Origin of the sequence: Bifidobacterium rousetti (assembly GCF_008698235.1) — a bacterium.
Classification (GTDB): Bacteria; Actinomycetota; Actinomycetes; order Actinomycetales; family Bifidobacteriaceae; genus Bifidobacterium; species Bifidobacterium rousetti.
The window spans coordinates 1-56,095 of sequence record NZ_PEBH01000013.1 but is presented as its reverse complement, the minus strand read 5'-3'; the positions used below and the strand labels follow the sequence as shown (position 1 = coordinate 56,095).

Sequence of the window (56,095 nt, the reverse complement as noted above, 5' to 3'; positions counted from 1 at the left end):
TTCATCGCCCGTCTCGGCGGGTTCCGTCTCCGTGCTCACGGTCTTCGCCGCAGCCTTGACGACCGGTCGAACGATGCGTTCCGTCTCCACATTCACCGGCTCAGGTTGCACGGCCGGTTCGGGCGTGGAAACGGGAACCGTCGGAATGACCGGCGTGACGGCCGGTTCGCTCTTCACCGGCTCCTGCGGTACGGGAACCGGCGGGACAGCCATCGGAGTCGTCTGCTGTTCACGGTCGAACGGCATGTCCTCCGTCCGCTGCCGATCCGTGGGGTAATCGACGGTCACGGGGATGCGATCAAGGATGTCGTCGACCGGCGGCACCGATTGCGTGACCGGCATGACCGGCGCGGACGACTCTACGACCGGTTCGACGGGCGGCGTCGGCATCGGCCTTGTCGGCGTCATAAGAGGGGCGGGGGCCGGATTGTGGTGCGTCTCATCCTGTTCGGGGATGTCCTCGAAGTCGGAGAGCCCGTCCAAAGCGGATTCCCGTTCAGGTTGCTCCACCGTCGGCTCCATATCACGCTCCTCGATGGCTCGGCTCTGGTTGGCGAGCCGGCGGGAGGCGACGATGACGATCAGATGCGTGGCGTACATGAACGCGACAGGAGGAATGGACATGATGATGGGCGGCGCCCAGTCCGGAAGCGTGGTCCCGTTGACCGTGACCGCACGAGCGTGCAACATGTTGCCCACGACCGACAGGCACCCGAAGAGCAGGAAGCCCGCCCACGGGTACCAGGTGGACCCGGTGTGCGACTTCTTGAATCCCCAGACCGCCCATGTGCACAGTCCCACGATTCCGTCGACGCACAAAGGGCCCATCCATGCGATCTCCTGGCTCATGCCGCTTGCCATGAACACGATCCTCAGCGCGTCGAAACTGCTGAAGAACGCGAATCCGGCCAGCACGAGCGCGAGCAACACTCCCGGCCACATGACCACATGGCCTTCCCTGCGCTTGACGCCGTTGTTCCCTGTCATGTCCGTTCCTTCCCCTGTCGTGTCCGTCTACGCCGGTCTCTCCTGACCGTCGTCGTCTGTTCCCGTATGTTGGTTGTTCTTGTGGTTGATGATGGTGGAGGTCAGCCGAGGATCCGTTCGAGGATCCGCTGCAGTTCCGTCAGGGAACCGAACATCGACCTCGCCCTTTCGCCTCCTCCGAGCAGCTCCTCGAGCCTCGTGCCGGCGTCGTTCTCCTCGTCATCGGGCTGTCCTTCCGGGGCGGCGGTCAGTTGCGCGAGGATCATGCCGATCCCGTCGAACATCACAAGGAGATCGCCGTTCACCTTGTCGATGACCTCGCTGACGCTGGGGCTGCCCAGCTTCCAGTCATCGTCCTCAAGGTCGTCCTTGAGGGTGTCGACCGCCTCGCTGGCGTCCCGGAACGCGTCGATGCGCGCGTTGATCCACATCTCACGCGTCTGGTCGACCCCGTCCTCGGCGGACCAGAGCGGCTGATCGGAATCGAGGACCTCGCCCTCGATGTCAACGGGATGGATGGTCGTCGCGCTGTTGCCGGCGCTGGCCCGGCGTTCGCGTTCCTCCTGCTTGACCTCGTTAACACGGGACTGACTCAGGCCGGTCGCAGCGGCGATGTCCTTCTCCTTCATTCCGCTTTCGGCCATCTCAAGGATTTTCGCGTTGAACCGGCGACGATCCTCGCCCTTGAGCTCGGAAGGGGCGTACATCCTGCCATCGGTACCCTTCACCGTTTTTGGCTTACCTTCCGGTCCCGCGATCTTGTTTCGAGCTCGGCTTACGGTCATATCGCTGACTCCGAGAGCCGCAGCCAAAGCCTTGTTGCTGATCTGGGCATTGGGATCGAAGTTCAGGATCAGATCCGTACGCTGCTTGGCGCTCAGCTTGACCGCTTCGGCAGTGAAGTTGTCCTTGCAATAGGCAACCCACCCCTCACGACCTTTTGGGTATTCCAGCGCAATCCAAACCCGGCCTTCATACGCTTTCGCGATGTTCGTGCTGAGCTGGTACTGGGCTTCGGCGACATTCAGGAAGTCCCGCTTGATCTCATCCGTGAGCTCAATCGCTTCTTCACGCGTGAACCTGGTCCTCGACTCGTCGAACGTGTTCACAGGGAGCGCTTCATCTGCGAACTTCACGACGGCGTTCTCATCCGCCGATTCCGGTTCCGGCTTCGGCTGTTGAATGATGGTGATGTCGGTGGGCTCGGGCGCATCGTAGTTGGTGGGGTCCTCGATGCTGTCGGCATCCACGACCTCAACGCCGTCAGTGTAATCCACGCCGTCCGAGGCACGATATTCGTCGTTCATATTTTCGGTGGTGGTGTTATCAATGGACATGGTCATTTCCTTTCATCAATCTTTTGGCGATTCCTGATTTGGTTTTGGCTACCAGCCCTGTTCGGGTAATGGCAGACCCGGCAGGGCTTTTTCATGGCGCCGGACCGGTATCGCGTCTCGTTTGGGTGGTTGGGGTGTAAACGCTTTGCAAGCCCGATGGAATGGGGACACGATGATCAATACGACAGGCAACATTGGGGATTTCAATTCCCTGATCCGACAGGAGTCCTCCGACGTCCTCTATGGGGTGTTTCTTGCCGGATCCCACGTGCCCGACCAGGTTGAATGCCGGATGATGTCCCTGATGGCAGCCAGTGCCGCCTCTCCTCTCGAGCGGATATACCTTGCGTTCGACGCACATCGTGCTATCCACGCCGCCGATCGTTGCGACGATGCGCTTGAGACCGGGAGACACCTTGCATTCACCGGTCTTCTGTCGGAGGACGAAATGCTGCCGGTATTCGACAGACCATTCAAAGATCTGGACATCGATCTCCTGGAGCTGGTCACGATGCCCCTCCGGCCGGGTGAGTTCGAGAGGAAAGCCGTCTGCGCCATTCTGAAGCATCGCGCCGATGCGGCGGGCATGCTTCTTTAGTGGATCGGGTAATCCGTTTGACCATACGATGACACTGTTCGACATGATCCTGTTCCTGTCTGCTTTCCTTCTGGCGATTCCTGATTTGGTTGATTCGGTCGGTTGGATGGCAGTCCGATCCGATCGGCGGTATGGCTTATGCGGTCAGGCAGGCATCGTGATGGGAGTTCTCGCGATGTTTGCCAATCGACTGTTTCAGATGGTCGTTCACGTGCACGCCCTGCGCCTCAAGGAACAGCAGGTCCCGTTCCACATGAGGCCCATCAAGCCTTTCGGCTTCGGCGAGGATCTCCTCGACCTTGCCCTTGTAATAAGGGGAGAACGGGAGCCTGTGCTGGGCGTCCTCCAATGAGATGAGCGGAGCCAGATCCGGATCCAAATCAGATACGGTCTTGACTGGCTTGAACACCGCATGATCCACGAGCATGCGGTTGGACGACTTGTCGGCGATCACCAGCCCGATCAGCTCGCCCGATTGTGGAGTCGGTGCCGTGACTGCGGCGGAAACCCAGAGTTGCGCGCCGGTCATGCCATCACCTCCTGTTTTGGCAGTCGGCCGGCGGATAGATCGCACAACCCATAGAGATAATCAATTGACACATGGAAGGTCTGTGAACATACAAGTATTTCGTCCGCCTTGAAGGGGAACTCGCCGGAGAGCTTTCTGGAAGCAGTCGACTGGCTCACTCCAAGCAGCTGTCCGAACTGGCTTTGCGACATCCCTGCTCCCCTTCGAAGACTGTCGATTGTTTTACTTATTTCGTACTTATGCGTCATACGCATAAAGATAGCACTGCGTGTGGAAAAGAGCAAAATCGTCGTATACAATTATGGATATGAAGATTTCATCAGAAGCGAACTCGGAGGCGGCCCTGGCGTTGCAGGACATCGTCTCCAAGAACATTCGTATCCTCATGGCGGCCTACATGACCCAACAAGAGGACTTGGCGTCATCCTTGGGAATCGCGCAAAGCGGTTTGAGCCGCAAGCTCAACAGGCGAACCGATTGGACCGTGTCGGACATCGCCAATGCCGCGGCTTTCTATTCGATCAGCGTCTCGCAACTCGTCACCCCCTTGTCTATCACGTCGAGCGCGCCGGTGGCCTATCGGGGGCAACATGATGTTGCCCCCGATACGATGGGGTTGGCGGGTTCGGTTCAGCCACGTTTTCTGAAGAAGCCCGACCAGGATGACGACGGTTCCCCGAAGACCTCGGGCGTGTCCGGCGCACCCCGTTTCCTCGCGTTGCCGTCCGCCGATGACGCCGCCCTTCTGCGCCGTCGCCGCGGCTATCTTGTGGCGCTTCCGATTGCCGTGTTCGTCCACACTGGCGTCGAAACGCGGCAACTACCTCGATTTCGTGCGCTCGCGTGAACAGAGCCTCGGGCGCGGCGGAAAACATGGCGAATCGTATCTTGATCGGCTGGAACCGGTCGACGAGACCGGGAACGCCGTGCTGAAGATGGCGACGGAACTGTTGCTGCCGGGATTGCGACCGCACGAGCTGGTGATCCTGTCGCGCCTGTGCGGGTTCGCGTGCGGCAACGAACGCGGACTCAACGGGAATGGCGACAACAAGGAATGGCATGGTCCCGCGACGATGGGCCGGGACGAGCTGATGGACGCGATACGGAACGACTTCCCGCAGGCCGATCCATCCGCGTCGCAGTTCGATTCCGCGATCAGCGTGCTCGACTACTCGTACTTCCGTGAGGGCAACCGGAAGCGGTTCGGCGACCTGCCGCTGATCGTGAGCGAGCGCCACGACAGCGACGACGCCACGGAGTATCGGCTCAGCGACCGGTTCGCGTCCATGCTCGCCGCGAACCGCACGTTCCGTGTCTTCCTCGAGGACACGCTGCGGGTCGGTCTGGCCAACTGCCGGGACCTGTTCCGGGACGCCCGCGAGCATCATCGTGACTTCGACCACGCGTTCCTGTACGAGCGCAAGTACTCGCTCGACGACGTGATGCGCCTGTGCGGCTGGAGGAGGGAGAACACGCCGCAGAACGTGGGCGGATACTATCTCGACAAGGAGAGCGGCACGATGCCGATCTTCGTGAAGTACGCCACCAGCCAGTACGAGGACGAGTTCTTGAGCGCGCAGGAGATGCGCTACTTCAGCAAGAACGGGCGCACCCCACAATCCCCCGAGTTCCGATGGCTGCGCGAGAACGCCGGTCCCAAATGGGACAGGACTCATTTCGTGCCGCTGTTCGTCATGCGCAAGGCCGAAGCCGAGACCCCGGACGGCAGGAAGCTCAAGGGCAGCAAATACTACTATGTCGGCCATGTGGCCGCCGTCGAGCACCCGGAGCTCACCACCAAACCGGACGCATCCGGTGACGGCACGGTGAAGGTGACGCTGTCCACGCTGCGGCTCGCCAAGCCGATCGACCCGGAACTCTACCGGCACCTGATCGGGTGAACATATGCCGGAGCATCATATGGACGACAGCGGGATCGACAGCACGATCGGCAGCACGATCGAACATGTCTACGGCCTGTTCGGGGCGCATACGAGCATCGCGGCGCTTTGCGACGCCATCGAACTCGGCTCGGGGATGCGCGACGCCGTTCTGGTGCGCATCATCGACCCGTCGATCACCCTCGAGGAGTTCCGCGGCATCGCATGCCCGGACCGGGCCGATGCCGCGCGCAGGTCCGCGAACGTCATCAACCTTGTCCTCGCCGAAGGGCCGCGGCACCCTTCGCGTGACGACGGCACGCGCATCATGTCGGCCGCCGAAGGCATCTCACGCGAGGCGTGGGAACGGAACAACGCGGATCTGCACGCCGTCGCCGCATACCTCATGTGGGTCTGCGGCGACAGGGGTACCTGCGGACTCGAGGCCAATGCCGCGCTCGCGATCGACGAACACACTCCCCTCGCGAAACTCGTGCTGGACCTGCTCGAGCGCGAAGATGGCATGACCCGCATGACATATCGTTGACAAGCCGAGACCGCGGAACGATCATGAGGACGTGAGCATCAACAGCATCGACATCAAACGCATCTACGACGGACCGGACGCGCAGGACGGATACCGGATCCTCGTGGACCGCCTGTGGCCGCGCGGCATGACGAAGGAACGGGCCACACTCGATCTGTGGATGAAAGACATCGCGCCCTCGACCGACCTGCGCAAGTGGTTCGGTCACGATCCGGCGCGGTTCACGGATTTCGCGAACCGCTATCGCGCCGAACTGGACGCCAACGAGGAGACGGTGGACGAGCTGCGACGCATCATCCTGACGCATGGGAAGGTCACGCTCCTGTACGCGGCCAAGGATCCCGACATCAACCACGCAGCCGTGCTGCGCGACTACATGAACGACCGCATGACCGAGAACGAGACTCGCGACGCATAATGGACGCCCACTGGACGCACGCTGACTGCCGACAGGCACATATGGCACCCATAACACAAATGCCGTCGGAAGCATCCATCGTCATGAACTACGACTGAGCGCTCACTGCGACTGACGTTCCAGCTCCCGATGGCATGCTTCGCGCATAATGTCCGCGAAGGAAATGCCCCGGCGCTCAGCGGCCTCACGCAACGCCTGAGCATCATTCTCAGGCATGCGGAACGTGACTGGCACCATCGGCTCCTCGTACAGCGGTGGACGGCCGAGAGGCTTATTGATCACGAGCTTGCCAGGCTTGCCATGGAAGATACCGTTGTCGGCATCCTCGTCCCACCGGTCGATCATGTCATCGGTGATCTCGATGCCACCTTTCGCCTTGTAATCCGCCATGTCACTCACCTTCTTCCTATCAACTGACCCGCCGAGCATGATCCGCCGCACCGTGCTGACCATCATGAACCACGACTGAGCGCTATCGCATAGCTCACCGCGCACGCTCCCTGAGATGATGCAGATGGTCGCGTATCTCGGCTTCGGTCCGACACTCCACCGCGTCGTCCGGGATCAATCCGAGTTCCTTGGCTTCCGCCTCCACCATCGCCTTACGTGTTTCCTCGGTGGGAGCCAGCCGGACACCCTCGTAACGACGTGGTCTGAATGGTACGCCGTCTTCCACCAACGACTGGCGCAGGAACATGTTCACAGCAGTGGTCAGGTTCATGCCCATGGACTCATAGAGGGCGGCGGCACGCTCCTTGATATCGTCATCAACATTCATAACCAGCTTAGCCATATTAACCTCCCAGCAGATAAACCAATTATATCTATTGTACATATACTAGGTAGATCAATATATCGTCGTCGCGCTCCCCTGCAACCGACTTGAACCGGATGCATCGTTCGAGATCACGATCCGGCAGGCGGCGCATCAGCCCCGCCCTTCGGACGTCCAGACCTCAGAGTCGTTTCAGCTCGGCCAGGGCGGCGTAGTGCAGTACGTCGAACCGCTCCGGGGCGATTCGTTCGAGCATGGCCATGTGCTCCTGCTCCCATGCGGCGATATGCTCCGGGTCGAGCGACGCGCCGATGCCACGGCACGCCTTCATCCGGCCGTTCCAACTCTCTCTGGTGAACGGAACCTTCAGCTTGCGCTCCTCATGATGGACCAGCTCGAAACCCGAGGCGGCGTAACAGGCTGGAACGTCGATCGGATGCATGCGCTCCCCCGCCCCGCTCCAATGCGGGCTGTACTTGAGGACGAGTCGCTCGCTCGCACCGGCGATCCCGTCCTCGAACGGCAGCCACTCCATGACGAGAATCAGGAACCGGCCACCCGGCTTGAGCAGGCGATGCAGCTTATCGCACACGGCCTCATGGTCGAAATACCAGAAGCACTGGCATGCGGTGACCACGTCGAACGAGGCGTCCGGGAAATCGACGTCCTCGACCGAGGACACCCGGTATTCGATGCCATCCACGCCAGCGGACAGGCGCCGGGCCTGCTCGATCTGTTCGGCGGAGATGTCGGTGCCGACCCATGTGGCGCCGTAGCGGACCATGTTGCGCGGCAGCACCCCGGTGCCGGTGCCGAGATCGAGCACATGCTGACCGTCCCGGCACAGGCCTCGATCGAGGATCATCCGGTAGAACTCCGGCGGGTAGATGTCGCGGTATTTCGCGTAATCGGCCGACGCCCTCCCCCAGTCGAACGGCGTGCCGTCATCGATGCGCTCGTCAACGATCATCGCGAATCATCCTTTCCGAAAAGGCCTTGCCCGCCCCTCCTTGCGACCACGCTCCGATTCGGCTGAATCGATCGAACCGGTCGAATCGGCCACAACATAGCATCCCGCGCAGGACAAGTACGCCCCGCGATGCCAGCATGACGTCAGCATAACGCTGACATGATGCGAAAACTAACGTTTGACGATACTATCGCGATGCGATAGTATCGTGGTATGAGAACCAGAACGGAGGAACTCACGGATTTCCTGTACGGAGGCCCATATCCCAAAACCTACCCCACCGGGCTCGAACGCATCCTCATGCGCAAACTCCAGATGATCAAGGCAGCGCACGAGCTACGCGATCTGAAAATACCGCCCGGCAACCGACTCGAACCGCTCAAAGGCAACCTGAAAGGATACCGGAGCATCCGAATCAATCAGCAGTGGCGACTCGTATTCCAATGGGACGACAACAACAAGGAGGCAATCGATGTCCACTTCGACGACTACCACAACTAGCCACTATTACAGCACTCCCGGCCAGATCCTCGACGAGGAGTTCCTTCAGCCGCTCGGCATCAGCCGATACCGACTCGCCAAGGCGATCGGCGTGAGCGAAACCGCCATAGGAGAGATCGTCAACGGGAAACGCCGCATCACCACCGCGATGGCATGGCGACTCGCCAAGGCACTCGGCACCACACCAGACTTCTGGTCGAATCTCCAGACCGACTATGACCTGCTGACCTTCGACCCGAACGATCTGGGCGACATCCGTCCCCTCGTCACCGCCTGAAAGCTGGACACTTCATAGTCATCAGGAATCGACCGACCTGCGCAAGATCCGGTGCCGAGCGCATCGGACGCGGCTCACACAACGCAGGCACACGGGACTGGCCGCGGACCCAGTCGGCGGCCAAGCGACCCACCGCAGGTCCTTCCACTGAGTATGCGTTCCCGGATCGGCGACTGTGGCTTGCATGTCCATCGGTCATGGAGCTGCGACCACAACGACCGCATCCCTGGACTCCTCATCGCAGGAATTGCTCGCGGGCCGCTCCCGACAATGAATATCGTATCGGCCGCTTGCCATGTTCCTGCAGGAGGCCAAGGTCAAGAAGCCCGTTGACGGCGCTCATAAGCCTGGTGTTACCGACCCCGAGCCACGAGCGCAGCCTCCTGCGGGAGACCGGTCGCGGATCGGTGTTGAACAGTTCCACCTGCAACAGGTAGAACAGGATGTCCTTCTGGTCGACGGACATGTGCTCCCATTCGACATATTCGCCGAATTTGTCGTGGGCTGCGGTCAGAGAGTTCCGCTTATCCCCCAGATCGGCGATGATGTTTTTCTGCGCAGTGATGATGAATTTCACCATCCGGTAGCAGAACGGGGATGCATCGGAGCAGTTCAGCGGGAACTGAGCATCGTCGAACGCCTTGTAGTACTGACCTTTGGCGCCGGCTATGACCGGACTGAGCGATATCGCGGTGGGTACGCTCAAGTGTTTGCTCAGCTGCAACGCCAGCAGGAAGCGCCCCGTCCTTCCATTGCCGTCATAAAACGGGTGAATGCATTCGAAGGCGTAATGGCACATCACGGCACGGAGCACCGGCGGTATGCTCGAGTCGGCAAGCAGGGCGATCCATTGGGTGAGTTGCACCTGTATCTCCGATTCGGGGTATGCGCCGTCGTGAAGTTTGCGTCCGTTGCCATCATCCCATATGGAGACCGCACCCTTCCGGAACAGCATGCCGTCAGGCTTGTCCTTGTCGGCTATCTCCCCATCCGTGACCTGATCGTAGATGCTCCTGATGTCCTTGAGGCTGTGGGGCAGTTCAAGACGCCTGCCTTCCTCCCCGGACAGTCCAAGGAACAGTTTCGCGAATTCGGTCAGTCGCCTGTGGGGGCCTGCGCCTGCGGCCGACTCCAACGCGTCGGCTATCTCCTTGCGTGTGGTGCGCACGCCTTCAATGGTGTTGGTGCTTTGCACCTCGGCCCCGATGAGGTCGAACAGGTATGCCCGTTTGGCGAGGTTCGGCAGGCCGTTCCACAGCGATTCCACCTTGCCTTCGAGTTCCCTCACGGCATCGAGCGCCGTGACGAGCTCCCTGAAGCACACGACGAACATCTCATGCTCGTCGAACGTGATTCCAGAACAGAACGTGGACCATCCGGTGATCCGTGACTCGTATTCGCGTTGGGCTGCCTCCACGGGCCTCTGCGTGGACCGAGACATGTTGATAGTCTGTCTGATGCTTTTATAGTCCATCGCTTCTATCACCTCATTTCACCTTATATCGATGCTTGGAACACGAATTTCACTCTTCTATGCGTCTAAAACACTAAAAATCATCATATAGGAAGCCATATAGGACTTGATGACCTGCACATGCGCGTTGATCTCCTCGGCCGTATCGTCATGCAGCAAATCCACCGACATGCCCGTCTTCTTGGCACCTCGTCACACCACGCCCATCCCCTCCTTGCGATCATGCTTCAAATCGGACACAACTTAGCATCCCGCGCAGGACAGATATCGTCGTTGACGTAACGGCGACAAGAGGAACCGCCACCGTCTACTCCCGCCCGTTCTCCGCGACGCCCCCGTCCTGATGCCGCCATCGTTTGAGATCAGGCAACAGCGCCGACATGCAGTCTTCGGCCTGTTCGACGCTGATGTGACAGGACTCGGCCATCATCGGCGCGCACTCGGCGATCAGCTCGTCGCTATCGGCGTAGCTTTGCAGGAACGAGCCGTCGTCATAGCAGTACCGGCAGTAGTCGTCGTTGCGAGTGCCATCCGCTTCGGTGCCACGATCCTCCCCCGGACCTTGGAACGGCATGGCGCAACTCTGGCAGAATCCACCTTCGGGCATTTCCATGAGCCGCATCATCGGAACGTCGAAACGGGTGCTGATAAGCCGTATCATATCGAGACTCGGCTCGGCCGTACCCTGTTCCCACCGGGAGAGTGCCTGTTGGGTGACATACAGTTCGTGGGCGAACCGCGATTGAGTGAGACCGCGTTCCTCGCGCACGCATTTGATGACTTGGCCGACCGACATGATGTACCTCCTGAAGGTGATGGTGCGCGCGCCTCGCTGTGCGCCCGATGCCCTCAGTCTAACCGCGGGCATACGGACTGACCCGCGTATACAACAAGCCGTTGTGCACAACATGAATCACAACGTGCAGCAGTTCAAAGTGGCTGACTATGGGCGGTCATTGTCGATTCAGATCGAACGAGCCAAGCCACCAATTGCGCACCTTCGGGAGCTATCTGCGCAATTGACTGTGCCACTTGGCACTGCCGTCCCGAAGGCAGGCCTCATGCAAGCATCATGCAAGAATCGCCACATGATAAAAACGTTGGAAATACAAGGATTCTGAAACTGGCGGGTCAAGCGTTGGCGTGCTTTCCGCTCCGCCCCTCCGCCAATCGCCTACTCCGATTGCGCACATAACAATCCACATTGCGCATGCAAGTATCCGCAGTGCGCAACCATCACGCCAATCGTGCATGTTGACAACTTTCGACTCAATGATCCGGATGCGCCCGAGCGAAATCGGCAAAATGCCGTTGCACCGATGACAGGACGAACCCCGTGCGATTCATGCGGGTCGATTGCCTTGCTGCCGCGGGTGTGTCATCAGCCTGTGCCTGACAGTATCCGTTCCGTCACCGTGAATCGCTCCAATACCACGAGGGTGTCATCGTCCAGGGGGAAGGTCGGATCTGAAAATTCGGCACGGTATTCGTCGGAGTTCCAGAATGTTTCGTGCGTGGATCGCCATTGCTCCGCGGTCGTATCGCCCTCGCCTTCGTCGATGGCATGTTGGTCGGTGACGTCGGCCAGTCGTACAACGGCCACGTCGGTGGTGGTCAGCACAGCCACTCCATGTCCGTCGGAATCCACCAGTACGGACCGGTCTCCGATTTCAGGCAACGGGTCTCCGCACTCGATGTAATCGATGAGCAGCGCCGCGGTGGCAGTCTTCGTGCCTTCAAGGATGAGTCTGACCAAGCGGTCGCGTTCCGGCCAATTCGCCCTCACCCTGTCTCAGCTCACCCCAAGTTCGAGCTCCCGGAATAAACTTGGCGCAATCGGATAAGGAATAGGGGGAACCGGACAAGATATGAAACAGTACGTGGTGGATGCGTTCACGGATCGGGTGTTCAAAGGCAATCCGGCGGCGGTGTGCCTGCCTGAGTCGTGGCCATCAGACGAGCTGATGGCGAACATCGCGATGGAAAACCGGTTCTCCGAGACCGCGTTCATCGTGCATGAGCCGGATGGATGGCGCCTGCGCTGGTTCACGCCAGGAGGCGAGATCGATCTGTGCGGGCATGCGACACTCGCCTCCGCGTACGTGATACTGCGGTTCGTCGAGCCCGAGGCCAGCGAGGTCCGGTTCCGGACGATGAGCGGCACGCTGACCGTGACACGGCAAAATGGCTCCGGCAACGACCGCAGAGCCACGGACGAAGTCCTCTCGATGGATTTCCCCGCATACGATCTCAAGCCCACACTCGTTACCGATGCGATGGAACAGGCGCTGGGGGCACGACCTCTTGAGGCGTGGCTCGGCCGTGACCTGCTATGCGTGATGGAGAACGAGCAGACCGTGCGCGAGCTCAAGCCCGACTTGGCCGCCCTGACCGAACTGCCCGGCCTGCTGGCCAATATCACGGCCGCGGGGAAGCCCGGCACGGGATTCGACTGCATCTCCCGCTCGTTCGCCCCGAAACTTAACGTGCCTGAAGACCCGGTTTGCGGTTCCGGACACTGCCATATCCTGCCCTATTGGAGCAAGAGACTCGGCAAGGCCACACTCACTGCCTATCAGGCATCCGCACGCGGTGGCGTCATCCAAGCGACGGTGGATGACGGACGTGTCAGCCTCGGCGGAAGCGCGGCGCTGTTCTCCGTCGGCGAGATCCTGCCCGAATGATCGCGTACCACAATGGCCGCATACAGTCCGCGCGAACCCCTACATCGTCAAATCGATATGGAAACAAGCCGGAATCAACGAGAAGAGGACGAAATGAAACTGGTCTACCCGATCATCCTCACCCCATACGGCGACCACAGCGGCGGCTACGTCGTCACCGCCCCGGACAGAAGTCACCATCCCCGGGCATCCGTAGGGAACACGCCGAGTTGCGTTTCCGAGAGTTTCTGGTAAATTAATCGACTGTTGCAAAACGCAGCATCGGACCATAGCGCAGTTTGGTAGCGCACTTGACTGGGGGTCAAGGGGTCGCGGGTTCAAATCCCGCTGGTCCGACCAGAAAGCCCGGAATTTCAACGATTCCGGGCTTTTTTTGTATTCTGCGACACGCCGTGTTCTCGGCATTCTGGACACGTTTTCGGACACAACTCGGGACACAACCGGACACATCGCCACCCCGGCACGCCTCATATCATGGGCATGTCTCCAAACGACTGCGGAATTGCCCCGACCCATCCCCAAGGCTTGCTCACACTTCCTTCACACGATTTTTGTCCATGCCTTCAATCCGGGCCGCATGCGAATGCCCGCTTTGCCAAGTCAGCGGGCGAGGCCCCTACGCCTGATGCAGGGCGCGGTATCGGTGTTCGAGCCCCTCGCGCAGCACCTCGCTGTAGTTGACGCCATGCTGTTCGCCGAACGTGTCGAGCTGTCAGTCTCGAGGGAGTCTTCAACGAGCACTCAGCCCAGCGCTGTTTAGCTTCAGCGCAACAATCTCGCGAAATCACCCTTGATCTCCCGAATTTGTTGCACTGACTTAGACTCAGCGCAACAATCTCGGGAAGTGTGGCCTGATTTCGCGAATTTGTCGCGCTGAGATGGCTGAGGTACCTTTGGGCACATTGTCTAGTTCGAGCGGATAGTTGACGTATGTCTCGGGGCATGGTTGACGGGGTGTCCTGGGGCATGGTTGACGGGGTGTCCTGGGGCATGGTTGACAGGTTGGTGCCGGTTGATTGGTGTATGGATGCACAATCACAACAGCAGACACCAGCACATTCCAGTGATGATGGTCCCGCGGCCCGTAGCGAGTTCCTGCGCAACAAGGCCATCGTCAACGCGATCCTCGCCGGCATGCCGGTCTCCGAGGCCGCCCGCCGTCACGGCGTCACCAGGCAGTGGGCGAGCGAGCTGAAACGCAGGCACGGGCGGGAGGGCGAGAAAGGTCTCCTGCCGCGTTCCCGTCGCGCGCGCCGCATCGCGAACAGGACCGGGAAGGAGACCAGGGAGCGGATCGTGGCGCTCCGGCGCGAGCTGGACGCCGCCGGTCTGGACTCGGGGCCGGAGTCCATCGCCGCCAGACTCGAGCGGGAGGGCGTCAGGCCCCCGGCGAACTCCACGATCCACCGGATCCTCAGGGAGGCGGGCCTGGTGCGCCCCGAGCCGAGGAAACGGCCCAGATCCTCGTACGCGAGGTTCGAGGCCGACCTGCCCAACGAGACGTGGCAGTCGGACTTCACCCACTGGCCGATCGCCGGCGGTCTGGACGCGCTCGTCGTCTCCTGGCTCGACGACCACTCGAGGTTCCTCCTGTACTCGCGCGCGTACGCGACGGTCACCATGAAGACCATCGAGGAGTCGTTCCGCCAGGCGTGCTCCCGGTACGGGATCCCCGCGTCCACGCTCACCGACAACGGCACCGTGTACACGACCCGCCTGCACTCGGCCGAGCCCGGCCCGTTCGAGCGCACGCTCGCGCTGATGGGCGTGCGCCAGAAGAACGGCAGCCCCTACCATCCCCAGACCCAGGGCAAGATCGAACGCTGGCACCGCACCCTCAAGCAATGGCTCGCGGCCCGGCCCCTGGCCCGGGACCTCGACGAACTCAACCGCCAGCTGGACGAGTTCCGCCGCGAGTACAACGAGGAACGCCCCCACCGCGCCCTCGACCGGCATACGCCCAGAGAGGCGTACGAGGCCAAGGGCAAGGCCGGCCCCGACCCCGAGATCGCCGCCCGCGAACAGGCCAGACGCGACGAGGAGGAACGGCTCCGGGCGAAGCGCGAACCTCCGACAGCCGTCGATGTGACCGTCCCGCCCGTCCGCCGCAGGGCCGACGGGCGCGGCTGCGTCGCGCTGAGCGCCGCCGGCCGCCGCCGCACCGTCAACATCGGCAAGGAGAACGCGGGCAAGGTCGTGGAACTGGAGGTGGTCCACGGCGTGATCACCGCCATCGACCCGGACACCGGCGAGATCCTCGTCGACCAGACGCTCGACACCACCCGGGAATACCAGCGCCGCCGACCGCTGCCGAACGTCAACCATGCCCCAGGACATGCGTAAACCATGCCCCGAGACATACCGTCAACCATCCCCCGAGACATACGTCAACCATGCCCCGAGACAATACAGTACCTTTGGGCACATGACACTTGGGCACATGACCCACGAAACACCGCAAACCGCCGCGCGCAGGAACAACGGGACACCGGAAACGGGACAGACTCGGAAGAAGACGAGGACGGAAACGAGAACAGAGATCCCGATAAAGACCTCAACAGAGACCTCGATGAAGGGACCAACAAAAACTCCAACAAAGACCTTGACAAAGACCCCAACAAAGACGCCGGCAAGGTCTTCAACAAAGTCAACGACGGAGAAATACGCGCGGGGGACGCGGTCGTACACGATGTCGCACATCCGGGGCAAGGACACGTCGATCGAGGTGATGGTGCGCAGCTATCTGTTCCGCCGGGGGCTGCGGTTCCGCAAGAACGACAGGCGCTACCCCGGTCATCCGGACGTGGTGCTGCCGAAGTACCATACGATCGTGTTCGTCAACGGGTGCTTCTGGCACATGCACGAGGGATGCCCGAAATACTCGATGCCGAAGTCGAACGTGGAGTTCTGGACCGCGAAGCTCCTGCGCAATCACGAACGCGACGTCGCGCAAAAAACCGCGCTGGAACGGGATGGTTGGCGGGTCATCACGGTATGGGAGTGCGAGCTGGCGAAACCGGTGCGCGATGACCGATTGGCGCGTCTCTACGATGAGATCGTCGGGAGCCATCGGGGATAGTGCCATGGATAGCTATGGATAGCGCTATATGAAATCAGAAGTCGTTCTTTTCAGCGCAACAATCTCCCGAAAGCAGCCTTGAGCTCCCGAAAGCAGCCTTGAGCTCCCGAAATTGTCGCGCTGAGTCAGCGTCAGTGCAACAATTTCCGGAAATCACCCCTATGCTCCGGAGATTGTTGCGCTGAGACGAAGTCAGTGCAACAATCTCGGGAAACCAAGGGAGATTTCCGGAAATTGTTGCACTGACACAGCGAGATGGACCCGCTACTCGCGCGCTACTCGCGCTACTCGCGCGCTACTCGCGCTGCTTCCGCTATATGGAGCGACTTGCGCTACTTGCGCTTCTTTTCGCGGATGTTCACTGAGATCTGGATCGGCGTGCCCTCGAAACCGAACTCCTCGCGCAGCGAACGCTCGATGTAGCGGCGGTAGCCGTGCTCGAGGAAGCCGGTGGCGAAGATCACGAAACGCGGCGGACGAGTCGAGGCCTGCGTGGCGAACAGGATGCGCGGCTGCTTGCCACCGCGCAGCGGGTGCGGGTGGGCGGACTGCAGCTGACCGAGGAAGGCGTTGAGCTTGCCTGTGGGGATGCGCTTGTCCCACGACTCGAGCGCCTCACGCATCGCCTTGGCCAGACGGTTGGTATGCCAGCCGGTCTTGGCGGACAGGTTCACGCGCTGCGCCCAGGTGACACGCTCGAACTCGGTGGCCCACAGACGCTCCAGACGCTGACGGTCGAAGTCGTCCATCTTGTCCCACTTGTTGAACACGAGCACGATGGCACGGCCCGCGTCCACGGCGGAGCTCATCACCTTCAGATCCTGATCGGAGACCGGCACGGAGGCGTCGAACAGGACGAGCGCGAGCTCGGAGCGTTCGATGGCGGCCTGCGTGCGCAGGGACGAGTAGTATTCGGCTCCCTTGAGCCTGTGCTGGCGGCGCTTGATGCCGGCCGTGTCGATGAACAGCCAGTCCTCGCCGTCGATGTCGATGACCTCGTCGACCGGGTCGCGCGTGGTGCCGGCCAGATCGTTGACGACCGCGCGCTCCTCGTGCGCGAGCTGGTTGAGCAGCGACGACTTGCCGACGTTCGGACGGCCCACAAGCGCCACGCGGCGCAGGCCGTAGGGCGTGAGGAACCCGGAGGTCTTCTGCGCCTTCCTGAGGCTGTCGAGCGCCTCGTCAAGCAGATCGCCCACTCCCCGCCCATGCATGGCGGAGATCGAATGCGGCTCGCCCAGACCGAGCTTCCAGAACTCGGCGGCGAGGTATTCGCTTTCACGGTCGTCGATCTTGTTGACGGCGAGCGTGACGGGCTTGCCGGATGCGCGCAGCATCCTGACGATGCGCTCGTCCGTGTCCGTCAGTCCGACCTGCCCGTCGACGACGAGCACGACGGCGTCGGCGAGGTTCACGGCGACCTCGGCCTGCGAGGCGATGGCGGAATCGATGCCCTCGACGTCGACCTCCCAGCCGCCGGTGTCGACGAGCTTGAAGTCGGTGCCGGCCCATTCGGCGTCGTAGCTGACGCGGTCGCGGGTGACGCCGGGCGTGTCCTCGACGACGGCGACGCGCTTGCCGAGGATGCGGTTGACGAGCGACGACTTGCCGACGTTCGGACGGCCCACGATGGCGAGCACGCCGACCTGCTTCGGGCCGGACTCCTCACCGGAGCCGGATGCGACGCCGTCGCGGCCGATCAGCGCCTCATCGCCCTCGTCGAGGTCGTAGCCCTCGAGGTTGGCGGCGTACTGCTCGTACTCCTGCTCCTCGATGGCCTCGTCGACGAGCTTGACGAGCGCGTCGAGGGTCTGCTCGAAGGTCAGGTCCGAGTTGTCGAGGGTGACGACGCCGTCCGCGGCCTTAAGGAAGCTCGTGGTCTTCGAGTCGATGCGGTCACGTGCGGCGACGTCCTCCGCTCCCACGCCGGCGGCGCCGACCGCCTGACCGGTGCGACGGGCCTGACGGACCTCCTCGCGGGCGGTCATCAGCACGCGCACCTCGGCGTCCGGGGCGACGACGGTGGTGATGTCACGGCCCTCGACGACGACGCCGAGGCCGCCGGAGAAGGAGTCCGCGGACGCCTCGCGCGCGATGTAGGCGCGCTGGGCGGCGATCAGCACGTTGCGCACCGGGATGACGCCCGACACCTTGGAGACGTGCGTGGAGACCTCGGACGAGCGGATCGCCTCGGAGATGTCCTCGCCGTCGGCGGTGACGCCCGGCCGGTCCGGGTCGACGGAGATGTCGAAGTGGTCGCCGGTGAAGAACTCGCCGACGGCCTCGGTGACGACGCGCTCGTCGACCTCGTCAGCGTCGAGGTCGATGCCCTGCTTGAGGCACCACCACGCGCAGGCGCGGTACATGGCGCCCGTGTCGAGGTAGGCGAAGCCGTAGTACTTGGCCAGCGCCTTCGACGTCGAGGATTTGCCGACGCCGGCGGGCCCGTCGATGGCGACACGGATCACAGGCCGACCTCCTTGGACAGGGATCGCACCTCGGCCTGGCTCAGCACGCGGTAGGAGCCGGACTTGAGCTCGCCGAGCTTGATCGGGCCGATCTGGGTGCGCACGAGGCGCTTGACCGGGAAGCCGATCGAGCCGAAGATGCGGCGCACGATGCGGTTCTTGCCGGAGTGGAGCACGACCTTGACGATCGTGGCGTCACGGTTCGAGTCGATGATCGCGCAGTGGTCGAGCTTGATCCAGCCGTCGTCCAACTGGACGCCGGTGGTGACGAGTCGGCGGCACACGGTGCCGGAGATCTTGCCCTCGATCGTGGCGATGTAGGTCTTCTCGACCTCGTACTTGGGGTGCATGACGTGCTGGCTCAGTTCGCCGTCGTTCGTCATGAGGATGAGGCCTTCCGAATCGTAGTCCAGACGGCCCATGTGGAAGATGCGCTCGTACTTGTCGCCGACGATGTCGCGCAGCGTGTAGCGGCCCTTCGGGTCCTCCATGGCGGACAGGACTCGCCTGGGCTTGTTGAGCGCGAGGGTGACGTGGTCGTTGCTGATGCGCACACGGGATCCGTCGACGCGGATCTGCTGGTGCTCGGGATCGACGCGGGTGCCGAGTTCGGTGACGAGTTCCCCGTCCACCTCGACACGGCCTTCGGTGATCATGAGCTCGCACTTGCGGCGGGAACCGAATCCGGCCTGAGCGAGCAGCTTCTGAAGGCGAATGCCTTCCTGATTGTCTTCATGCGCCTTTCTGGCGCGGGAATATGCGTTTGGCATCGTTCTCCCAACGTGGCCTAGGGTATTTCCAACCTTGATAGTGTATCGTGACCCCCGGTCCTTGCCCGGCCTCCGACCCGCCGCACTGCCGGTCCGCGCTGCCGGTCCGCACTGCTAGACTGACATCGTCCTCGGGGCGGGGCCCCGGCAGGGACAGGCAGTATCGCATATCGCATGATTGAAGGATTGATATGACATCACAGGACAACGTTACGAAGGAACAGCCGTGGCCGATTCGGGTGGGGGCCGAACTGGTCGGCACCTTCCTGATCTGCTTCGCCGTCTACATGTTCGGCACATTCGGCTCGATCGTCATCAGCGCCAACCTCGCCTACATCGCGCTCGGCACGGGTGCCGCCTACGCCGCCGCCGTGTACGCGCTCGGATGGGTCTCGGGCGGCCACTTCAATCCGGCGGTGACCGTGGCGGCCATGCTCACCGGCAGGACGAAGCTCGTGGACGGCGTCCTCTACATCGTCTTCCAGACGCTCGGCGCCGCGCTGGCCGCCCTGCTGCTGCGCTTCCTGCTGCCCACCTCCAGCACCGTGACGCTCTCGCAGTGGCTGACGACCGCCGTCAACGGCTTCGACAAGGGTTCCGTCGCCTACACGACCCTCAACCAGTACGGTCTCAGCCTCTCCATCACGCAGGCGATCGCCGTCGAGATCGTCGCCGGGCTCGTCATCGTCGGCACGGCGATGGCCACCTACGGCACGAGGCGCTACGCCGCGTCGACCGGCGTGGCCTACGCGCTCGCCGCGGCGGTCACGTTCCCGGTGACCGGCGCCGCCCTGAACCCGGCCCGCTCCACCGGCATCGCGATGATCGCCCAGAACCAGGGTCTGCAGGTCGAGCCGCTGAGCCAGCTGTGGGTGTTCTGGATCTGCCCGGTCCTCGCCGCGGCGCTGGTCGCGCTGGCGATGATCGTCCTGCAGATGGTCCACGCGCCGAAGTCCAAGGGCGATGATCCGAAGCAGCTGGACGGATACGACGAGGCCGCCGCCTCCGCTGGGGAGACGACGGCCGTCGAAGGGTCCGAGTCCGATGCGTCCGCGTCCGCGTCCGAAACGTCTGCGTCCGCGGCTACCGTCGCCGGATCAGTCGAACCAGGAGAGGTATCCGCTGAAGTAGAGGGCCAGCAGGCCCAGTCCGAGGCAGATGCCGATAGTGGCGTCGAACGCCACTGACCTCACCTTCCAGGGGCTGCGTTCGCGCATGATGAGGCGCAGCAGCCCGGTACCGATGGCCGTCACGGAGATCAGCACCGTGGCGGCCATCGTGTATCCGAGGACCGCGACCACGCCGGAAAGGACCACGGCCACGGCCACGCACCATTCGAACCACGGCTTGCCCTCGTGGTCCTCGGAGACATAGGGATGATTCTTCATAATCGAGTGGGAATCGGTTCGGCTGTTCGATCAGTGGAAGAAGTGACGGGTGCCGGTCAGGTACATCGTCACGCCGGCCTTCTGAGCGGCTTCGATGACCTCGCCGTCGCGGATGGAGCCGCCGGGCTGGACGATGGCCTTGACGCCGGCCTGCATCAGCGTCTCGGCGCCGTCGGCGAACGGGAAGAACGCGTCGGACGCGGCGACCGAACCGGTGGCGCGGTCGGCGCCGTCGGCGAGCGTGTTGGCTCGCTCGACCGCGAGGTGGCAGGAGTCGACGCGGTTGACCTGGCCCATGCCGATGCCGACCGTGGCCTGATCGTGCGCGAGCAGGATCGCGTTGGACTTGACGCAGCGGATGGCGCGCCACGCGAACACGAGGTCCTTCAGGGTGGCCTCGTCGGCCGGCTCGCCGGAGACGAGCTTCCACGCGTCCGGATCGTCGCCGGTGGCGTTGATGAGGTCCATGTCCTGCACAAGCAGGCCGCCGTCGATCTGGCGGAACTGGGTGTGGCCCTTCGGCGGCTCGGCCACCTTGAGGATGCGCAGGTTCTTCTTCTTGGTCTGGAGCAGCTCCAGCGCCTCGGGCTCGTAGGCGGGGGCGACGATGACCTCGGTGAAGATCGGGCGCACGCTTTCGGCCATTTCGAGGGTGACGGTGGTGTTGCAGGCGATGACGCCGCCGTACGCGCTCACCGGGTCGCAGGCGTGGGCCTTCTTGTGGGCCTCGGCGGCGGTCGCGCCGATGGCGAGGCCGCACGGGTTGTTGTGCTTGACGACGGCGACGGCGATGGATGGGGCCATGTCCCACACGGCGCGCCATGCGGCGTCGGCGTCCACGTAGTTGTTGTAGCTCATCGGCTTGCCGCCGAGCTGCTCGGCGTGCGCGAAGCCGGTCTGGTCGAGCGGGTCGAGGTACAGGGCGGCCTGCTGATGGGAGTTCTCGCCGTAGCGCAGCGTGTGCGCGCGGTCCCAGGTGCGGGTGAACGCGGCCGGGAACTTGGCGTCGTTGACCGGCTGGTCCTCGTCGTCGTGGTCGGTCTCGACGATCGTGGCCGGCTTCGGCCAGTGCTTGGCGGTCCATTCGTTGATGGTCGCGTCGTAGGCGGCGGTGTGGGCGAACGCCTTGCCGGCCAGCCAGCGACGCTCCTCGAGGGAGAAGCCCTCGCCGTTGGAGACGCGCTCGGCGACCAGCGCGTAGTCGGCCGGATCGGTGACGATGGCGACCGTGGCGCTGTTCTTCGCGGCGCCGCGGACCATGGACGGGCCGCCGATGTCGATCTTCTCGATGGTGGCGGCCTCGTCGGCGCCGGAGCGCACGGTGTCGGCGAACGGGTAGAGGTTGACGACGACCAGATCGAACGGCTTGATGCCGAACTTCTCGAGCTGGGCGGCGTGATCGGGGTTGGTCATGTCGGCGAGGATGCCGGCGTGGATGTGCGGGTCGAGGGTCTTGACTCGGCCGTCGAGGCACTCGGGGAACCCGGTGACTTCGCTCACCTCGGTGACGGGCACGCCCAGCTCGGCCAGGCGCTTCGCGGTCGAACCGGTGGATACGACCTCGACGCCGGCCTTGATGAAGGCCTCGGCGAGCACTTCGATCCCCTCTTTGTGGAAGACGGAGACCAGCGCCCTCTTAATCGGACGATTGGTTGTTGTCATCGTGTTCCTCCTTTGATGGTTGTTCGCTCTGTTCACGCTTCATGGGTTGCGCCGGTTGTCTGCCGGAACCGGAACGTGCCGAGCGCGCGACCCGGCCGGCCTTCGGCGCGCTTCCCGCCTTGCCCTCGACCACTCGGGCCGTGCGGCGCTCCCCGGCCGAGCGATCGTCGGACCGCACGGAACGCACGGAACGCGGCTCGCGTTCCTCACGGGTCTGCGTGCCCCCACCGTTCCTGACGGCTCCCTCGATCCTCTCGAGTATTCCGGGCTTACCGGATTCAGCCGTTTTCCCGGAGCCGGCGGATTCGGCCCGCCCCGAGTCCTTGCCGGCCGTTGCAGGCTTTTCTCCCTTGCCGTCATCGGGCGTCTGATCGGTGTGTCCCGAATCCGGCGAACGGTCGGAGCGATGCCCGACAATCCAGTGTATCCCGTAGACGGCCGCCAACACCACGGCGACGGCGAGCCAGGCGACGGCCAGTCCGAAGGCGAGCGATCGGCCGACCGCCTCGAGGGACGGTACGAGATCGACGCCGACATGGGCGAGCCGCTGCGTGCCGAGCGCGCCATCGGACAGCGCGAAGCATCCCGCCCACAGGCCGAGCGTGGCCAGCGCCGCCACGGCGAGCGCGCCCAGATGCGTGAGCATCGTGGAAACCAGATGCTTGACGCCGTCGACGTCGTCGAAGGACACCGGACGGACCTTCAACGGACCGGGCAGCAGCATGGCGAGCAGGGCGATGATCGCGTACAGGACGGGGACCACGCACTGCAGCGCGATCCGGATGCGGTCGTCGGCCACGCCCTCGGGCATGAGGCCGAAGACGGGCAGCGGCGGCAATCCGGCGGACTGGCCCGCCCACAGGGTGAACACGCCGAGCTCGCCGATGTGGAATCCGGCGCCGAGCAGCCACGAAAAGCCCCAGACCATGAGGTTCGGCAGCCATGCGCACGAGGCGATCGTGGTGAGGATCCTCGAGCCGTTCTCCATGCCGTCCATGTCGAACAGGAGCGCCATGCCCTGCCAGTCGCGCACGATCCACGTGATCACGACGACGAGTCCCGCGACGGTGGCCACGGCGAACATGACAAGGATGGTGAGGACGACGAGCAGGCCCGCGTCGCGCACCCGCCTGTCGACCCGTTCGTTCAACGTTGCGCGGATGCCTTCGACCACCGCCGATCCGGGCAGCGCGCCGATGAGGAAGCCAATGGTCCATACGAGGGCGGTCTTGCCGATGATGGCCGGCAGCGGATCGTTGAGTTCAAGGGTGGTGCCGTTGGCGCACATGAGGTTGAGCACGACCCATACGGCGAGGCCCGCGACCCAGCTCGGGACCCCTCCCCCGGCCTTGCGTGCGCACTGGGCGATGAGCGCGATCAGGAGGATCGTCAGCAGCAGCGGCATGATGGTCAGATTGACCGAGCCGAGGACGAAACCGGTCCCCTGACTCAGCAGGACGACCGCCTGCGTCAGGGCGACCGCGGACGACGGCAGGTTCTCGCCGCCCTCCTCCATCGAGATGACGAGCAGCATCAGCGCGATGAAGCAGCCGAGCGAGATCGCATAGAGCGCCATCGCCCCGATGGAGGCGACGGCGCCCTTGAGCATGGCGGTGAGACGTGCCTGTTTGAGTTTCACTATTCGAGACCCGCGAGCACCTCACGCATGATGTCGGCGGCCTGGCCGGGCGTGCGCCCGACACGGATGCCGACGGCCTCAAGCGCTTCCTTCTTGTCCTTCGCGGTGCCCTTGCCGCCGGAGACGATGGCGCCGGCGTGGCCCATCTGCTTGCCTTCGGGGGCGGTGAAGCCGGCGATGTAGGCGACGACCGGCTTGGTCATGTGCTCGGCGGCCCACTGGGCGGCGTCCTGTTCGGCGTTGCCGCCGATCTCGCCGATCATCATGACGGCCTTCGTGTTCGGATCGGCCTCGAACGCCTGAAGCGCTTCGAGCAGCGTGGTGCCGACGATCGGGTCGCCGCCGGCGCCGAGGCATGCGGTGAAGCCGATGTCGGACAGCTCGCCCATGAGCTGGTAGGTGAGCGTGCCGGACTTGGAGACCAGCCCAAGCGGACCGCGGCCGACGATGCCGTCGGGGATGATGCCGAGGTTGACGCCGTGCGACGTCTCCGAAGAGGCCAGGGTCATCAGGCCCGGGCAGTTGGGGCCGACGACGCGCGCGCCGTGGCGCAGCGCGAGCTCGACGAAGTAGGCGGAGTCGGCCACCGGGATGCCCTCGGTGATGACGACGATGAGCTTGATACCGGCCTCGATGGCCTCGACCACCGCGTCCTTGGCGAAGCGCGGCGGCACGAACACGACGGACGCCTCAGCGCCGGTGGCCTCGCGGGCTTCGGCGCAGGAGCCGTAGACGTGGATCGTGGCGTCCTCGCCGTCCTTGGCGGCCGGGAACGTGACGTCGAGACCCGCCTTGCGGGCGTTGACGCCGCCGACGATGTTGGTGCCCGCCTTGAGCATGCGGGCGGTGTGGGTCATGCCCTGATGGCCGGTCATGCCCTGCACGATGACAGGGGCGTCGTCTTCGATGAACAGCACCATCAGTTGGTCTCCTTGGTCTTCAGTGCGGTGGCCGCGATGCGTGCGGCCTCGGCCGCAGCCTCCTCCATGGTCTGGGCGACGTGCACGTTCGGGGTGTTCGACTCGGCGAGGAGGGCGAGGCCCTCGGCCGCCGCGTTGCCGTCGAAGCGCACGACGATCGGCTTGACGCCACCGAGCGTGTCGATCGCCTCGAGGATGCCCTTGGCGACCTGCTCGCAGGAGGTGATGCCGCCGTACACGTTGATGAACACGGATTCGACCTGCGGATCGGACAGGACGATCTCGAGGCTGGCGGCCATGACCTCGGCCGAGGCGCCGCCGCCGATGTCGAGGAAGTTGGCCGGCTTGACGCCGGTGCCCTGCTCCTCGCCGGCGCCGGAGACGGCGTCGAGGGAGCTCATCACGAGGCCCGCGCCGTTGCCGATCACGCCGACCTGGCCCTTCAGGTGCACGTAGTGCAGGCCGTGGTCCTTGGCGCGGCGTTCGAACTCGTCGTTCGCCAACGGGTCGGCGAAACGCTTCCAGCCGTCATGGCGGAAGGCGGCGTTGTCATCGAGGGAGATCTTCGCGTCGAGCGCGCACAGGCTCTTCGAGGATTCGTCGTCCGGATCGCCGATCTTGGCGAGCGGGTTGATCTCGACGAGGGTGGCGTCGTTCTCCTTGAAGCAACGCCACATCTTGAGCAGGATCTGCGCGGCCTGATCGACGTCGGCATGGTAGAAGCCGATGCTCTCGGCCATCTTGGTGGCCGCGGCGAGGTCGAAGTCGTCGAGGGCCTCGATGTGCAGTCGCTTGACCGATTCGGGGTGCTCGCGGGCGATCTCCTCGACCTCGGTGCCGCCGTTGGCGGTGGCGAGCACGTCGTAGTCGCGCGAGGTGCGGTCCACGGAGATGGACACGTAGTACTCGTGGAGGATGTTCTTGCCCTCGGCCACGAGCACGCCGTTGACCTTGTGCTTGTGGATGGTCATCGGCAGGATGGCCTCGGAGTCGAGGATGGCCTCGTCACGCGTCTTGGCGAGCTTGACGCCGCCGGCCTGACCGCGGTGGCCGATCTTGACCTGGGCCTTGACGACACAGGGGTATCCGAGCTTTTCCGCGGCTTCCGCCACCTCGTGCGAGTTCTGCGCGTAGATGGCCTTCGGCGTGGGGATACCCTGCTCCTCGAGCAGTTCGCGCGCCTGATATTCGTAAAGATCCATTGCTGCTTTTCCGTTGAATGTGGAACGTGATATATGGAATATGGTTGTCTATTGGTGCCCCGGCGGCGTTCGCCGCGCCGCCGGGGATGCCGACCCCGACTCAGGCCGGCATGGAGATGAGCGTGCTGACGGGCACGCCGCCGAGCTTGTCGAGGCCGTCGAGGCCGTCGAGCGCCATGACGAAGCTGAATCCGGCGATCGTGCCGCCGGCCTTCTCAATGAGGTCGGCGCCGGCCTTGGCGGTGCCGCCGGTGGCGATGAGGTCGTCGACGATGAGCACGCGTTCGCCGGGCTTGACGGCCGCGGTCTCGATCTCGACGCTGGCGGTGCCGTACTCGAGATCGTAGGATTCGCCGATCGTCTCGGGCGGGAGCTTACCCGCCTTGCGGATGGCGATGAAGCCCTTGCCCAGATGGTGGGCCAGCGCGGGGCCGAAGAGGAATCCGCGCGATTCGAGGCCGGCGATAGAGTCGAACTCGCTGACAGGCAGCGGCAGGGCCGCCTCGAGGGCGCGCATCAGCACGTCGAGGCCCCTGGCGTCGGCCAGCACCGGCATGAAGTCGCGGAAGATGATGCCTTCCTTCGGGAAGCCTGGGATGGAGCGGACAAGGGAGACGAGATACTCGGCGTCGGTCTGACCGACCTTGGCGAGATCCTTGATCGTGATGTCGCTGCCGGCCATGGTCACTTGGATTCCTCGTCCGAGGCCTTGCCGGCCTTGCCGTTGTCGGCGTCGGCGTTGTTCGCGGCGACGGACGTCTCGACGTTCACCTGGGCGTCATCGGCGCCGGCGGCCTGAACATCGGCCTGGGAGTCGGCCTCGGCGATCGGGTTGCCGTTCTCGTCCACCTCGTCGTCGGAGACGTAGGCGGGACGGACGTACTCGCGGGAGATCGCGTTGAAGCCGAGACGCAGCTTCGTGCCCTCGGAGTCGATGACGACCTCCTCGTACTGCTCGTCCACGGAGACGATCTTGCCGATGATCTGGCCGATCGTGATGATCTCGGTACCCGGCTGGAGACCGGCGCGGAACTGCTTGACCTGCTCGCTGCGCTTCTTGTTCTGGCGCTGCGACCACCACATCATGCCGCCCATGACGACAATGAGCACGATGAAGAAGCCATACTCTTGGATGATATTGGTAGTCATGAAAAACGATTTCCTTCCGGTCGGGGAACGACGACTAATCCGAATGACGACTAATCCAAAGCACAAAGTCTAGAAAAGCTTGCTGACATCGCCCTTGTCCGCATCGGCATCCGGCCGTATGCCGAGATGCCTCCACGCCTTGTCGGTGGCGACGCGGCCCTTGGGCGTGCGGATGAGGAACCCCTCGCGCACCAGATACGGCTCGCACACGGTCTCGACGGTCTCCGATTCCTCGCCGACCATCGCGGCCAGCGTGTTGAGACCGACCGGGCCGCCGTTGAAGTTCCTGACGATGGCGTTGAGCACCGCGATGTCCAGACGGTCGAGGCCCTCGGCGTCGATCTGGTAGAGGGCCAGCGCCTCCTTGACGTCCTCGGGGCCCACCGAAGGCAGGTCGTGGACGATCGCCCAGTCGCGCACACGGCGCAGCAGGCGGTTGGCGATACGCGGCGTGCCGCGCGAACGCAGGGCGAGCTCGTGGGCCGCGCCCTCGTCCAACGCGATGCCGAGCACCCCGGAGGAACGCTCGACGAGCTTCTCCAGCTCCCCCACCGGATAGAAGTCGAGATGGGCGGTGAAGCCGAACCGGGCGCGCAGCGGCGAAGGCAGCATGCCCTCGCGTGTGGTGGCGCCGATCATCGTGAAGCGCGGCAGAGTGAGCGGGATCGACGAGGCGCCCGGCCCCTTGCCGACCATCACGTCGACACGGAAGTCCTCCATCGCGATGTACAACAGCTCCTCGGCCGCGCGCGGCAGACGGTGCACCTCGTCGACGAACAGCACCTCCCCCGCGTCGAGCGAGCTCAGGATCGAGGCGAGATCGCCCGCATGCTGGATGGCGGGGCCGGAGGTGATGCGGATCGGCACGCCGAGCTCGTTGGCGACGATCATCGCCAACGTGGTCTTGCCGAGGCCGGGAGGACCGGCGAGCAGGATGTGGTCCGGCGGCACCTCGCGTTTGCGGGCCGCATCGAGGAACAGCTGGAGTTGGGCCTTGAGGCGGGGCTGGCCGATGAAGCCGTCGAGGACGTGCGGGCGCAGCTCCTCGTCGCTGACCGGCTCGTTGCCGACCGGCTGGGAGGAGACCATGCGCAGCGATTCCTCGTTGGCGCCGATGTTCTCGTTGCCCTGCGGCTGGGCGAGTTCGCCGCTGATGTACGGTTCGTTCATGGCTGTGTGGTTCACCGTCCCCTGTCAAGCGAGGCGAGGGCGAGGCGCAGCACCTTCGGCACGTCGTCCTCGGCGAGCGGGGTGGCGATGCCGTTCTCCTGACAGGCCACATGCACCGCGTGCTCGGCGTCCGCCTGACGCCAGCCGAGCGAGATCAGCCCCTCGACGACCTGCAATGCGCCCTTGTCCTCCGGCTGCGCGGTGGTGACGGCGGAGCCGGTCTGCTCCAGCGCGTCCAGGTCGATCGAGCCCTTGAGCTCGAGGATGATCTTCTGCGCGCCCTTCCTGCCGAGGCCGGGGGCCTTGGCGAGGGCCGCGGCGTCGTTGTCGGCGACCGCCTTGGCGAGCTGCATCGGGTTCAGCGTGGACAGGAGCGACAGCGCGACCTTCGGGCCGATGCCGTTGACCCTGATGAGCTGAAGGAACGTGCGTTTCGCCGTCGGGTCGAGGAACCCGTACAGCGTGATCGCGTCCTGCGAGACGTTGAGATAGGTGTAGACCTTCACCTCGATGCCGCCATGCACGCGCGACAGGTCGGCGGAGGGCATGCGCACCTCGTATCCGACTCCCCCGACCTCGATGAGCGCGGCCGAGGCGTCCACCGCCTCGACCACGCCACGCAACGAACCTATCACGGCACCTCCTTCGAACAACTGTTCGATCAGTGTATCACACGGACATGTGCCGGATCACGGTCACATGCCGCGGTCGGCGTTGATGCGCCGTTTCGTGGCCTTCTTCGCGGCGTCGGCCCACTGGCGCTGCGCCGCGGTCAGATGCTCCTCGCGCTCCCCACCCTGCAGCGCGCCTGCGGGACGCAGCGCATGGCAGATCGCCAATGCGAGCGCGTCGGCGGCGTCGGCGGGCGTCGGCATCTTGTTGAGGTTCAGGATGCGCGTGACCATGCGCTCTACCTGCACCTTCTGCGCCTGACCGTTGCCGGTGATCGCGAGCTTCGCCTCGGTCGGCGTGTGCAACGCCACCGGGATGCCGCGCTGGGCGGCGGCGAGCATGGCGAGCCCAGCGGCCTGCGCGGTGCCGAGCACGGTGTTGCGGTTCGACTGGGCGAACACACGCTCGATGGACACGGCATCCGGCGCATAGGCCTCGATCTTGGCCGCCAGCCCGTTGTAAATGGCCAGGAGGCGCAGATCCTGCGAGACATCCGGCGAGGAGCGCACGACATCGACGTGGATAAACGAAAGCCGGCGGTGCGCGCCGGCTTCGATCACGCCGACCCCGCAGCGTGTGAGCCCGGGGTCGACGCCTAGGATGATCACCTTGGATTACTCCTCGTCGAGCTGTTCCATGACCTCGTCGGAGGCGGTCCAGTTGGAGTAGATGTTCTGCACATCGTCCAGGTCATCGAGGTTGTCGATGAGCTTGGAGACCTTGCGGGCGTCCTCGAGGGTCAGCTCGACCTCGTTCTTCGGACGCATGACCATATCGGCGGAATCGTAGTCGAAACCGGCGTCCTGCAGGGCCTTGCGGACGGTGTGCAGGTCGGACGGGTCGGTCACGACGGTGAACACATCGCCATCGTCGATGACGTCCTCGGCGCCCGCGTCGCCGGCCTTCTCGAACAGGTCGTCGAAGTCGACGCCCTCGGACGGGACCTCGATCTGGCCCTTGCGCTCGAAGTTGAAGGACACGGAGCCGGAGGTGGCCAGAGAGCCGTTGCCCTTGGTCAGGGTGGAGCGGACCTCGGCGGCCGCGCGGTTGCGGTTGTCGGTCAGGCACTCGATGATGAGGCCGACGCCGGCGGGGGCGTAGCCCTCGTAGACGATGTCCTCGTAGTTGGCGCCGCCGGCTTCCTCACCGGAGCCGCGCTTGATGGCGCGCTTGATGTTGTCGGCGGGCATGGAGGCCTTCTTGGCCTTGTAGACGGCGTCGTACAGCGACGGGTTGCCGTCCGGGTCGCCGCCGCCGGTGCGGGCCGCGATCTCGATGTTCTTGATGAGCTTGGCGAAGAGCTTGCCGCGCTTGGCGTCGATGGCGGCCTTCTTGTGCTTGGTGGTCGCCCACTTGGAATGACCTGACATAATGCTCCTAGCAGGTTAACTGGTACTGGACAAACGAAACGATTGTAGGGCGCCAAGCCGACAATCGGCGATAATCGGCCGGTATGACGGCCCATGGCGCCAGCGAAAGGACGGGCGTGACGCCGATTCGGCACCGGCGTCACGCCCGGGACGCGTCAGCGAGGACACGGATCAGGCCTTGGGATCAGGCCTTGGCATCAGACCTCGGATCAGGCCTCGACGGAATCCTCCGTGGCGGCCTTGAAATCGTCGGCCGAGTTGACCTGGACGCGCTTCTTGATGACCTCGAGGATCTTCGCGCGCGCCTCGTCGACCGGCACGCCGTTGAGCTGGCTGCCGTCGCGGAAGCGGAAGCTCACCGCGTTGTTGTTCATGTCCTCCTCGCCGACGATGAGGATGAACGGCGCCTTGGACTTGGAGGCGTTGCGGATCTTCTTGCCGAAGCGGTCGTCGGAGTAATCGATCTCGCAGCGGACCATCTCGTCCTCGAGGCTCTTGACGAAGCCGGCGAGGTGCGGGGCGAACTCGTCGGCGACCGGCACGCCGAGCACCTGCACCGGGGCGAGCCACGCCGGGAACGCGCCGGCGTAGTGCTCGAGCAGCACGGCGAAGAAGCGCTCGATGGAGCCGAACAGTGCGCGGTGGATCATCACCGGACGCTGGTGGGTGCCGTCGGCCGCGATGTACTCGAGCTGGAAGCGCTCGGGCAGGTTGAAGTCGAGCTGGATCGTCGACACCTGCCAGGTGCGGCCGATCGCGTCGCGGGCCTGCACGGAGATCTTCGGGCCGTAGAAGGCGGCGCCGCCCGGATCGGCCACGAGGGTCAGGCCGGAGTCCTTGGCGACCTCGGCGAGCGTGTTGGTCGCCTCCTCCCAGATCTCGTCGCTGCCGACGTACTTGTGCTCGTCCTTGGTGGACAGCTCAAGGTAGAAGTCGCTCAGGCCGAAGTCCTTGAGGACCTTCAGGACGAAGGTCAGCAGGTTGGTCAGCTCGCCCTTCATCTGCTCGCGGGTGCAGTAGATGTGGGAGTCGTCCTGCGTGAGGCCGCGCACGCGGGTCAGGCCGTGGACCTCGCCGGACTTCTCGTAGCGGTACACGGTGCCAAACTCGAACAGTCGCAGCGGCAGCTCCTTGTAGGAACGCTGGCGGGACTTGAAGATGAGGTTGTGCATCGGGCAGTTCATCGGCTTCAGGTAGTAGTCGAAGCCCTGCTTGGTGATGTTGCCGTCGGCGTCGCGCTCCTCGTCAAGGCGCATCGCCGGGTACATGGAGTCCTTGTACCAGTGCAGGTGGCCGGAGGTCTCGTACAGGCCGCCCTTGGTGATGTGCGGGGTCTGCACGAAGCTGTAGTGGTACTTGCGGTGCATCTCGCGGGAGTAGTCCTCCATCGCGTTGATGACGGCCGCGCCCTTCGGGTGGAAGACGGCCAGACCCGGTCCGATCTCCTCCGGGAAGGAGAACAGGTCCATCTCGGCGCCGAGCTTGCGGTGGTCGCGCTTGGCGGCCTCCTCGAGACGGGTCTGGTAGGCCTTCAGGTCCTCCTTGGTGGCCCATGCGGTGCCGTAGATGCGCTGCATGGTGGGGTTCTTCTCGCTGCCGCGCCAGTAGGCCGCGGCGGAGCGCTCGATCTTGAACGCCTTGATGAAGCGGGTGTTCGGCAGGTGCGGCCCGCGGCACAGGTCCTTCCACACGACGTTGCCGTCACGGTCGACGTTGTCGTAGAAGCTGAGCTCCTTGCCGGAGATCTCGGTGGCGGTGGACGGGTCGAGGTGCGCCTCCTTGTCCTTGATCAGCTCGATCTTGAACGGCTGGTCGGCCTCCTCCGCGAGCGCCTCCTCCTCGGTCGTCACACGGCGGCGGAACGACTGGGAGGACTTGATGATGCGCTGCATGTGCTTCTCGATGTTCTTCAGGTCGTCCGGCGTGAAGGGCTGGTCGACCTGAAAGTCGTAGTAGAAGCCGTCCTTGATGATCGGGCCGACGCCGAGCTTGGCGTTCGGGAACAGTTCCTGAACGGCCTGGGCCATGACGTGGGTGGCGGAGTGGCGCATGATGCCGAGGCCGTCCTCGGAGTCGAGCGCGACGGATTCGACCGTGTCGCCGTCCGCGAGCGGGGTGTACAGGTCGCGCAGTTCGCCGTTGAGGCGGACCGCGATGATGTCCTTGTCGTCCGCGAAGAGCTCGACGCCGGTGGTGGTTGCTTCCACCTCCTTCGCTTCGCCGTTGACTGTGATGGAGATGGAGCTTTGCGCCATGATCGTGTCCTTTGCTATCGGGGCCCGCGTTACCAATGGGCAGGCCTGGACTGTGTTCGACAGTGGACACGATAGGCACGCGCGGCGACATGCGCAAGCCGCGTTCGCAGAACGAACGCCGCGACGGACGCCGCGACGTACGGCGCGACGGAACCGGTCACATGCGTTCCCGCCGCGTTCCCGCTGCGATCAGGCGCGCTGCACCAGCCATTCGGCGGCGACCTTCTTCGAGGGGAACACCCCCTGCGCCCCGTTGGCGCCGTCGGCCAGCCACATGCGCCTGATGCCGAAGCTCTGCTTGCGCACGGTGCCGGCCCCCGACCCGTTGTGCACGACGGCGAACACGCCGCGTCCTATCTTCATGATCCTCACGTCCATGATTCCGGCCTCCCTGCCGTCATCTCGTTCGTCACCCGCGATACTACCCCCCTATCGGACGACGCGCCGCCGACACGCGCAAGGGGGTACAAAATGCCCCCGAATGTCGCGCGACCGACCGGTCCAACAGCCAAACGGCCAGACCAGACGATCAGTCTTTCACCTGACCCGAACGGAACCGGTCCGAACGGATGTCCTCGTCGGTCCACTCGCGTTTCACGAACGGATTGACGAGCGGTTCGCCGCCGCGTCGTTCCGCGACGGCCGCGGGATCCCACTCGGACACGTACGAGTACCGGATGCGTCCCGGTGCGAGCCGTTCCATCAGGGACTCGTATCGGTCGCGCTCGGTCAGCAGCGTGTCGACGAGATACCCCGGTTCCACACCGAACCGGCTCAGTCCGCGGACATACAGGTTCTTGTCCGAGTCACCCACGATCACCGGAACCGTATCCAAACGCAACAGCTCCTTGAACATGACCAACCGTCCGATCCGCCCGTTGCCGTCGGAGAACGGATGCGTGGTCTCGAACATCCAATGCGCCTTCGCGATCTCATACGGATCGTCGCGCAGGTCCCGATACAGGGCGAACACCAGTTCCATGGCCTGCGGCACGTCCTCCGGCAACGCCGTGTGCACCCCCAGCATCTGACTGATCACGTTCGGCAGGACCTTGTAGCCGCCCACATTGCGATCGGGATCGAGCTCCTGTCCGGTGCCGCGTTTGAGCATCGCATGCAGGGTGCACACCATGGTCCTGTCGACCGGCTCATCCACATGGTCGAGGATCCAGTTGAACGTGAGGAAGTGGTTGCGGGTCTCGATCACGTCATCGGCACGAATCTGGTCGATCGCGTTATCCGGCAACAGCGCGCCCGTATCGTACAGCTGCGCCGTCTGCTCGGGAGACAGCGTGGAACCTTCCATATGATTCGAGTTGTATGCGAACAGGATCTGCGTGTTGTAGTACAGTCCGCCGCCAACCCGCTGGTCACGCTCACGCTTCAGCCAATCCACAAGCCGAACCCTGTCCATGACCATCTCCTCTCACGACGCAGCTCCGATATGCCCGAGCCCCGTGTCCATAGGATATTAGGATACCGATCCAGAAACCTCGGGACCAGCGCTGAAGGAGCCACATTCCCCGGACTTTTCCATTGCCATGGCGACGGTATCTCAATTCCGATTTGCCACCAAGATCCGCCAAGGTCCGAAAGGCTCGCGGAAACAAGAAAGCCCCGGGCGAACCCGGGGCTTCCGACAGGCTCCTGCGGCTGGGCTTGAACCAGCGACCGTCCGATTAACAGTCGGATGCTCTGCCAACTGAGCTACGCAGGAATATTCAATTATCGCCTTTTCGCAGGGCTTGCGACCTGAAAGGCAACGCTCCTGCGGCTGGGCTTGAACCAGCGACCGTCCGATTAACAGTCGGATGCTCTGCCAACTGAGCTACGCAGGAATGGCTTGCTTCACGGGATCACTCCCGTTCGCACAAGACGGATACTTTACCGCAAGATGAGCGGAAACTCCAAATACGGCGTGTCCCCTTGCGGCGCAAGGAAACCTCCTACATCGACACCTTGGTCAGCGGCATCGCGGAGTCGATCGGGAAATCGGGCGCGCTGGGACGGACGCCGGCCTCGACGAGGTTCACGCCGAGCATGGCGACCATCGCTCCGTTGTCGGTGCACAGCTTCAGTTCGGGGATGCGCACCTCGACGCCGTTGCTGCGCCCGTACTGCAGCAGCTTGGCGCGCAGCTGCGAATTCGCGGAGAACCCGCCGCCGACGATCAGCGTGTCGGAGCCGTACTGGCGGCAGCCACGCATCGCCTTCTTCGCGAGCACCGTGGCCACAGAGTCGGCGAGCGAGGCGCACACGTCATCGACGGGGATCGCGCGGCCTGCGGCCTGCTCCCCCTCCACCCAGCGGGCGACGGCGGTCTTGACACCGGAGAAGCTGAAATCGTACGGGTGCCTCGCGCCGGCCTGCCCCTGGGTCAGGCCCTGCGGCACCTTGATGGCATGCGGGTCGCCGTGCTGCGCGTGACGGTCGATGTGCGGGCCACCCGGATAGGGGAATCCCAGAAGGCGCGCGACCTTGTCGAAGCACTCCCCGGCCGCGTCGTCGAGCGTGGTGCCGACCACGTCGATGCGCCGCGCCACGTCCTCGACGTGCAGCAGCGACGTGTGGCCGCCGGAGACGATCAGGGCGAGTGTGTCGGGCGGGAACGGGCCGAACTGCAGCTGGGTGACCGCGATGTGCCCGATCACATGGTTGATGCCGTACAGCGGCTTGCCGGACGCCCACGCGAGGGCCTTCGCGCCGGAGACGCCGACCGCGAGGCAGCCGGCAAGCCCCGGACCGGCGGACACGGCGATCGCGTCCACGTCGGACAGCTCCATGTTCGCGTCGGCGAGCGCCTTGGAGACGCACGGCACGAACGCCTCGGCGTGCGCGCGCGAGGCGATTTCGGGGATGACGCCGCCGTAGCGCGCGTGTTCCTCCATCGAGGAGGAGACCACGTTGGATACGAGTGTGCGTCCGCGCACGATGGCGGCTGCGGTCTCGTCGCAGGTCGATTCGATGCCCAGCACCACGGGTTCGCTCATCTGTCGTCCTCTTTCTGCTTGTCGTTCTGCTCGTTATGCTCATGCTGCTCCGGTCGCGCGTCCGTCGCCCCCGTCTGGAAGCCGACCACGCGCGGCTTCAGGTCCAGCGCCATCGTGTATGCGTCGATGTTGCCGGGCTGGTAGTAGCGTTTGCGCAGTCCCATGCGTGTGAACCCGAATCGCCGGTACAGCGCGAGCGCGGGGTCGTTGTCGACGCGCACCTCGAGCAGCATGCGTGCGGCGCCCTGTTTTTCCGCCTCGTCGACGAGCGTGGCGAGCAGGCGTGCGGCGATGCCCCGGCGCTGGTGGGAGACGGCGACGCCGATGGTCATGAGTTCCGCGTCGTCGCCGTCGTACCAGAAGCCGGCGTATCCGACGATGGCGGGGGCGTTCTCGAAAGCCTGTGCCGTGGTCTCTCCCCCGGTCGGCTGCGTCGACGGCCCCTTTGTCAGAGAGGACCTGCTGCCGTTGTCGTCCACGCACACGTAGTAGGTGCGGGCGGGGGCGGCGAGTTCCTCGCGCACCATGTTCTCGCTCCATGCGCCGCGGCCGAACAGTTCGCGTTCGAGCCGGGCGATGGCTTCGACGATGACGTCGCGGTCGAGTTCGTCGATGGGCGTGATGCGCAGCCCGGCCTGTGTCGGTTGCGTCGACTGCATCAGGTGCGTCGGTTGCGTCATGCCTGTGGACCTTCCGCCTCGGTATTGGCTCCGGCCTCGGTCTCGTCCTTGCGCGTGGCGCCTTCGTGGCCGAGGACGTGCTTCAGGGGCGCGGGGATCTCCGCATCCGGCCGGCGCAGGTAGAGGGGCTCGACCGGCGGCTGCCCGTCACCGCGCGCGGTCCGTCCCAATGCGGTTTCGGCGAATATGGCGAGGCCTTCGGCGCCGAGGTCCAGCACGGACCGGTCGCTCACCTCGCCGGGGTGTTCCAGACCCTGCCATGCGGCGGCGTATTTGGCTGCGCCGTGTCCGATCACGTCGACGACGTAGTCGACGCCGTCGCGTTCGGCGTGCGCGCGCACGGTCTCGTTGACGCGTTCGACGATGCGCTCGGGATAGTCGATGTCCATCGCGATCCAGCGGTTGTCGGCCGCCTCGCGCTCGGGCAGCGAGATGGTTCCGTGGTTGAGGCAGAAGTACAGCTGCTTGCGTCGCGCGTCGTTGACGCACAGGGTGACGTGACGGCTGCGTTCGCCGTCGCCGTAGACCTCCTCCCCCGCACGGTACGCCATCTCGCCCTGCGCGTCGAGGATGTTCTGTCCGATGAGCGTGGCGCCGGTGGCGAACGCGATCGCCTTGGCTGCGACGATGCCGGCCCTCAGTCCGGTGAACGGCGCGGGACCGGTGCCCACGACGATGGTGTCGATGTCGGCGGGCGTAAGTCCGGCGTCCCCGATCGCCCGCGCGATGTTGGGCTGGAGACGCTCGACGTGGGTGCGCGAATCGGTTTCGATGATCGGCTCATGCCCCACGACGCCCACGGTCGAACCGTATGACGTATCGATCACCAGTGTGCAGCCCATGCGACCTCCCGCTCTTCGCAACAGTGTCCGTCCCGGCGCCCGGACGGCTCCGGAAACCTCTAGCGAGTGTACACCGGGACGGGAGAACCGACGCTGCAGTGCGAACCCGCTACAGTGCGAACCCGCTCCAGCGCGGCCCGACGGGCACGAGCGTGACGACGCGCACGCCGTCGCCGGTGATCTCGCCGTCGGGGCCGGACACGCCGCCGGCGACGCCGATACCTGCGCCGAGGGCGTCCAGCGGACGTTCGATGTGGATCTCCAGACGTTCGGGCGCGAGCGCGGCGACCATCTGCTCGCCCCATTCCATGAGCACGACGGTGTCGTCGCTGGTGTCCTCGAGTTCCTCGTCGAGGCCGAGCGATTCGAGTTCGTCGAGGAGCCGGTCGACGGCGGCCTGTCCTGGCGCGTAGTCGGCGCCGCCCAAACGGTAGGCGTCGACGTGCACGAAATGCGCGGGGGCGCCGTCGGCGAATCGGCCGTTCAGTTCGCGGGCGATGGTGAACGTGGGCGAGACGATCGGCTCGCCGATGCCGAGTCCTTCGCCGAAGCCCTGCGCGAGCGTGGTCTTGCCGGCGCCGAGCGGACCGGACAGAAGCAGCACGTCGCCGCCGTGCACATGCGCGGCGATGCGTCGGCCCAATGCGCGCATGTCACCGCCAGTGGGCACCTCGACGCGGGTCACACCGCCGGCCGTCACGCCGGATGTTCCGCCGGCCGTCCCGCTCACGTTCTCACCTGTCATATCCACGTCCATATCCGTATCGTCCTCCCTGCATGTCGGTCCGTCCCTTCACCGCGATCGTCTCGATGCTGCGTTCGAGCGCGTACATCGGGTCGCCGCCGTTGGTCTTGCTCTGCTCGTCGGCCCACGCGAGCATGCGGATGCAGTTCGCGAGTCCCTGCGACGTCCATCCGCCGAGCCGGATCTTCTTGAGCATCCAGCTCGGCATGCCCGCCTCGGAGGCCGAGATCTCCCCCGATTTGAGGGCGGACGCCTTGGCCAGGGTCCTGAGCTTCATGGCGAGCGCGCCGATCAGCGCGATCGGCGCGGTGCCCTGTTCGACGGCGGATCGCATCATGACGATCGCGTCGGCGGTGCGTCCGGCCAGCGCGGCGTCGGCGACGGCGAATCCGGTGACCTGCGGGTTGGCGGTCAGATACTGGTTGACGCGGTCCAGTCCGATCGGATCGTCGTCGAAGTCGAAGCACAGCTGGCCGCACATCGCGTCGAGTTCGCCGGTGCGTTCGCCGAGCACGTCGACGAGCTGTTGGGCGGCGATCGGTTCGATGCGCCGGCCGAGCCGTTCGAACCGGGAAAGCACGAAGTTGAGTTTCGCCTCCGGTTTCTTGAGATCGGCCACCTCGACCTTCTGCGCGCCGGCCCTGACCAGCTGGTCGACGAGCCGTTTGCCTTTGTTGCCGCCCTCGTGCCGGCAGATGACGACGCTCGCGTTGGGGTCGTCCTTCGACTCCTTGACGTAGGCGACCATCGCCTCGCCGAGCTTCTCGTCTGCGGACTGGAGGTTGTCGACGGTCACGACCGCGGTCTCGGCCAGGAGCGACGGGCTGACGGCCTCGTCGAAGGCGTACCGGTCGGCCGACGCCGCGTCCAGTTCGATGAGCTCCGCATCGGGGCGGCCCTCGAGCGCCTTGTCGCGCAGTTCCCTAGCGGTTCGCCCGTTGAGGTATGCGTCTCCGCCGAACACCACGCGCAATGCCGCGTTCCCTGCCGTTGTTGCCATGGTCTCCATCACCCCACACCCGTTGGACAACGCGCGTGACGTCGGGCGCGGAAACGCCGACGGCCGCGGGTTTCCGGGAGATTCCCGAAAGCCCCGCGGCCGTCACGCCTCATGCGATGCGGATCTCGATGCGGATCTCGAGGATCACTTGCTCATGAGGTTCCTCAGCACGTACTGGAGGATGCCGCCGTTGCGGTAGTAGTCGGCCTCGCCGGGGGTGTCGATGCGCACGACCGCGTCGAACTCGGTGGTCGAGCCGTCCTTGTGCGTGGCGGTGACGTGGACCGTCTTCGGGGTGACGCCCGCGTTGAGCTCGTCGATGCCGGCGATGTCGTAGGTCTCGGTGCCGTCGAGGCCCAGCGACGTGTAGGACTCGCCTTCGGGGAACTGCAGCGGGAGCACGCCCATGCCGATGAGGTTGGAGCGGTGGATGCGCTCGAAGCTTTCGGTGATGACGGCCTTGACGCCGAGCATCAGCGTGCCCTTCGCGGCCCAGTCGCGCGACGATCCGGTGCCGTACTCCTTGCCCGCGAGGACCACGAGCGGGGTGCCGGCGGCCTTGTAGTTCAGGGAGGCGTCGAAGATCGTGGACGGCTTGCCGGTGGTGAAGTCGTAGGTGAAGCCGCCGGGCGTGACCTCCTCGCCCACGGAGGCGAGCAGCTGGTTGCGCAGTCGGATGTTGCCGAACGTGCCGCGCACCATGATCTCGTGGTTGCCGCGGCGCGAGCCGTAGGAGTTGAAGTTACGCGGTTTGACGCCGCGCTCGGTCAGGTACTTGCCTGCGGGGCTGGACGCCTTGAACGCGCCTGCCGGGGAGATGTGGTCGGTGGTCACGGAGTCGCCGAGCAGGGCGAGCACGCGGGCGCCGTGGATGTCCTCGACCGGGTCCGGCGTGGACTTCATGCCGTCGAAGAACGTCTGCTTGCGCACGTACGTGGACTTCGGGTCCCACTGGAACAGCTCGCCTTCGGGCACGTCGAGGCCCTTCCAGCGGCGGTCGCCCTCGAACACGGAAGCGTAGTCCTTGAGGAACATCTCGCGGCTGACGGTGCCGTTGACCACGGCGGCGACCTCCGAGTTGGTCGGCCAGATGTCCTTGAGGTACACGTCGTTGCCGTCCGTGTCGACGCCCAGCGGCTGGGACTCGAAATCGAAGTCCATCGTGCCGGCGAGCGCGTACGCGATGACGAGCGGCGGCGAGGCGAGGTAGTTCATCTTGACGTCGGGGCTGATGCGGCCCTCGAAGTTGCGGTTGCCGGAGAGCACGGCGGTGACGGTCAGGTCGTTGGCGTTGATGGCCTCGCTGATCTCGGGCAGCAGCGGGCCGGAGTTGCCGATGCAGGTGGCGCAGCCGAAGCCGACGAGCTGGTAGCCGAGCGCGTCGAGGTCGTCCTGCAGGCCGGCGGCCTTGAGGTAGTCGGCGACGACCTGGGAGCCGGGCGCGAGGGAGGTCTTGACCCACGGCTTGGGCTTCAAACCCTTGGCGTGCGCGTTGCGGGCGATGAGGCCGGCGGCGATCATCACGGACGGGTTGGACGTGTTGGTGCACGAGGTGATGGAGGCGATGGCCACGTCGCCGTTGTCGAGGTCGAAGTCGCCGCGGAAGGACGTGGACACGGGCACGCTCTCCTTGACGGTCTTCTCGGTCTCGTAGGCGGGCAGCGTGTCCTCGAACACCTGCTTCGACTCGGACAGCTTGATGCGGTCCTGTGGGCGCTTCGGGCCGGCGATGGACGGCACCACGTCGCCCAGGTCGAGCTCCATGTACTCGGAGTACTCCGGTTCGACGTAGTCCGGGTCCTTGGCGTCGCCCCACAGCTTGTTGGCCTTGGCGTACGCCTCGACGAGCGCGACCTGCTCGTCGGAGCGGCCGGTCAGGCGCAGGTAGTCGAGGGTCACGTCGTCGATCGGGAAGATGCCGCAGGTGGAGCCGAACTCGGGGCTCATGTTGCCGATGGTGGCGCGGTTGGCGAGCGGGACGGAGGCGATGCCCTCGCCGTAGAACTCGACGAACTTGCCGACGACGCCGTGCTGGCGCAGCATGTCGGTGATGGTGAGGACCACGTCGGTGGCGGTGACGCCCTCGGGGATGGAGCCGGTGAGCTTGAAGCCGACGACGCGCGGCACGAGCATGGAGATCGGCTGGCCGAGCATGGCGGCCTCGGCCTCGATGCCGCCGACGCCCCAGCCGAGCACGCCGAGGCCGTTTTCGGTGGTGGTGTGCGAGTCGGTGCCGACGCAGGAGTCGAGGTAGGCGAGCTCGCGCCCGTCGTTCAGGCCCGACGCCTCGGCCGACTTGGTCATGACGACCTTGGCGAGGTATTCGATGTTGACCTGGTGGATGATGCCGGTCCCCGGCGGCACGACGCGGAAGTTGCGGAACGCCTGCTGGCCCCAGCGCAGGAACTGGTAGCGTTCGCCGTTGCGCTGGTATTCGATGTCCATGTTCTGCTCGACCGCGTCGGCGAGCGCGTACTTGTCGATCTGCACGGAGTGGTCGATGACCATGTCGGACTGGACCTGCGGGTTGATGACCTCGGGGTCGCCGCCCAAGTCCTTGACCGCGTCGCGCATGGTGGCTAGGTCGACGATGCACGGCACGCCGGTGAAGTCCTGCATGACGACGCGCGAGGGGGTGAACTGGATCTCGTGGCTGGGCTGGGCGTTCGGGTCCCAGTCGAGCAGCGCGCGCACGTGCTCGTCGGTGATGTTGGCGCCGTCGATGTTGCGCACGAGGTTCTCCACCAGCACCTTCAGCGAATAGGGCAGGTGGTCGATCCCCTTGAGATCGGCGATGTTGTAATAGTCGAAGTCCTTGCCGGCGGCGTGCAGGGTCGCCAGTTGGTCGTCACGTACGGACATACTTCCTCCGGAATCTTGGTCGGCTTCTGATGCCGTTGATTATCCACTCCGAATGGTACGGGTACGTTACTTTTCCTCTGGCGTGTCGGCTTGAAAGGTGAGACAATGCGCGGCTCGATCCGGCGCGTCCGGCGCGCGTTCAGCGGTGGAAGCGCCGTTCCGCGATCGCGTGGGTGAGCGCGGGCACGGCGAACAGGCACAGGGCGAAGATCACGGCGGCCCCGGCGAGCGCGATCAGCGTGGCGGTGAGTGTGGAGCCGGTGGGGATGATGAGGGCGAAGAAGCGCGCGACGAACGGGATGAGCATGCCGATGACGCCGGCCGCGGCGAGGACGGCGACCAGCGCGCCCCTCCAGCCATTGAGCGGCCGGGCGACGCGGGCGAGCACGAACACGCCCATGACGAACAGGATGATCGCCTCGGTGGCGCGCAGCCGCGCGAGGTCGGCGGCGTCGGTCACGTCCCAGCCCATGATGGACGGCAGACTCCATGCGGCGATGAGCACGGACAGGCCGGTGGCGATGCCGCCCGGCAGGGCGAAGCGCACGACGCGCCCGAGGAAGCCGGGGATGTATTTGCGCGTGTTCGGCGCGAGCGCGAGGATGAAGGCGGGCACGCCGATGGTGAGCGCGCCGATGTAGGTGATGTGGCGCGGCAGGTACGGGTACGGGATCCGCGTGAGCACGACGCCCAGCGAGATCAGCGCCGAGTAGACGGTCTTGACGAGGAACAGGCCGGCGACCCGTTCCATGTTGGCCATGACCTGCCGGCCGCGGGCGACCACGTCGGGCAGGTGGCTGAACTTCGAGTCGACGAGCACGACCTGCGCGACGGCCTTGGTGGCGGGCGCGGCGTTGCCCATCGCGATGCCGAGGTCGGCCTCCTTGATGGCGAGCGCGTCGTTGACGCCGTCGCCGGTCATCGCGACCGTGTAGCCGCGCGCGTGCAGGGCGTCGACGATGAGCTTCTTCTGGTCGGGCAGGACGCGGCCGATCACGTCGACGTCCTCGAGCAGGCGGGCGACCTCGTTGACGTCGTCGGGCAGTTCGCGCGCGTCCAGCGTGACGGGTTCGCGCTCGCCCGTGAGCCGCACCCGGCGGGCGATGGCGCCGACGGTGACGGGGTTGTCGCCGGAGATGACGCGGCAGCGCACGCCCTGCTCGCGGAACCATGCGAGGGTCCGCTCGGCGTCCGGTCGGATGCGTTCGGAGCACAGCACGAGCGCGACCGGTTCGGCGTTCGGGTCGAGCATGGGGTCGTCGTCGGACTGCGCGGCGGGGGCATCGCCGCCATGCGCATTGAACACATTGGACGCATTGGACGCATTGGCCGTATTAGCCGCATCGGCCGTCCGTGCGCAGGCGATGAGCAGCACGCGGTTGCCTTGCCGCGCGTACGTGTTGACCTGTTCGAGGATCGCGGCGCGGGCGGGTCGCCGATCCGCCGTCCGATCGCCCTCGAGCGCGGCGAGGATCACCTCGGGCGCGCCCATGTACCAGGTCTCCGTCGCGTTTCCGGCACTGGCCCCAGCGCCGACTCCGGTACCGGCTCCGGCGCGCACGATCGCGCTCCATTTGCGCGCGGACGAGAACGGCACGCGACGGGCGATCTCGCCGGGCCCGTACCCGCGCTCCCCCAGCCCGTCGAGCACGGCGCGGCCGGTGCCGTTGGGCTGCTCCTCGTTCGCGAGGTCGTACAGCGCCTGCGCGGCCTCGCGTGCGGCCCTGTTCCCGGACTCGTCGTTTGCGTCGTCCAGCATGACGATCCTGTCGAAGGCGATGCCGCCGTCGGTGATCGTGCCGGTCTTGTCGAGGTTCAGGCAGTCGACGCGCGCCAGTGTCTCCACCGACTCGAGCTCCTGCACGAGGGTCTGGTGTCGTGCGAGCCGCATCGCCGCGACCGCGAAGTTGAGCGAGGTGAGCAGCACGAGTCCCTCGGGGATCATGCCGACGACACCCGCCACGGCGGAGACCACCGCCTGCCGCCACTGGCCGGTCGCGAGCGCGACGCCCCAGCCGCCGACCGTGTGGATCTGCGACAGGACGAGCAGGATGCACAGCGGCACCACGAGGAACGTCATGAACTTGAGGATCGTGTTGATGCCCCTGCTGAGATCGGACACGGTCTTGCGGTACACCTTCGCCTTCGCGGTGAGCGTCGCCGCGTAGGACCGCTCCCCGACCGCCGTGACCCGCGCGAGCGCGAGCCCCGAGACGGCGGTGGACCCGGAGTACACGTCGTCGCCCGGCTTCTTGCGCACGGTGCGCGATTCGCCGGTCAGCATCGACTCGTCGACCTCCAGCCCCCAGCTGGAGACGATCTCGGCGTCAGCGGGCACCTGCTCGCCGGATCGTATCCACAGGAGGTCGTCCATGACGATCCCGTCGTGCGGGATCTCGACGTCGTGTCCGTCGCGGCGCACGAGGCAGTCGGAGGCCACGAGGATGGACAGCTTGTCGAGCGTGCGCTTCGCCCTGAGCTCGGTGACGATGCCGATGCCCGTGTTGATGATGATCACGAAGCCGAAGACGGCGTCCTTCCACGATCCGGTGACGAGGACCATGACCATCGCGGCGAGGATGATCCCGTTGAACAGCGTGAACACGTTCGCGCGCACGATGTCCTTCACCGACCGCGACGTCGAGTCCTTCACCCGGTTGACGGCCCCCGCCGCCACCCGCTGCGCCACCTCGTCGGCGTTCAGGCCAGGCTCATCGATCTTCGGCATATCGCTCATGCTGCTTACCTTATCGTCGTGACGACGATCTCGCGCTCGTGCGGCTCGTCGTTGAGGATGGTCATCATCGCGTCGTCGATTTTGGTGGCGTCGGCGGCGCGGTCGTTGAGGACGAGGGTCGCGGCGTAGAGCGTGGCGTCATCGGGGGCGTGGACCGGGTTGAGCAGGGCGACGGGGATGCCGGCCTCGCGTGCGGAGCCGAGCGCGGCGTCCCAGCCGGAGGCGTCGGCCGAGACATCGAGGTCGGAGACGACGATGAGGTTGACGACGCGGTCGACCATGTCCTCGACGCCCTGACGCCGCGCGGCGTCGGGATCCTTGGACTTCTTCGAGGAGACGTAGATGGTCTGGATGTCGGTGTCTCCCATCGCGTCGAGGACCGGCTTGTCGGCGGCGGCGGTCGGCGAGCCGATGAGCGCGATGCGCGCCTCGTTGCGTTGGATGCCGACGTGCGCGACCTCGGGCTGGGTGGTCTGCGTGTCGCCGACGGCCTTGCCGGCCGGCGTGCAGGCGGTCAGGGCGAGGCACGCGGCTGCGCAGGCGAGGGCCGCGGACGCGCGACCGCCAGCACGCGGCGGTGTCACGCCGCGTCCTTGCGGAAGAGGGCGACGGTTTCGACGTGGTGGGTCATCGGGTAGATGTCGTAGGCGCGGATGTCGGCGAGCGTGTAGCCGAGCGAGGTCAACGTGCCGGTGTCGCGGGCGAGGCTGGTCGGGTCGCAGGCGATGTAGATGACGGATCGCGGTCCGGCTTCGGCGATCTGCCGGCAGACCTTGGCGTGGGCGCCGGCGCGCGGCGGGTCGAGGACGACCACGTCGGGGCGGGCGAAGTTCGCCGGCACGTGCGCGAGTGTCTTCGCGACGTCGCCGCATCGGGCGTCCACGTCGTTGAGCCCCAGCGCGCGCAGGTTGCGCTGCTGGCTCTTGACGGCGGTGCGTCCGCCCTCGACGCTGAACACGCGCGTGCGGTCGGTGGTGAGCGTCGCCAGCGGCAAGGTGAACAGGCCGGAGCCGGAGTAGAGGTCCCAGATGACGGCCGATGCGGCGCCGTCGAGCTCGCCGCGGGTCAGGTCGATGACGTGGTTGGCGAGGGCGACGGGCGCCTGACGGTGGATCTGCCAGAAGCCGTTGGCGTCGACCTCGTACGTGAAGGTGATGCCCGCGACGGTGACCTGTTCGCTGAGCGTGCCGCTGCCGTGGGTGAGCTCGCCGTCGACGAGGACGGCGTAGTCGTCGCCGCGCGGCGCGTCGGTGCGGGGTTCGGGCACGGACAGGCGGATCTGCGCGCCGGGCGTGAACCCGCCGTCCCAGACATGATGCCTTTCGGCCACGTCGAGCAGACCGCGCGTGGCGAGCGGCATCGTATCGATCGGCACGCGCGTGTGGGAGCCGCGGCGGCGCATCGACGGGCGTCCCTCGTCATCGGCGATCATCTCGATGCGGGTGCGCCAGTGGAGTCCGCCGAGCGCCTCGTCGCCGTCGGCGCGTTCGACCGGCACGGTGACGTCGACGTGGCCGAGGCGGCTCATCTGCTCGCTGACGGTCACGGCCTTCCACTTGAGCTGGCCGGGCAGGGAGACATGGACGAGGTCGGCGCCGCCCACTCCCCCGCCCATCGCGAGCGGGCCGGCGAGCGGCCACGCGGGTTCGACGCGGTCCTCGCTCGGCTCGATGACCTCGACGACCTCCGCGGTCCAGAACCGTTCGTCGCGGTCGTGCGGCTCGTCGAGCACGACGCGCACGAGTTCGCCGGGCAGGGCGAAGCGGACGAACACGACGCGGCCGTCGATGTGCGCGACGCAGCGTCCCTGATCGGCGTACCGTTCGATGCGGACTTCAGCTTCCATGGATTCCTTTATGGGTTGTGGCTTCAGTTATCCGCCTCGGCGTTGGCCTTGGCGGCGGCTTTGTGGCGGTGCAGGGGCGTGGCGATGATGAGGTAGCTCACCCAGATGGCCAGCGCCCAGAACGGGATGCCCATGATGAGGCGGGCGACGCCCAGCGCGGCCACATGGTCGGTCAGGTACAGGGGCACCTGCACGGCGAGACGCAGCAGGAACAGGCCCATCCACAGCGCGGTGATGACCATGTAGGCGCGCTTCAGGGCCTTGTCGTCCATCCAGTCGTGGAACCATTCGCCCAGCCGTTCGGTGGGCAGCTGGCGGATGAACTCGATGACGAGGCCAAGGCCGGGCACGCGCGCGGCCAGCGAGACGGCCAGCAGCGCCGCGTACCCGGCGTTGGTGAGGAACCCGAACATGTAGTAGTTGCGGGCCTCATGGCTCTTCCACGCCCAGATCAGGCAAATGCCCACGGCGATGAGCCCGCTCAGCGCGCCCATGACGGACTGGCGCTGGACGAGGCGGACGATCACCTGCACGACGGCCAGCGCGGCGGAGACGCCGATGGTGAGGTTGAGGTCGTTCGTCGCCACGAACATGACGACGAACAGCACTCCGGGCAGCATCGATTCGATGACGCCGCGGGGCCCTCCGATCGCGTCGATGACGGAGAAGTCCTCGTCGGCGCCGGCCGTGGCGAGCGCGCCCAGGCCGGTGCGTTTCCTCCGTTCGCCCTGTTCGGGCTTGCGTTCAGCGTTCTGTGCAGTCAAATCCGTGCCGAGTCCTTCGATCCGTTGCGTGGGTGGGTTTTGCCGATGATGATCCGGCTCAGCGGACCTCGGAGAACATCGGGCCGCGCGACAGCGTGGTCTTGACCTCAGTCTGCTGGTCCTGGCTCAGCGGGCCCTTCGGGCGGGTGGGGACGTCCTTGAGGTGCTCCTTGCCGTTGCCGTCCTGCGCCTCCTCGGCGTTGGCGGCGGCCTCCTTGGCGGCCTTGCGCTCGGCCGGGCTGACCGGCGGGTGCATCGGGATGAGGTCGCGCGGGGCGAGCGGCTCCTCGCCACGCTCGACGACGATCTTGGAGAAGAACTCGTTCAGGGCCTTGGTCTCCTCGGCGTCCGGATCGGTGGCGGCGACGCCGGAGAAGATGCCGCGCAGCATCCAGCGCGGGCCATCAACGCCGACGATGCGGGTGATGACGGTCTTGCCGGCCTTGACCTCGACCGGCAGCTTGATTTCGGTGCCGAACACGCCCTTGTCGGCGGACGCCTTCTTGTTGGCCTCGAGGAAGTCGTTCCTCCAGTCCTCCCACAGGCCGAGGGTCTTCGGCGCGGCGTACGCCTCGACCTCGAGGCTGGAGTGCTGGTAGGTGATCGTGGAGCCGAGGATGGCGCGCGTGGCGCGGTTGGCCTTGATCCTCAGCTCGATGTGCTGCATGAACGGCAGGTAGTAGGCGCCGAGGTCGAGGTAGTCGTCGTAATCGGGCACGTCCTCGTCGTTGACGTCCCACGGGCCGCGCTCCTCGCCGCGGCCGGCGTACTCCTCGCTGGCCTCCGGCAGCGCCTCGGCGGCGGTCTTCTCCGCGGTCTCGCTGTCCGCCTTGGCGGCGGCGTTGGCGGCGGCCGCGGCCTTCGCGTCCTCGTCCTCGGTCTCGACGGCCTTCTTCTCCGCCTTGTCCTTCTTCTTGCCGAATCCGAACAGTCCCATGGTTCCTCATTTCACAGTGTCGTGTCTGACGGTTGCAACCCTGCCAAGCCTAGCACCTCGGCTTGGAACTGGCTGGACGCCGGCCTCACGAGGGCTTCACACGTCGTAGGTGACGCTCAGCGGCGCGTGGTCGGACCAGCGCAGGTCGTAGGTGGGCGCCTTGTCGATGACGAAGCCGCACGCGCTGTCGGCGAGCTCGGGGGTGACGAACTGGTAGTCGATGCGCCAGCCGACGTTGTTGTCGAAGGCGCGCCCGCGCTGGCTCCACCATGTGTACGGGCCCTGGATGTCGCCGGCGAGGTCGCGCATCACGTCGACGAACTCCAGCTCCCCCAGCCACCGGTCCACGTAGGCGCGTTCGGCGGGCAGGAACCCGGCGTGCTTCTCGTTGGCCTTGGCGTTCTTGATGTCGAGCGGCGTGTGCGCGATGTTGAAGTCGCCGCACAGCACGGCCTGCCTCCCGCCGTGCGCCGCCTCGTCTCGCAGGTCGCCCATGCGTGACAGCATCGCGTCGAGGAACCGGTACTTCTGCGCCATCTTCACCGGATCGTCGGCGTTGCCGGCGTGCACGTACACGCTGGCGACGGTGATCGTGTAGCCCTGCGGCGTGACGACGTCCGCCTCGATCCAGCGGCCCGAATCGACGTCCTCGTCGAGTCCGGGCAGACCGTACCGCCGTTCGACGACCGGCAGGTCGCTGATCAGCGCGACGCCGGCGCGGCCCTTGACCCGGCACACCTCGTTCATGCGGTTGAGGCCGCTCGGGTCGTTGACGCGCCCGTGGGTCGCGTATTCGAACGCGAACGAGTCGAGGATCGGGTCGACCTCGTCCTGCGGGGCGCGCACCTCCTGCATGCACCAGACGTCGGGTGTGTGCTGCCCGGCCCAGGCCTCGACGCCCTTGCGCCTGGCCGCGCGGATGCCGTTCAGGTTCGAAGTGGTGATCGTGATCATGCGGCTTACTATACAACGCGAAAGCCCCCGTCCGGTGGAACGGGGGCTTTCGCAAGGGGAGCTCAAAAACCCGGTCAGTCGAGGCCGAGCTGGAGCTTGCCGCCGGGGATGGCGTCGAGCAGGTCGCGTGTGTACTGCTTCTGCGGGTGGTTGAACACCTCGTCGGTGGTGGCGTGCTCGACGAGCCTGCCGTGCTGCATGACGACGACCTCGTCGGCGATCTGACGGACGACCGCGAGATCGTGCGTGATGAACAGGTAGCTCAGTCCCTTCTCGGCCTGCAGGTCGTTCAGGAGCCTCAACACTTGGTCCTGCACGAGCACGTCGAGGGCGGAGACCGCCTCGTCGCACACGATGACGTCCGGGTTCAGGGCCATGGCTCGCGCGATGGCGATGCGCTGGCGCTGGCCGCCGGACAGCTCGTTCGGATAGCGGGTCATCACGGACTCGGGCAGCTCGACCATGTCGAGCAGTTCGCGCACGCGCTTGGTGCGGCTCTTGGTGTCGCCGATCCTGTGGATGCGCAGCGGCTCCTCGATCGAACGGTAGATCGAGTACATCGGGTCGAGCGAACCGTACGGGTTCTGGAAGACCGGCTGCACGTGGCGGCGGAACTCGAGGAGCTTGGCACCGGTGAACGTCGCGATGTCCTCGCCCTCGTAGAGGGCCTTGCCGCCCGTGGGCTCGAGGAGCTTCAGGATCATGTTGGCGACGGTCGACTTGCCGGAGCCGGACTCGCCCACGATCGCGAGCGTCGAGCCGCGCTTGAGCGAGAATGACACGTCGTCGACGGCCTTGAACATCTCCTTGGTGCGCGGGAGCTTGAACTCCTTGGTCAGGTGCTCGACGGTGATGACGTTCTCGCTCTTCTCGAGCTTGGCCTCGCCGACCACATGGTGCTCGAGCAGCGCGTCCGTGTCCTCGCCGCGCTTGTGCGCGGAGATGATGCGCTGGGAGGCGAGCGACGGGGCGGCCGCGACCAGACGCTTGGTGTACGGGTGCTGCGGGTGCTGGAGCACCTCGAGCGACGGGCCGGATTCGACGACCTGACCCTTGTACATCACAACGATGTGCTGGGCGCGCTCGGCGGCGAGACCCAGATCGTGGGTGATGAACAGCACGGCGGTGCCGAGCGAGTCGGTGAGCATGTGCAGGTGGTCGAGGATCTTCTTCTGCACGGTCACGTCGAGCGCGGAGGTCGGCTCGTCGGCGATGAGCAGATCGGGGCGGCAGGCCAGGCCGATGGCGATGAGCGCGCGCTGGCGCATGCCGCCGGAGAACTCGTGCGGGTACTGGCGGGCACGGGTGGCCGCGTCGGGCAGGCCCGCTTCGGACAGCAGGCCCGCGATGCGGTCGTCCATCGTGGAGCCGGTGACGTGGGCCTTGGCGATGGACCACGCCTTATCGTCATTCACGCCGGCCTTGATGAGGTCGTTGGCGACGCGCCAGCGGGTCTCGGAGCCGGGCACCCATTCGCTCTCGAAGTGCTTGACCGCCTTGTCGGCGGCCTCGCCGGTGACGCCGGCATTGGTGAGGGCCTGCTTGGCCGCATCCATCAGGGCGGGCAGCTCGGCGGAGCCGATGAAGGTCTCGTCCTCGTTGCCCTTGAGCTCGACGGCGGAGTCCTCGTCGGCCAGTGCCTTGGCAAGAGCCGAGCGCTTCTCGTGCGCCACGTCCATGTTGTTGGCCTTGAGCGCCTCCTTGACCTGCGTACCGATGCGGTACACCGGGTTCAGGTTGCTCATCGGGTCCTGGGGCACGAGGCCCATCTTGTCGCCGCGCAGCTTGTCGAAGTCCTTGGGCTTGAGGCCCGTAAGCTCCTTGCCCTCGAGCTTGATGGAGCCGCCGACCACATGGCCGGTGCCGGGCAGCAGGCCGAGCACGGCCATGGCGGAGGTGGACTTGCCGGAGCCGGACTCGCCCACGATGGCCACCCACTGGCCGGGGTAGACGGAGAAGGAGGCGTCGCGCACGGCATGCACGGCCCTCTTGTCGTCGGTGGTGAAGTCGATCGCGAGGTTCTTCACCTCGAGCAGCGGGCCGTGGGCCTTCTGCATCTCGACGATCTTGGCGTCGTTCGTGTTTTCCATGTTGTTTTGCCTACCTCACACTCAGGCCGTACGGCTCTTCGGGTCGAGCGCGTCCTTGACGGCGTCGCCCATCATGATGAAGCTCAGGACGGTGACGGCCAAGGCGACGGACGGATAGAACAGCACCATCGGGTTGGTCATCAGGTTGACCTGCGCCTGGGAGATGTCGCCGCCCCAGCTGACGGTCGTGGTCGGCAGGCCGAGACCGAGGAAGCTCAGCGTGGCCTCGGAGACGATGAACGAGCCGAGGGAGGTGGTGGCGATGACGATGATCGGCGCCAGGGCGTTCGGGATGATGTGGCTGAACAGGTTCCTCATCGGGGTCGAGCCGAGGGCGGTCGAGGCGGTGTTGAACTCGAGGTTCTTGGCCTCCATCACCGAACCGCGGGCGATACGCGCGGTGGACACCCAGCCGAAGAGGGCGAGGACGAAGACGACCTTCCAGATGGAGGAGGAGGTGCGGAACATCTGCAGGACCACGATCGCACCCAGCAGGAACGGGATCGAGTAGAAGATGTCGATGATGCGGCTCAGAACCGCGTCGACCCAACCTCCGAAGAAGCCGGCGACCGCGCCGATCAGCGTGCCGATGACGGCGACGATGACCGTGGTCAGCAGGCCCACGGACAGCGACGTGCGCGTGCCGTACACGGTGCGCGCGAACACGTCGCAACCTTGGAAGTCGTAGCCGAACGGGTGTCCGGCCTCGGCGGGCTCGAGCGAGTTGTCGAGGTTGCAGTAGTTCGGGTCGAGCTTCGTGAACACGCCCGGGAAGAGCGCGACGAAGACGATGAAGACGATGAGGATTCCCGAGACGATGAACAGCGGGTTCTTGCGCAGCGTGCGCCACGCGTCGGACCACATGCTCGAGGCCGGGGCGGATTCGTCGACCTTGTCGACGTCCTGCAGCGGCGTCTCGTCGAGCGGGGCGACGTAGCGCTCCTGCCCGGGTAGGGTCTCGTAGGAGCGGTTCTGGTTGTTGTCGGTCATGATGTTCGGTCTCCTCCCTGTCACTCGTAACGGATGCGCGGGTCGAGGGCCGCGTACAGCAGGTCGACGAGCAGGTTGCACACGACGAAGACCAGCAGCAGGAGCGTGACGATCGAGACCACGAGGTTGCCTTCGCCCTTGAGGATCGACTGGTAGGTGAGGAAGCCGACGCCGTGGATGTTGAAGATCTGCTCGGTGATCATCGCGCCGCCCATCAGGGCGCCGAGGTCCTGGCCCAGGTAGGTGACGACCGGGATCAGGGAGTTGCGCAGCACGTGACGCACCATCACGGAGCCGTTCGACATGCCCTTGGCGCGCGCGGTGCGCACATAGTCGAGGGCGATGTTCGAGGAGACCTCGGAACGCGTCAGTCGGATGATGTACGCCATCGAGACCGAACCCAGCACCATCGCGGGGAACAGCATCTCGGTGAATGTGGTGTTGGCGCTGACCGTCACGGGGATGAGGCTCCACTGCACGCCGAGGAAGTACTGGCCTGCGAAACCGGTGACGAAGGTCGGCACGGAGATGAGCAGCAGGGAGACGATGAGGATCACCGAATCGTACCACTTGCCCTTCTTGAGGCCGGAGATGATGCCGAAGACCACACCGAAGACCGCCTCGAAGCAGAAGGCCATCAGAGCGAGCTTGATGGTGACAGGGAAGGCGCGGCCGATCTCGTCGATGACCGGCTGGCCGGCGAAGGTGTTGCCGAAGTCCAGCGTGAACGCGTTCTTGAGGAACAGCAGGTACTGGATGATGAACGGCTTGTCGAGGTTGTATTCGGCGCGGATCTGGGCTGCGACCGCCTCGTTGATCGGCTTGTCCCCGAACATCGCCTTGACCGGGTCGCCCGGCAGCGCGAAGACGAGAGCGTAGACCAACAGGGTCGCACCGAGAACCACGGGGATCATCTGCAGAATGCGTCGCAGAAGATATTTGCCCATCGGTTTCTCCTTGAATTCTTTCGGACCGGTCTCACATCGCCCTGACTCGCCGCGCCGTTGTGCGGGAAGGCATGCCAAAGCGCCCAGCCGGTCGCTAAGTACCCCGTAAGTTTACCCTACGGGTTGACACGAATGTTTCACGAAGGTGAATCGGAGCTTACAACGGGACTGTGCGTACCGCGATGTCGGGTTTGTCTCTCCCCAAACTTCGGCTCCCCTTGTCAGGGGAGCTGGCCCGCAAAGCGGGACTGAGGGGTAGTCGGCATATAAACGACACAAGGGCCGGAACCCTTTTCGGATTCCGACCCTTGATTGCGATTCCGTTGGGAATCAGGTCAGGCGAGCGTCACGCTCACTTGGAGAGCTCCTCGTAGACCGGCAGGTTCTGCCAGTTCATCTCGAAGCCCTTGACACCGGTCGCGGCGACACCCGCGGCGTTGGAGTAGTACAGCGGGATGGCCGGCAGCTGCTGGAGCAGGATCTCCTGAGACTGCTGGTAGAGCTTGTTGGCGTCCTCGGTGGACTTGGCGGCGTAGGCCTCGTCCATCAGCTTGTCGAAATCGGCGTTCTTGTAGTCGCCGTCGTTGGAGCCCTTGCCGTCAGCCGCGGCGGAGGCGTACAGCTGGAACAGGTAGTTCTCCGGGGACGGGTAGTCAGGCTGCCAGCCGGTACGGAAGGCGCCCTTGATCTGGCGGTTGGTGACGGCGTTGCGGAACTCCTGGAACGTCGGCATCGGGTTGGTGGCGACGTCGATGCCCAGGTTGTTCTTGAGCTGGTTGACGATGGCGTCGTAGATCGGCTTGGCGCCGCCGTCGGCGTTGTAGGAGAAGGTCAGCTGACCGTCGTACTTGGAGATGGCGTCGGCCTTGGCCCACAGCTCCTTGGCCTTGGCGGCGTCGAACTTGAGGTTCTCGGAGCCCTTGAGGGAGTCGGAGTAGCCCGGGGTGAGCGGGGAGGTGAAGTCGACGGCCGGGGTGGCGACGCCGCCGAGCACCTTCTCGGTGAGCTGCTCGCGGTTGATGGCCATGGAGATGGCCTGACGACGCAGCTGGCCCTCCTCGGTGTTGGTCTGGAAGTGCTCGAGGTTGGACGGGATGGTGAAGGTCTGGGAGACGGAGCCGGCCTTGTTGTAGGCCTGGACCTTCGGGTTCTTCTGGAAGGTCTTGGTGGCGGAGGCCGGGACGGACTCCATCACGTCGAGGTTGCCGGACTGGATGTCGGCGTAGGCGGCGTTGTCGTCGGTGTAGATCTTGAAGTTGATGCCGTCGTTCTTCGGCACGTCATTGCCCTTGTAGTCGGGGTTCTTGACGAGGTCGATCTCCTTGTTGTGATCCCACTTGGAGAACTTGTACGGGCCGTTGCCGACCGGGGCCTCGCCGAAGGCCTTCGGGTCCTTGTAGAAGGACTCCGGCAGCGGGGCGAACGCCAGGTAGCCGACCTTGATCGGGAAGGTGGCGTCCGGCTGGGACATGTCGACGGTGAAGGTCTTGTCGTCCACGACCTTCAGGCCGGAGAGCTGCTCGTCGCCCTTGAGGGAGTCGGCGTTCTGCAGATCAGTGTAGCCCTTGATGGTGGAGAAGAAGGAGGTGCCCTTCTGCGCGTTCTTCGCGTTGGCGGTGTAGCTCCAGGCCTTGGTGAAGGACTCGGCGGTCACCGGGGTGCCGTCGGTGAACTTCCAGCCGTCCTTGAGCTTGATGGTGTACTGCGTGGCGTCGTCGTTCGGCGTGATGGACTCGGCGACCTCGTTGGAGGCGTTGCCCTTGGCGTCGAAGGAGACGAGGCGGGCGAACAGCAGGTCGCCCGGCTTACCGCCACCGGTCTCGTTGGTGTTGCCCGGGATCAGCGGGTTCTGGGGCTCGGAGGCGTAGACGTTCAGGACGTTCGAGCCGCTGTTGCTCGAGCTCGACGTGGAGCTGCTGTTGCTGGAAGAACCGCAGCCGGCCACCAGGGTCGCGACGGCGCACACGGCCGCGGCGATCGCGAAGGCTTTCTTCTTCATCATTGGATATTCTCCTGTGTTCATCCTTGAGATGCGTGGATCGCACCTCTCGGGCGCGTGTCGGGACGCGCCATATATGCAAGGGGGCTGCCCGCGGATCGCTCCGTGCACAACCCCCTTGCTGATCGCGGTCCATTGTGCCGCGTTCTGGAGACAGGACGTTACCAAATTATGGATATTGTGTGAATACCGACTGGGGTGTTTACGGTATCGGAGGGGTTGATGGGGGGTGTCGCGGGGGACGGCGTGTGTGGTGTCCGACACACTCAAGGCCGTTCGGCCAAGCCTACGGTCGGACACCACACACGCCGCCCCGCCGCTTCCGCTTGACTCGAGCGCATCCGATACGTAAACGGGGAGGGGCTGCTAAGCCCTTGGAAATGCTTGGGTGTAGCGGGACTTGAGCTGTTCGATGGAGACGTGGGTGTAGCGCTGGGTGGTGCCGAGGGATGCGTGGCCGAGGAGCTCCTGGACCTCCCTCAGGTCGGCGCCGCCGTCGAGCAGATGGGTGGCCGCTGAATGTCTCAGCGCATGGGGTCCAATATCTGGAACACCCGCCCTTCTGGACTCCCTGTGGACCACCTCGCGGACCACGCGCTGGTCGAGGCGGCCGCCGCGCACGCCGAGGAAGAGGGCGTCGCCGGGGCCCGCGGGACGGGGTGACCGGGCGGGTCGGTCAGGCCGGCCGCTGGCGAGCAGTTCGGGGCGGCCCTCGTCGATCCAGCGCTCGAGGACCCGTGCGGCGGGGGCGCCGAACGGGACGACACGTTGTTTATTTCCCTTGCCGGTGACGCGCATCGTGCGGTTGGAGAAGTCGATGTCGTCGAGGTCGAGGCCGACGAGTTCGGCGACGCGGATGCCCGTCGCGTAGAGGGTCTCGAGGATCGCGGCGTCGCGCAGGCGGATCGGGATGGGACGCGGGTCCTGCCGGCCCTGCGGGTCACTGCCCCCTGTCCGAGCGCCCTCCGCCCCCTGTATCTGATACACATCC

At 65.0% G+C, this 56,095-nt stretch carries 54 protein-coding genes, 3 tRNA genes and 1 pseudogene (1 of these 58 cut by a window edge); 12 read left to right on the top strand and 46 right to left on the bottom strand.

Annotation, left to right across the window (positions count from 1 at the left end):
- Positions 1 to 987, bottom strand: the 5' portion of a protein-coding gene (locus tag CSQ85_RS11745) for a DUF2637 domain-containing protein (RefSeq protein ID WP_150384151.1). 267 nt of this gene lie to the left of the window's left edge; 987 of the gene's 1,254 nt are visible here — the first part of the coding sequence; the start codon lies at positions 985 to 987; its stop codon lies off the left edge, out of view.
- A 101-nt stretch (positions 988 to 1,088) separates the two neighbouring features.
- Positions 1,089 to 2,324: a hypothetical protein gene (locus CSQ85_RS11740; protein WP_150384150.1), complete on the bottom strand. Its 1,236-nt coding sequence runs from the start codon at positions 2,322 to 2,324 to the stop codon at positions 1,089 to 1,091.
- A gap of 172 nt (positions 2,325 to 2,496) precedes the next feature.
- Here CSQ85_RS11740 and CSQ85_RS11735 point away from each other — a divergent pair, with 172 nt between their 5' ends.
- A complete protein-coding gene (locus CSQ85_RS11735) occupies positions 2,497 to 2,922 on the top strand; it encodes a hypothetical protein (protein WP_107040927.1) in 426 nt (141 codons plus the stop codon).
- Positions 2,923 to 3,058: 136 nt separating this feature from the next.
- On the opposite strand, the gene CSQ85_RS11730 is transcribed toward CSQ85_RS11735, so the two are convergent.
- On the bottom strand, positions 3,059 to 3,451 hold the full coding sequence (locus tag CSQ85_RS11730; protein ID WP_150384149.1) for a hypothetical protein: 393 nt from the start codon (positions 3,449 to 3,451) through the stop codon (positions 3,059 to 3,061).
- A complete protein-coding gene (locus tag CSQ85_RS11725; protein ID WP_190973029.1) occupies positions 3,448 to 3,699 on the bottom strand; it encodes a helix-turn-helix domain-containing protein in 252 nt (83 codons plus the stop codon). The genes CSQ85_RS11730 and CSQ85_RS11725 overlap by 4 nt, the downstream gene beginning before the upstream one ends.
- 59 nt (positions 3,700 to 3,758) lie before the next feature.
- Between CSQ85_RS11725 and CSQ85_RS13465 the strand changes: the two genes are divergently transcribed.
- The 4 genes and pseudogenes from CSQ85_RS13465 (at position 3,759) to CSQ85_RS11710 (ending at position 6,296) form a co-directional block, all read left to right on the top strand.
- Complete coding sequence (locus CSQ85_RS13465) at positions 3,759 to 4,298, top strand: hypothetical protein (protein ID WP_223846967.1); 540 nt, start codon at positions 3,759 to 3,761, stop codon at positions 4,296 to 4,298.
- Positions 4,249 to 5,352: pseudogene (locus CSQ85_RS11720) on the top strand (DUF3427 domain-containing protein); the annotation flags it as partial. The gene CSQ85_RS13465 and the pseudogene CSQ85_RS11720, both read left to right, overlap by 50 nt.
- A gap of 4 nt (positions 5,353 to 5,356) precedes the next feature.
- Positions 5,357 to 5,878, top strand: a complete 522-nt coding sequence (locus CSQ85_RS11715; RefSeq protein WP_190973028.1) for a hypothetical protein — start codon at positions 5,357 to 5,359, stop codon at positions 5,876 to 5,878.
- A 31-nt stretch (positions 5,879 to 5,909) separates the two neighbouring features.
- Entirely contained in the window at positions 5,910 to 6,296 is a 387-nt protein-coding gene (locus CSQ85_RS11710) for a DUF488 domain-containing protein (protein WP_107040931.1), read from the top strand.
- Between the two features lie 102 nt (positions 6,297 to 6,398).
- On the opposite strand, the gene CSQ85_RS11705 is transcribed toward CSQ85_RS11710, so the two are convergent.
- From CSQ85_RS11705 to CSQ85_RS11695, 3 genes are all read right to left on the bottom strand, one after another.
- Positions 6,399 to 6,686, bottom strand: a complete 288-nt coding sequence (locus CSQ85_RS11705) for a ribbon-helix-helix domain-containing protein (RefSeq protein ID WP_107041008.1) — start codon at positions 6,684 to 6,686, stop codon at positions 6,399 to 6,401.
- Between the two features lie 94 nt (positions 6,687 to 6,780).
- Positions 6,781 to 7,089: a type II toxin-antitoxin system RelB/DinJ family antitoxin gene (locus CSQ85_RS11700; RefSeq protein WP_107041009.1), complete on the bottom strand. Its 309-nt coding sequence runs from the start codon at positions 7,087 to 7,089 to the stop codon at positions 6,781 to 6,783.
- A gap of 163 nt (positions 7,090 to 7,252) precedes the next feature.
- A complete protein-coding gene (locus CSQ85_RS11695; RefSeq protein ID WP_150384145.1) occupies positions 7,253 to 8,041 on the bottom strand; it encodes a class I SAM-dependent methyltransferase in 789 nt (262 codons plus the stop codon).
- A gap of 213 nt (positions 8,042 to 8,254) precedes the next feature.
- On the opposite strand from CSQ85_RS11695, the gene CSQ85_RS11690 reads away from it, so the two are divergent.
- Together CSQ85_RS11690 and CSQ85_RS11685 are read left to right on the top strand one after the other, a co-directional pair.
- On the top strand, positions 8,255 to 8,542 hold the full coding sequence (locus CSQ85_RS11690; protein WP_150384144.1) for a type II toxin-antitoxin system RelE/ParE family toxin: 288 nt from the start codon (positions 8,255 to 8,257) through the stop codon (positions 8,540 to 8,542).
- A complete protein-coding gene (locus tag CSQ85_RS11685) occupies positions 8,514 to 8,819 on the top strand; it encodes a HigA family addiction module antitoxin (RefSeq protein ID WP_150384143.1) in 306 nt (101 codons plus the stop codon). Before CSQ85_RS11690 ends, CSQ85_RS11685 begins: the two co-directional genes overlap by 29 nt.
- A gap of 235 nt (positions 8,820 to 9,054) precedes the next feature.
- On the opposite strand, the gene CSQ85_RS11680 is transcribed toward CSQ85_RS11685, so the two are convergent.
- From CSQ85_RS11680 to CSQ85_RS11670, 3 genes are all read right to left on the bottom strand, one after another.
- Positions 9,055 to 10,236, bottom strand: a complete 1,182-nt coding sequence (locus CSQ85_RS11680; protein ID WP_223846965.1) for a Fic family protein — start codon at positions 10,234 to 10,236, stop codon at positions 9,055 to 9,057.
- Between the two features lie 364 nt (positions 10,237 to 10,600).
- A complete protein-coding gene (locus CSQ85_RS11675; RefSeq protein ID WP_150384142.1) occupies positions 10,601 to 11,089 on the bottom strand; it encodes a zinc ribbon domain-containing protein in 489 nt (162 codons plus the stop codon).
- Positions 11,090 to 11,674: 585 nt separating this feature from the next.
- Positions 11,675 to 12,049 (bottom strand): ASCH domain-containing protein, encoded by a 375-nt coding sequence (locus CSQ85_RS11670; RefSeq protein ID WP_263390573.1) that lies wholly within the window; start codon positions 12,047 to 12,049, stop codon positions 11,675 to 11,677.
- A gap of 112 nt (positions 12,050 to 12,161) precedes the next feature.
- Here CSQ85_RS11670 and CSQ85_RS11665 point away from each other — a divergent pair, with 112 nt between their 5' ends.
- The 3 genes from CSQ85_RS11665 (at position 12,162) to CSQ85_RS11645 (ending at position 15,320) form a co-directional block, all read left to right on the top strand.
- The gene (locus CSQ85_RS11665) at positions 12,162 to 12,977 is read left to right on the top strand and encodes a PhzF family phenazine biosynthesis protein (protein WP_150384140.1); all 816 of its coding nucleotides are present in this window, start codon (positions 12,162 to 12,164) and stop codon (positions 12,975 to 12,977) included.
- 262 nt (positions 12,978 to 13,239) lie between these two features.
- A tRNA-Pro gene (locus CSQ85_RS11655) sits at positions 13,240 to 13,316 on the top strand.
- 684 nt (positions 13,317 to 14,000) lie between these two features.
- Complete coding sequence (locus CSQ85_RS11645) at positions 14,001 to 15,320, top strand: IS481 family transposase (RefSeq protein ID WP_150384139.1); 1,320 nt, start codon at positions 14,001 to 14,003, stop codon at positions 15,318 to 15,320.
- 21 nt (positions 15,321 to 15,341) lie between these two features.
- Here the strand turns inward: CSQ85_RS11645 and CSQ85_RS13460 are convergent, their stop codons facing one another.
- A complete protein-coding gene (locus tag CSQ85_RS13460; protein ID WP_223846970.1) occupies positions 15,342 to 15,677 on the bottom strand; it encodes a hypothetical protein in 336 nt (111 codons plus the stop codon).
- On the opposite strand from CSQ85_RS13460, the gene CSQ85_RS11640 reads away from it, so the two are divergent.
- Entirely contained in the window at positions 15,667 to 16,056 is a 390-nt protein-coding gene (locus CSQ85_RS11640; RefSeq protein WP_263390572.1) for a very short patch repair endonuclease, read from the top strand. The genes CSQ85_RS13460 and CSQ85_RS11640 overlap by 11 nt on opposite strands.
- Before the next feature lie 332 nt (positions 16,057 to 16,388).
- Here the strand turns inward: CSQ85_RS11640 and der are convergent, their stop codons facing one another.
- A complete protein-coding gene (gene der, locus CSQ85_RS11635) occupies positions 16,389 to 18,524 on the bottom strand; it encodes a bifunctional cytidylate kinase/GTPase Der (protein ID WP_150384138.1) in 2,136 nt (711 codons plus the stop codon).
- On the bottom strand, positions 18,521 to 19,294 hold the full coding sequence (locus CSQ85_RS11630) for a pseudouridine synthase (protein ID WP_107040948.1): 774 nt from the start codon (positions 19,292 to 19,294) through the stop codon (positions 18,521 to 18,523). The genes der and CSQ85_RS11630 overlap by 4 nt, the downstream gene beginning before the upstream one ends.
- Before the next feature lie 191 nt (positions 19,295 to 19,485).
- Between CSQ85_RS11630 and CSQ85_RS11625 the strand changes: the two genes are divergently transcribed.
- Positions 19,486 to 20,481, top strand: coding sequence for an aquaporin (locus CSQ85_RS11625; protein ID WP_150384137.1), 996 nt, complete (start codon positions 19,486 to 19,488; stop codon positions 20,479 to 20,481).
- Here CSQ85_RS11625 and CSQ85_RS11620 read toward each other — a convergent pair.
- The 33 genes from CSQ85_RS11620 to CSQ85_RS11460 all read right to left on the bottom strand — a co-directional run.
- Positions 20,392 to 20,682, bottom strand: coding sequence for a DUF3017 domain-containing protein (locus tag CSQ85_RS11620; RefSeq protein WP_107040950.1), 291 nt, complete (start codon positions 20,680 to 20,682; stop codon positions 20,392 to 20,394). The genes CSQ85_RS11625 and CSQ85_RS11620 overlap by 90 nt on opposite strands.
- A gap of 30 nt (positions 20,683 to 20,712) precedes the next feature.
- On the bottom strand, positions 20,713 to 22,344 hold the full coding sequence (gene purH, locus CSQ85_RS11615) for a bifunctional phosphoribosylaminoimidazolecarboxamide formyltransferase/IMP cyclohydrolase (protein ID WP_107040951.1): 1,632 nt from the start codon (positions 22,342 to 22,344) through the stop codon (positions 20,713 to 20,715).
- Entirely contained in the window at positions 22,319 to 23,983 is a 1,665-nt protein-coding gene (locus CSQ85_RS11610) for a cell division protein PerM (RefSeq protein ID WP_150384136.1), read from the bottom strand. The genes purH and CSQ85_RS11610 overlap by 26 nt, the downstream gene beginning before the upstream one ends.
- Positions 23,983 to 24,903 (bottom strand): succinate--CoA ligase subunit alpha, encoded by a 921-nt coding sequence (gene sucD / locus CSQ85_RS11605; protein ID WP_107040952.1) that lies wholly within the window; start codon positions 24,901 to 24,903, stop codon positions 23,983 to 23,985. Before sucD ends, CSQ85_RS11610 begins: the two co-directional genes overlap by 1 nt.
- On the bottom strand, positions 24,903 to 26,105 hold the full coding sequence (sucC, locus tag CSQ85_RS11600; protein WP_150384135.1) for an ADP-forming succinate--CoA ligase subunit beta: 1,203 nt from the start codon (positions 26,103 to 26,105) through the stop codon (positions 24,903 to 24,905). The genes sucD and sucC overlap by 1 nt, the downstream gene beginning before the upstream one ends.
- Positions 26,106 to 26,205: 100 nt before the next feature.
- Entirely contained in the window at positions 26,206 to 26,787 is a 582-nt protein-coding gene (locus tag CSQ85_RS11595; RefSeq protein ID WP_150384134.1) for an adenine phosphoribosyltransferase, read from the bottom strand.
- 2 nt (positions 26,788 to 26,789) lie between these two features.
- Positions 26,790 to 27,254: a preprotein translocase subunit YajC gene (locus tag CSQ85_RS11590; protein WP_150384133.1), complete on the bottom strand. Its 465-nt coding sequence runs from the start codon at positions 27,252 to 27,254 to the stop codon at positions 26,790 to 26,792.
- A 69-nt stretch (positions 27,255 to 27,323) separates the two neighbouring features.
- Positions 27,324 to 28,424, bottom strand: a complete 1,101-nt coding sequence (gene ruvB, locus CSQ85_RS11585) for a Holliday junction branch migration DNA helicase RuvB (RefSeq protein WP_107040956.1) — start codon at positions 28,422 to 28,424, stop codon at positions 27,324 to 27,326.
- A gap of 11 nt (positions 28,425 to 28,435) precedes the next feature.
- Positions 28,436 to 29,059, bottom strand: coding sequence for a Holliday junction branch migration protein RuvA (ruvA, locus tag CSQ85_RS11580; RefSeq protein ID WP_150384132.1), 624 nt, complete (start codon positions 29,057 to 29,059; stop codon positions 28,436 to 28,438).
- A 60-nt stretch (positions 29,060 to 29,119) separates the two neighbouring features.
- Entirely contained in the window at positions 29,120 to 29,704 is a 585-nt protein-coding gene (ruvC, locus tag CSQ85_RS11575; protein WP_107040958.1) for a crossover junction endodeoxyribonuclease RuvC, read from the bottom strand.
- A gap of 6 nt (positions 29,705 to 29,710) precedes the next feature.
- Positions 29,711 to 30,466, bottom strand: a complete 756-nt coding sequence (locus CSQ85_RS11570; RefSeq protein ID WP_150384131.1) for a YebC/PmpR family DNA-binding transcriptional regulator — start codon at positions 30,464 to 30,466, stop codon at positions 29,711 to 29,713.
- 209 nt (positions 30,467 to 30,675) lie between these two features.
- Entirely contained in the window at positions 30,676 to 32,721 is a 2,046-nt protein-coding gene (thrS, locus tag CSQ85_RS11565) for a threonine--tRNA ligase (protein WP_107040960.1), read from the bottom strand.
- A gap of 189 nt (positions 32,722 to 32,910) precedes the next feature.
- The gene (locus CSQ85_RS11560; protein WP_150384130.1) at positions 32,911 to 33,099 is read right to left on the bottom strand and encodes a hypothetical protein; all 189 of its coding nucleotides are present in this window, start codon (positions 33,097 to 33,099) and stop codon (positions 32,911 to 32,913) included.
- Positions 33,100 to 33,250: 151 nt separating this feature from the next.
- Positions 33,251 to 34,135, bottom strand: coding sequence for a Fic family protein (locus CSQ85_RS11555; RefSeq protein ID WP_107041012.1), 885 nt, complete (start codon positions 34,133 to 34,135; stop codon positions 33,251 to 33,253).
- A 230-nt stretch (positions 34,136 to 34,365) separates the two neighbouring features.
- A tRNA-Asn gene (locus tag CSQ85_RS11550) sits at positions 34,366 to 34,438 on the bottom strand.
- Between the two features lie 48 nt (positions 34,439 to 34,486).
- Positions 34,487 to 34,559: transfer RNA gene (locus tag CSQ85_RS11545), tRNA-Asn, on the bottom strand.
- A 108-nt stretch (positions 34,560 to 34,667) separates the two neighbouring features.
- Positions 34,668 to 35,711: a tRNA (adenosine(37)-N6)-threonylcarbamoyltransferase complex transferase subunit TsaD gene (gene tsaD, locus CSQ85_RS11540; RefSeq protein ID WP_150384129.1), complete on the bottom strand. Its 1,044-nt coding sequence runs from the start codon at positions 35,709 to 35,711 to the stop codon at positions 34,668 to 34,670.
- Positions 35,708 to 36,370, bottom strand: coding sequence for a ribosomal protein S18-alanine N-acetyltransferase (rimI, locus tag CSQ85_RS11535; RefSeq protein WP_150384159.1), 663 nt, complete (start codon positions 36,368 to 36,370; stop codon positions 35,708 to 35,710). Before rimI ends, tsaD begins: the two co-directional genes overlap by 4 nt.
- Before the next feature lie 17 nt (positions 36,371 to 36,387).
- Positions 36,388 to 37,233: a tRNA (adenosine(37)-N6)-threonylcarbamoyltransferase complex dimerization subunit type 1 TsaB gene (gene tsaB / locus CSQ85_RS11530; protein WP_150384128.1), complete on the bottom strand. Its 846-nt coding sequence runs from the start codon at positions 37,231 to 37,233 to the stop codon at positions 36,388 to 36,390.
- A 109-nt stretch (positions 37,234 to 37,342) separates the two neighbouring features.
- Positions 37,343 to 37,885, bottom strand: a complete 543-nt coding sequence (gene tsaE / locus CSQ85_RS11525) for a tRNA (adenosine(37)-N6)-threonylcarbamoyltransferase complex ATPase subunit type 1 TsaE (protein ID WP_223846968.1) — start codon at positions 37,883 to 37,885, stop codon at positions 37,343 to 37,345.
- A gap of 82 nt (positions 37,886 to 37,967) precedes the next feature.
- Complete coding sequence (gene holA, locus CSQ85_RS11520; protein ID WP_150384126.1) at positions 37,968 to 38,978, bottom strand: DNA polymerase III subunit delta; 1,011 nt, start codon at positions 38,976 to 38,978, stop codon at positions 37,968 to 37,970.
- A gap of 144 nt (positions 38,979 to 39,122) precedes the next feature.
- Positions 39,123 to 41,840: an aconitate hydratase AcnA gene (acnA, locus tag CSQ85_RS11515; RefSeq protein WP_150384125.1), complete on the bottom strand. Its 2,718-nt coding sequence runs from the start codon at positions 41,838 to 41,840 to the stop codon at positions 39,123 to 39,125.
- 139 nt (positions 41,841 to 41,979) lie between these two features.
- Entirely contained in the window at positions 41,980 to 44,568 is a 2,589-nt protein-coding gene (locus CSQ85_RS11510; protein WP_150384158.1) for an HAD-IC family P-type ATPase, read from the bottom strand.
- Positions 44,569 to 44,582: 14 nt separating this feature from the next.
- Positions 44,583 to 45,161, bottom strand: coding sequence for a sugar ABC transporter substrate-binding protein (locus tag CSQ85_RS11505; RefSeq protein ID WP_150384124.1), 579 nt, complete (start codon positions 45,159 to 45,161; stop codon positions 44,583 to 44,585).
- Positions 45,158 to 46,423: a class I SAM-dependent RNA methyltransferase gene (locus CSQ85_RS11500; RefSeq protein WP_150384123.1), complete on the bottom strand. Its 1,266-nt coding sequence runs from the start codon at positions 46,421 to 46,423 to the stop codon at positions 45,158 to 45,160. Before CSQ85_RS11500 ends, CSQ85_RS11505 begins: the two co-directional genes overlap by 4 nt.
- A 23-nt stretch (positions 46,424 to 46,446) precedes the next feature.
- A complete protein-coding gene (locus tag CSQ85_RS11495; protein ID WP_150384122.1) occupies positions 46,447 to 47,187 on the bottom strand; it encodes a DUF3159 domain-containing protein in 741 nt (246 codons plus the stop codon).
- A gap of 58 nt (positions 47,188 to 47,245) precedes the next feature.
- The gene (locus tag CSQ85_RS11490; protein WP_150384121.1) at positions 47,246 to 48,124 is read right to left on the bottom strand and encodes a DUF3710 domain-containing protein; all 879 of its coding nucleotides are present in this window, start codon (positions 48,122 to 48,124) and stop codon (positions 47,246 to 47,248) included.
- Positions 48,125 to 48,220: 96 nt separating this feature from the next.
- Entirely contained in the window at positions 48,221 to 49,078 is an 858-nt protein-coding gene (locus CSQ85_RS11485; RefSeq protein WP_150384120.1) for an exodeoxyribonuclease III, read from the bottom strand.
- A 74-nt stretch (positions 49,079 to 49,152) separates the two neighbouring features.
- Positions 49,153 to 51,168 (bottom strand): dipeptide ABC transporter ATP-binding protein, encoded by a 2,016-nt coding sequence (locus CSQ85_RS11480; protein ID WP_150384119.1) that lies wholly within the window; start codon positions 51,166 to 51,168, stop codon positions 49,153 to 49,155.
- Between the two features lie 21 nt (positions 51,169 to 51,189).
- The gene (locus CSQ85_RS11475; protein ID WP_150384118.1) at positions 51,190 to 52,158 is read right to left on the bottom strand and encodes an ABC transporter permease; all 969 of its coding nucleotides are present in this window, start codon (positions 52,156 to 52,158) and stop codon (positions 51,190 to 51,192) included.
- Between the two features lie 20 nt (positions 52,159 to 52,178).
- Positions 52,179 to 53,105 (bottom strand): ABC transporter permease, encoded by a 927-nt coding sequence (locus CSQ85_RS11470; protein ID WP_107040972.1) that lies wholly within the window; start codon positions 53,103 to 53,105, stop codon positions 52,179 to 52,181.
- A gap of 352 nt (positions 53,106 to 53,457) precedes the next feature.
- Entirely contained in the window at positions 53,458 to 55,104 is a 1,647-nt protein-coding gene (locus CSQ85_RS11465; RefSeq protein WP_150384157.1) for a peptide ABC transporter substrate-binding protein, read from the bottom strand.
- Positions 55,105 to 55,470: 366 nt separating this feature from the next.
- Positions 55,471 to 56,095: tyrosine-type recombinase/integrase (locus tag CSQ85_RS11460; RefSeq protein ID WP_150384117.1), on the bottom strand; the 625-nt coding region annotated here is incomplete at its 5' end.

Coding starts and splice junctions, on each gene's coding strand:
- CSQ85_RS11740 (WP_150384150.1), bottom strand. CDS start 2,324: ATGTCCATTGATAACACCACCACCGAAAATATGAACGACGAATATCGT.
- CSQ85_RS11735 (WP_107040927.1), top strand. CDS start 2,497: ATGATCAATACGACAGGCAACATTGGGGATTTCAATTCCCTGATCCGA.
- CSQ85_RS11730 (WP_150384149.1), bottom strand. CDS start 3,451: ATGACCGGCGCGCAACTCTGGGTTTCCGCCGCAGTCACGGCACCGACT.
- CSQ85_RS11725 (WP_190973029.1), bottom strand. CDS start 3,699: ATGACGCATAAGTACGAAATAAGTAAAACAATCGACAGTCTTCGAAGG.
- CSQ85_RS13465 (WP_223846967.1), top strand. CDS start 3,759: ATGAAGATTTCATCAGAAGCGAACTCGGAGGCGGCCCTGGCGTTGCAG.
- CSQ85_RS11715 (WP_190973028.1), top strand. CDS start 5,357: ATGCCGGAGCATCATATGGACGACAGCGGGATCGACAGCACGATCGGC.
- CSQ85_RS11705 (WP_107041008.1), bottom strand. CDS start 6,686: ATGGCGGATTACAAGGCGAAAGGTGGCATCGAGATCACCGATGACATG.
- CSQ85_RS11700 (WP_107041009.1), bottom strand. CDS start 7,089: ATGGCTAAGCTGGTTATGAATGTTGATGACGATATCAAGGAGCGTGCC.
- CSQ85_RS11695 (WP_150384145.1), bottom strand. CDS start 8,041: ATGATCGTTGACGAGCGCATCGATGACGGCACGCCGTTCGACTGGGGG.
- CSQ85_RS11690 (WP_150384144.1), top strand. CDS start 8,255: ATGAGAACCAGAACGGAGGAACTCACGGATTTCCTGTACGGAGGCCCA.
- CSQ85_RS11685 (WP_150384143.1), top strand. CDS start 8,514: ATGTCCACTTCGACGACTACCACAACTAGCCACTATTACAGCACTCCC.
- CSQ85_RS11675 (WP_150384142.1), bottom strand. CDS start 11,089: ATGTCGGTCGGCCAAGTCATCAAATGCGTGCGCGAGGAACGCGGTCTC.
- CSQ85_RS11665 (WP_150384140.1), top strand. CDS start 12,162: ATGAAACAGTACGTGGTGGATGCGTTCACGGATCGGGTGTTCAAAGGC.
- CSQ85_RS11645 (WP_150384139.1), top strand. CDS start 14,001: ATGGATGCACAATCACAACAGCAGACACCAGCACATTCCAGTGATGAT.
- CSQ85_RS11640 (WP_263390572.1), top strand. CDS start 15,667: ATGTCGCACATCCGGGGCAAGGACACGTCGATCGAGGTGATGGTGCGC.
- CSQ85_RS13460 (WP_223846970.1), bottom strand. CDS start 15,677: ATGTGCGACATCGTGTACGACCGCGTCCCCCGCGCGTATTTCTCCGTC.
- CSQ85_RS11630 (WP_107040948.1), bottom strand. CDS start 19,294: ATGCCAAACGCATATTCCCGCGCCAGAAAGGCGCATGAAGACAATCAG.
- CSQ85_RS11625 (WP_150384137.1), top strand. CDS start 19,486: ATGACATCACAGGACAACGTTACGAAGGAACAGCCGTGGCCGATTCGG.
- CSQ85_RS11620 (WP_107040950.1), bottom strand. CDS start 20,682: ATGAAGAATCATCCCTATGTCTCCGAGGACCACGAGGGCAAGCCGTGG.
- purH (WP_107040951.1), bottom strand. CDS start 22,344: ATGACAACAACCAATCGTCCGATTAAGAGGGCGCTGGTCTCCGTCTTC.
- sucD (WP_107040952.1), bottom strand. CDS start 24,903: ATGGTGCTGTTCATCGAAGACGACGCCCCTGTCATCGTGCAGGGCATG.
- sucC (WP_150384135.1), bottom strand. CDS start 26,105: ATGGATCTTTACGAATATCAGGCGCGCGAACTGCTCGAGGAGCAGGGT.
- CSQ85_RS11595 (WP_150384134.1), bottom strand. CDS start 26,787: ATGGCCGGCAGCGACATCACGATCAAGGATCTCGCCAAGGTCGGTCAG.
- CSQ85_RS11590 (WP_150384133.1), bottom strand. CDS start 27,254: ATGACTACCAATATCATCCAAGAGTATGGCTTCTTCATCGTGCTCATT.
- ruvB (WP_107040956.1), bottom strand. CDS start 28,424: ATGAACGAACCGTACATCAGCGGCGAACTCGCCCAGCCGCAGGGCAAC.
- CSQ85_RS11570 (WP_150384131.1), bottom strand. CDS start 30,466: ATGTCAGGTCATTCCAAGTGGGCGACCACCAAGCACAAGAAGGCCGCC.
- thrS (WP_107040960.1), bottom strand. CDS start 32,721: ATGGCGCAAAGCTCCATCTCCATCACAGTCAACGGCGAAGCGAAGGAG.
- CSQ85_RS11560 (WP_150384130.1), bottom strand. CDS start 33,099: ATGGACGTGAGGATCATGAAGATAGGACGCGGCGTGTTCGCCGTCGTG.
- CSQ85_RS11555 (WP_107041012.1), bottom strand. CDS start 34,135: ATGGACAGGGTTCGGCTTGTGGATTGGCTGAAGCGTGAGCGTGACCAG.
- tsaD (WP_150384129.1), bottom strand. CDS start 35,711: ATGAGCGAACCCGTGGTGCTGGGCATCGAATCGACCTGCGACGAGACC.
- rimI (WP_150384159.1), bottom strand. CDS start 36,370: ATGCAGTCGACGCAACCGACACAGGCCGGGCTGCGCATCACGCCCATC.
- tsaB (WP_150384128.1), bottom strand. CDS start 37,233: ATGGGCTGCACACTGGTGATCGATACGTCATACGGTTCGACCGTGGGC.
- tsaE (WP_223846968.1), bottom strand. CDS start 37,885: ATGCGCGCATTGGGCCGACGCATCGCCGCGCATGTGCACGGCGGCGAC.
- holA (WP_150384126.1), bottom strand. CDS start 38,978: ATGGCAACAACGGCAGGGAACGCGGCATTGCGCGTGGTGTTCGGCGGA.
- acnA (WP_150384125.1), bottom strand. CDS start 41,840: ATGTCCGTACGTGACGACCAACTGGCGACCCTGCACGCCGCCGGCAAG.
- CSQ85_RS11510 (WP_150384158.1), bottom strand. CDS start 44,568: ATGCCGAAGATCGATGAGCCTGGCCTGAACGCCGACGAGGTGGCGCAG.
- CSQ85_RS11500 (WP_150384123.1), bottom strand. CDS start 46,423: ATGGAAGCTGAAGTCCGCATCGAACGGTACGCCGATCAGGGACGCTGC.
- CSQ85_RS11490 (WP_150384121.1), bottom strand. CDS start 48,124: ATGGGACTGTTCGGATTCGGCAAGAAGAAGGACAAGGCGGAGAAGAAG.
- CSQ85_RS11485 (WP_150384120.1), bottom strand. CDS start 49,078: ATGATCACGATCACCACTTCGAACCTGAACGGCATCCGCGCGGCCAGG.
- CSQ85_RS11480 (WP_150384119.1), bottom strand. CDS start 51,168: ATGGAAAACACGAACGACGCCAAGATCGTCGAGATGCAGAAGGCCCAC.
- CSQ85_RS11475 (WP_150384118.1), bottom strand. CDS start 52,158: ATGACCGACAACAACCAGAACCGCTCCTACGAGACCCTACCCGGGCAG.
- CSQ85_RS11470 (WP_107040972.1), bottom strand. CDS start 53,105: ATGGGCAAATATCTTCTGCGACGCATTCTGCAGATGATCCCCGTGGTT.
- CSQ85_RS11465 (WP_150384157.1), bottom strand. CDS start 55,104: ATGAAGAAGAAAGCCTTCGCGATCGCCGCGGCCGTGTGCGCCGTCGCG.